Origin of the sequence: Sphingomonas sp. PP-F2F-A104-K0414, assembly GCF_004340945.1 — a bacterium.
Taxonomy (GTDB): Bacteria; Pseudomonadota; Alphaproteobacteria; order Sphingomonadales; family Sphingomonadaceae; genus Sphingomonas.
On the sequence record NZ_SLYD01000003.1, the window covers coordinates 1 to 56512 of the forward strand.

Here is a 56512-nt window from a genome sequence, read left to right on the forward strand (position 1 = left end):
GTGTCGCCGACGCCATTCAGTTCGCTGATCTTGGTCGTGTAGGCGTCAAACTTGAGACGGGTTTCGTTGCGCATGGGGGCGGCTCCTGGGCGAATTTCGGTCGGGTCGAAGGGGGTGGCTGCTTGTCAGCAGTCCGTGGTGGGCTCGCCGGTGCCGCCATTGGCGGCCGTGCGGCTGAAGTCCTTTTCGGGCGTGGCTTCGAGCTTGGCCTGCAGCGTCGCGAACTGGCCCTGCAGCTCGGCATGGGCGTCGGTGATCGGCTTGATTGCAGCGGCGAGCGTGGTTGCCATTGTGTCACCCATGGCGACCGCAAAGGCGGCGAGATCATTGTCGTTCGCCGGCTTCTGCTTCGGCTCGGTCTTTGGCTTCTCGGGCTCGCCGGCCTTGAACATGCCCCCGAGGTTGGCGAATCCTGCCTTGATCGCGTCTGCGATACTGGTCGGCTCAACCTCAAATTCGAACGTGACGGCATCTGCCGAGGCGGCGAACACGGTGCCCGGCGCGGAGCGCGAGAATTGCAAACGCTGCGTGCCGATTGACGCTGGCTTGTCGGTGAAGGCGAGACCGATCAGGCCGACCTTGTCGGTGCCCGCATAGCTCGGCGTCAGCTCAACCGAGGGGTATGGCTTCTGATCGGCCTTCACGAGCGCGACGAGCTGGTCGTTGCCCTCGACCTGGCAGTAGAGCGCCTTACGCTTCTCGACCTTGCCGTTGATCGTGAAATCGTCGTCCTGCACCTTCACCGCGACGACATCGCCGTAACCGTTGAACGGGGGCTCGGGGCTGTAGCCGGCAAGATGCTCGACATTGATGCGCGGGCTGTAGGTGTCAGCGTTGAACGTCGAGACGACCTGATCGATCATCTCGTCGGTGATGACGCGACCGTCGCTGATCGTCGCGCCGGATACGAATGCGCGGAAGAACTTGCTCTTGGCCATGGCGGTCGGTCCCTCGGGGTTCGGTTCGGTCGGTGGGCCGCATCAGGCGGCGTCTGGAAGCCGCAAAGGGACCGAATGGGGGCATCATCTCAAGCGTGCGCAGGTGTGGGATCGCATTCCACACCCTAGACACGGTGCGGACGCCCCCGATCGCGCGGCAAGGTCCGCCGCGACATGGACAAGCTCCCCGCAGATACCGGCATGCCGTTGCCATCCTCGACGTTCCCGATTCCCGTGGACGTGCGTCGACAAGCGCGCAGTCTGTATTGGCAGCGCTGGGGCATCCCGCAGATCGCCGAGGAATTGCACCTCAACCCGAAGACGGTTCAAAGCTGGAAAGATCGGGACAAATGGGACGATGCGCCCTGCATCGCTAAAATCGAGGACCACCTCGAGGCGCGTCTGTGCGGCCTGATCGCGAAGGACAAGAAGACCGGCGGGGATCTGAAAGAGATCGACCTGCTCATGCGCGGCGTCGTCAGTGCCGCGCGCGTCCGCCGGTTCGAAGCGCCCGGCGGGCACGAGGGCGATCTCAACGAGAAGGTCGCCAACCGCAACGCCGGTGACCGCAAGGCGGGCAAGCCGAAAAACCACTTTACGACCGAACAGGTTGAGCAGCTCGAACAGATCTTCCATGACGAGCTGTTCGGCTATCAGGAGGATTGGTGGGGCGCGAAGGATCAGCGCACCCGCATGATCCTCAAATCGCGTCAGATCGGCGCGACGTGGTATTTTGCCCGCGAAGCGCTGCTCGACGCGCTACGCGGAGGCGGTAACCAGATCTTCCTGTCGGCGTCGAAGAACCAGGCGCACATCTTCCGCAACTACATCGTCCAGTTTGCCGCCCGCGTCGGCGTGAAGCTGCAGGGCGATCCGATCGTGCTGACGTCCGACACGATCCCCGAGGGCGAGCCCGCAGCCGAGCTGATCTTCCTCGGCACGAATGCGCGCACCGCGCAGGGCTATCACGGCAATTTCTACTTCGACGAGTTCTTCTGGACCTACGGGTTCGAGGAACTCAACAAGGTCGCCAGCGCGATGGCGATGCATAAGCGCTGGCGCCGCACGTATTTCTCGACGCCGTCGACGATCGCGCATCAGGCGCATCCGTACTGGACAGGCGAGCGGCGCAACCGGCGCGTCAAGAAAGAGGACCGGATCAAGATCGATGTCGAGCACGCGCGCCTTCAGGCGGGCGTGTTGTGCGAGGATCAGATCTGGCGGCAAATCGTCACGATCGAGGACGCCGCGGCGCGGGGCTGCGACCTGTTCAATATCGACGAGCTGCGCATCGAATATGCGCCCGACGAATTCGCCAACCTGCTCATGTGCGGCTTCGTCGACGACAGCCTGTCGGCGTTCAAATTCAACGAGCTCCAGCGCTGTGGTGTCGACGCCATGGTCGACTGGCCCGACGTCGACATGCTGGCGAAACGGCCGGTCGGCAACCGCGAGGTATGGGCGGGCTATGATCCGCAGGAAAGCGTCGACGGCGACAATGCGGCGCTAGTCATCGCGCTGCCGCCTGATGGCCCGACCGGCAAGTTCCGGCTGCTCGAGCGCCATCAGTTCAAGGGCGATTTTCAGGCGCAAGCCGAATTCGTGAAGGCCCGACTGGCGCGGTATAATTGCACGTATCTCGGCGTCGACAAGAAGGGCGTCGGCGCGGCGGTCTACCAGCTGCTGCGCGATGCCAAGGTGCGCGGCGTCGTCGCGATCGAATATTCGCTCGAGGTGAAGACCGGTCTGGTCATGAAGGCGCAGCACAGCTTCGCGCGCCAGCGCATCGAATACGACCGTGGGTGGATCGACCTCCAGTCGGCGTTCCTGTCGATCAAGAAGGCGCTGACCCAGAGCGGCAAGGCGGTGACGTTCAAGGCGAGCCGCAGCGAGTCCGTAGGGCACGCCGATCTCGCCTGGGCGGCGATGCACATTTTTATCAACGAACCCCTCGACGGTCAGGCGCGACCGAAGACCCGTATGGAGCTATTTTGATGAACCAGCTGCCCGCCTTCGGCGCGAACACGCCCGCGCAAACGAGCCGGGCGACCGCGTTTTCGTTCGGCGATCCCGAGCCGGTGCTGAACCGCCGCGAGATCATGGACATGGTCGAGTGCTACAAGACCGACCGTTGGTACGAGCCGCCCCTGTCGCTGGACGGCCTCGCGCGGGCGTTCCGCGTATCGCCACATCATAGCTCGGCGATCATGCTGAAGCGCAACCTGCTGGTCGCGTCGTTCGATCCAGTCACGCGCGGGGCGTCGACGGTGCCGGTGCTGTCGCGCTCGGCGTTCGGTCGCGCGGTGCAGGACTATCTGGTCTTCGGCAACGCCTATGTCGAGCGGCGCGACAACGTGATTGGCGGGGTGCTTCGGCTCGACCACTGTCTCGCCAAATACACGCGCCGCGGGATCGTAGCCGGCGAGTTTTTCTGGTCGCCGGGGCTCGCGGCGGCGACCGCATTCAAGCCGGGCAGCGTTATCCAGATCATGCAGCCGGACATCAATCAGGAGATCTACGGCGTGCCCGAATATCTCAGCGCCCTGCAGTCGGCGCTGCTGAATGAGGCGGCGACGCTGTTCCGGCGTCGCTATTATCTGAACGGCAGTCACGCCGGGTATATCCTCTACGCCACCGGCGACATCGACGAGAACGACACCGACGAGCTGCGCGATGCGCTGAAGAATTCGAAGGGGCCGGGCAATTTCAAAAACCTGTTCGTCCACGCGCCGGGTGGCAAGGAGGGCAGCATCAAGATCCTGCCGATCGCCGAGGTGGGCGCGAAGGACGAGTTCCTCGGGATCAAGAACGCGACCCGCGACGACGTGCTGGCGGCGCACCGTACCCCGCCGTCCGTGTTGGGTATCGTGCCGGCGCAAGGCTCGCAGCTCGGCAAGATCAGCGAGGCGGTCGACATGTTCTTCGAGCTGGAGATCCTGCCGCTGCAGATGGCGTTCCTCGAGATCAATGACCGCGTGGGCTTCGAAGCCGTCCGGTTCAATCCGCGGGCCCTCGCGCCCGCTAAATAGCTTTCGCGTCCGGCATAGCCGGGCGGGGGATGTCGGGGGCCAGCCCGGCAAACCAACGAGGTTCACTCTCGCCATGACTAACGGCCATCGGCCATCCCGCACCCTGCCGATTCGCAGGGTACGGGTCTTATGCAGCGAGAACGAAAAGTGAACACCCTGAATCTTGTTCAGCCCGTCGCACCCGCGGCGGGCTATATTGGCGGCAAGCGTAATCTGGCCTCGCGGCTGGTAACGATGATCGAGCGCGTCGATCACGACGGCTATGCCGAGCCCTTTGTCGGCATGGGCGGAATTTTCCTGCGACGCCGATCGCGACCCAAGGTCGAAGTGATCAACGACGTGTCGGGCGATGTCGTCACGTTCTTCCGGGTCCTCCAGCGGCACTATCCGTACATGATCGACATGCTGCGGTTCCGCGTCGCGGCCCGCGCCGAGTTCGAACGGTTGAAGGCGACGCCGCCCGAGACGTTGACCGACCTCGAGCGTGCATGCCGTTTCCTTTATCTGCAGCGCCTGGCATTCGGCGGACGGGTCAGCGGTCGGACATTCGGCGTTAGCACCACGACCGGCGCTCGCTTCAACGTCGCCAAGCTGGAGCCGATGCTCGCGGACATTCACGAGCGTCTGGCTGGCGTGATGATCGAGCAGCTCAGTTATGCCGACTTCATCCGGCGCTACGATCGCGCCGGTATGCTGTTCTATCTCGATCCTCCCTACTGGGGTTGCGAGAAGGACTATGGTCAGGACGTATTCGGCCGGGCCGACTTCGACCAGCTCGCCGCGCAGCTCGCCGGCATCAAGGGCAAGTTTCTGTTGTCGATCAACGATACGCCCGGTGTCCGCGAGACATTCGCCGGCTTTCACACGATTGAGGCCGATACCACGTACACCGTTGGCGCAGGGCCGGCTATGAAAGTCGGCGAGTTGATCGTCTCCAATTTCGAAATAAAATAATTATCGCCCGGTGCCGAGATTTCGTCCCGTAGTACTGACGAAATCTGGTGAGGAATGGGCCTCGATCAACTGTATGCACAGCTAGGCTATGCCGGCAAAAAAACGACCGTCGTAAATTAAAACAGAAAGGCGAGTATCTGTATGGAGGATGGTATTCATGTGGTGCGTCAATCTGACATGCCCCCGCAGATCCAAAGTTATAAAGAATTTACAAGTTTAAGCGGAGGTATATTTGCAAAGGACGACCTAGATCAACGTATAAAGCTGTACGCCACGTTTTTTGCGGAAGACGGGTCAATTGCGGGACTAAAATTTGATATTGCCCATGTGCAATCCATATTTATGAATATGTCGCTATTGGCTGAAAAATCCATGGTTTTGACGGAAAAAATTCCATCTGCCAGTCAAATATTGTTCACCTTCGATACTGCGGGATTTTTAGCCACAAATACCGGATTGGGCGGCGGTGGTGCTTGTATGCTCCAATTTTTTTCCCCCTTTGGTATGATAGCACAAACCGTACTGGGTCCCGGCGCTGTGGCTAATCTGACCGGCACTCTTCAATCGTTTCTCGCGACGCTCCCAAACCCCCCACAGGTTAATCGATTTGAGAAAAACATTGAAGGTCTAACGACGCCCGGTAGCGGCAGTGCCGGATCTAGCAGTGTCGAGTATTTTGGCGAACATTACCCTCGAAATGTAGTTGAAGCATTAGGTATCCTGACGATCCGATCCAACCTGCTAGATCGTAGTCTCTTTGAATTGTTCAAAACCCTCTGCACCGATAATTTTGATTATGAGCAAGAGTTCTATTCGATAATCAATATCGACCGACGATTTATCAATGTTTTAGCGTTAGCCCAAAAAAGTGAATTACCGGAAGATGTGTTGGCTTCAGTCAAGAAGGCGATCAAAAAGGGGCGGCGTGTTTGCAGTAGGAGGAACGCAATAGTTCATGCCGACTGGGAGTTTCACGAGGGTGTTTTGAAAGCTGAACGGAGAATGCCAGATGCCGTAACTAAGTCGGCAGTTGGCGTAACGGCGAGTGATATAAATTCCCTATCTGCCGAATACATGTTGGCATCAACGGCATTGCTGGGAGCTGCGGGAGCTATTAAGCCGGCCGATGGTGCCGGCTATTCTCTCAGAACGGTGGTTCCTTCGAACATGGAGGATGCTCTGAAAGCGGTTTTCGATCCGCTCCAATCCGAGGCTGACCGCCGGAAACGCGAATTCGGTTGGACAATAGCCGCAGATGACGATGCCGAACAACCGAGCTAGACAGCAGTGGTCCGATTTGTTCTGCCCAGATGCACGATTGCGAGATCTAACGGGCAGGTCAGCATGGCGGCGGGGTGGGGAAGGGGGGGGGTGCCGTGCGCGCCTCCGTGGCCGACAACGCCTTCTCAAGTTACTCACCCAAATACCGCGCAAGAACCCCCGCCTCGCCCGCGAGCTTTTTAGGTGGCTTTGGATGCAGTTCACTGCTCTGCTGCGGCCCGGCGAAAACCTAGCCTTTGTGGCCGCTTTCGAGCGCACCGGATGGATGCAGATTGCTGCACCTAGATGCAGATATTCGACATTGCGTGGTGACGTCCGCGCTGCCGCCTTTCAGGGCATAAAATCGCGTCGGAATTGACCGAAGCTGTCGCGTTTTCTGACGACGCTCTCCCGTCAGGCCAGCTTACCACGCGGGAAAACCCTAATCTCTCTAACCTCGGCGGTATCTGTTGCCTAAGCGCCTGCGATTGCGCGAGTTTTCAATTAGCGTCCGACCCTAACCAAGCCTAACCTTTTCTCGCGAAAAACCTAATCCCATTGAAAACAAACGGCTTTTCTAACCGGGATAATCAGGGTCATTGGTTATGATCTGATTATAGTAATATTAGGGAAAAGATTAGGTCAAAAACCGCAGGAATCCGCCGATGTTAGGATGGTTAGGGTTTTCCCGCCCCCTACTTTATATTATGCAAGCGGCTCCCCTGTTCGTGCTTTCGGGTATGGAATGCCACTAGATCCCCGAGAAAGAATGCTCGTGAAGCTCGCCGTCGACGTCGCTCGTGAAGCGGCTGGCAGCGCGCGGCGATACCTCAACCGTTAGGTTGGCCTTGCGTCCTGACCCCGCACCGCCTGCGTGCTTTCTGGACACCTGGTTGCCTATGCCCTTGCGTTCGTTCAGTTCCAGGAAAAATACAGAACGCTGCCCTAAGTCAGGACATACTCAATGACGCCGTTCGCTATCAAACAGATAACGTTGAAAGACATCGGGCCATTTGATGAGCTTGAGCTTGATTTGCCCGTGGAACCAGGAATCACCCTGATTTGTGGAGATAACGGTATTGGAAAATCCACAATCCTTGAAACGCTAGCTTTCTCCTTCTCGCCCTCGGGAAATCAGCGACTAAAGAAAAAAGCAGGATCAGATACGGGGAGCCTAGGCATAGTAGTGTCCAATGGCGGCAACATCCTCCAGCAGGTTGCGACTATTAATTCGTTCGGACCAGACGAAACTACCTACAGCCATGTGTTTCCGAGCTTCTCAAAGTTCGTCATTAATGTGAGAACTGCGCGTGATTTTTCCTACATCAGAAGAGATGCTTTAACGCGAGATCCAAGCGCTGACGACTATACTGCATCGGTCAGGGTGGCATCAGGAATCGACGGACACGAAATTAAAGCTTGGTATTCAAATCGGTTCCTTTTAGCCCCTCATTCAGTTCAGGGAGGTTGGACAGATGCAATGAAAGAAAATCTGCAGGCGGCAACCTCATACTTTGCGATACTTGACCCATCCGTGAGTTTATCTTCAGTTGACGTGGCTACGTTCGACATAATGGTAAAAACACCCTCCGGTATAATCCCGTTTGAGTATTTGTCCTCCGGCTTTAGATCTGCTTATATATTGTTGTTGGGAATTCTGAAAGAGATTGAATTCCGCGGCATCGGAGTTTCAGCTTCCGAATTTGCTGGTATAATTCTAATAGATGAGATTGATCTTCATCTTCATCCTACGTGGCAGCGTAAGATTGCGAAGGTGTTGCGAGCGGCTTTTCCATTAGCGCAAATAATAGCCACAACTCACAGTCCTCACGTGATACAAACAGCGATGGCGTCAGAAGTCTGTGCGCTAGTTCGAGGTGAAGATGGTGTGGTGAGCAAGCGGCACTTACCATCTGCGAAATACGGGTTTATGGGATGGACATTAGACGAGGTGCTGGAAGATGTCATGGGCGTACCTGACACGAAAAGTAGCGCATACCGTTTAGCAGTTGAAGACTTTGACAGAGCAATTTCATCGGATGATCCGAACGCTGCCATACTCGCTTTGGAGGTTCTGCGGGAGATGTTGCACCCCGGTAATCCGTACCGTAAACTGATTGAAATTGAAGCTTCCACGATCATCGGTAACGTCGGATGATCCAGTTAAGTCGACCAGCCTCACCTCCTGAATTAGACGAGCCTACTGTGACCGCTCTCACTACGGAGTTCGTTAATACCGGCACGAGTGTTTGGAACACTCCTAGTATTAGAAGTGGCTTATTGAACAGTTCTAATTCTAAATGTGCTTTCTGCGAAACGAAGCTTGATGAGGAATCGAAATATATGGAAGTTGAACACTTCCGATGTAAGCGCGACTTTCCTGATATGGTTGTTGACTGGGATAATTTACTGCCAGCTTGCAAGCGCTGTAACGTACGAAAAGGCGGGTATAATGTTGATATGGAGGGAATGATTGTGAACCCGTTTGACGTTGATCCCCGCAACCACATGTTTTTGTATAATTTCAGATTAAGAAGCCGAGACGTAGTTGGGCGCTCGACGATCGATACTCTCTATCTGAACCAATCGGATCGCTTAGTTGCAGTGAGATCGAGCATTGGGGAGGCAGTCGCTTCGGCTCTTGAACGCATACGGGAATATCTCGAAGATTATATTGCCGGTCAAAAGACGGTTCGGCAACAAAACCGAATTATTCGCGGAATAGAAAAGTTGCTTGTGGAGTCGAGCCCTCAGGCGGAGTACAGCGCCACAACCTCAACGGTTTTGTTCGGCGATCCAGACTTCAGTTGGATCCGTGAGAGACTGCAAGAGCGAGGTCTTTGGGATTCGCTAGTCTTACAAGAGGGTATTGCACGAGCTTGCGCGATGCTCCCGTAAGATCCGCCGAAAAACCCCTTCACTGCATCAATATAGTCGGGCGCGCCCGCGCGTCCGAAAATATCGGCTCAGAACCTAACAGCCCGAGAAACAGCACCGCCTCCGGCTATTCCGCTCCTGTCGCCTTTTGCCAATTTGGTCTCTCGGGTACTTGGCCGGAAGCGACATAAATCCAAGTCGGGAATAGGTCGGGACTCTCGGTTCCCTTTGTGTCCCTTCTGTTCCGCTCAAGTCCGCGAAACGGTCGCTTGCGCTCGCCAGAAACGGCGGTATTACGCGGTTATCCCGAGAGGGGGCGATTAGCTCAGTTGGTAGAGCGTCTCGTTTACACCGAGAATGTCGGCGGTTCGAGCCCGTCATCGCCCACCACCTTCCTACAGCTCGCGGACCAGCCGCATAGCGACCGCGATCCAGGCCGGGTCCGCGATGGCCAGCGGGTGCGTGCCGGTGCCCGGCGGCAACAGCGTCACGCTGCCTTCGCACCCTGTGAGGCGCCCGAACGCGAACCGCCCAGCCGGTTGCGGGACGAGCACGTCGCGGTTGATCGCGGTGGCGAAGTTTTCCGGCGCCAGCATCGCGCACCAGATCACGTCGCCCGCGCGGTAGTCGCCGATCCCGCTCGCCACCGTCACCGCGATCTGGCCCGGCGCGACCTGCGGTGGAGGCACGGTCGTGGTCCGGCGCGGCGCATGGACGCCGCGGCCGTCGAGGATCGCGGTGACAGGCAGGTCGGCGCGGTCCGGCAACGTCACCAGATCGCTCGCCTCGACGCCCAGCGCCGTGGCGATCCGATTGAGCCAGCCGACCGACACGGTGCGCGTGCCCGTTTCCAGCCGGCCGATCGTCTGCGCGGTTGTCGGCGGAACACAGCGCCGTGCGACATCCTCCAATGTCAGGCCCCTGGCGCGGCGGACTTCGCGAATGGCAGTGATCATTGCACGGTGATCATCGGAAGGCTCCAAACCAGATGGGTTATTCCTCTGTCCTACAACCATGTCGATATGGCAACCGGCGCAAGTGACGTGGAGCGACAACGGGAGACGGCGGATGCGCGAATTGGTGGAACGATCGATCGATTCGGAGGGCGTTCCGCAGCCATCGGGCGCGCGGCGTGGGCGGATGGTCACTGTCAATCTGGCCGAATCGCCGCTCGGGTGGCTGCGGTCGCGCGGACTCGTCGATGCACGGCAGTTCGCAGCGGGGGAGCAGTTGCGCGCGGATTACGAACGCGCGTCGATCGCGCCGAGCGTAACGATGCGCTGGGTCGAGCGAGTCGATGGAGGCGGGCATGATGGGCTAGATCCAACGTCCGCGCAGATCGCGGCGAAACGCCGGTTCGACACCGCGATCGCGGCGGCGGGGCCGGGGCTCGCGGATATCCTGTGGCGCGTGGTCTGCGCGGGGGAGGGGCTGCCCGCGGCGGAGAAGGCGCTGCACTGGCCGGCGCGGGCAGGGCGGCTGGTGTTAACGCTCGCACTCGACCGCCTGGCCGCGCATTACGGGATTGGGTAGTAGGCGGCGAACTATTCGATCCCCCCGCAAGGGGGAGGTGGCGCCGAAGGTGACGGAGGGGGAGGACGCGCAACGGACGTGCTCCCTTTCCTCCCCTCCGTCTGGCAAGGGCCAGCCACCTCCCCCCTTGCGGGGGAGGATCGTGAGGTCGACGATCCGGGCCGCGGGTTTCTTGTGGCCGATATTAAGGGCCGGCAGCGAAGTCCTTCGCCTAGTCTCCCCACGAACAGGACTACACTCGCGCTCCGATCCGCCCGCTCGCTTTGCCGGCCACCCGGCACTAAGTGGCAGGCATGCGCTTCGACCTCATCAAATGCCACGGCTCTGGCAACGACTTCCCCCTGATCGACGCGCGGGCGTCGACGCTGAATGACGCAGCCTGGGCAGTCGTCGCGCGCGCCCTCGCGGATCGCGACGGGCCGGTCGGTGGCGACGGGCTGCTTCTGCTCACCGGCGGGGACGAGACACGCGCATTCGGCATGCGGATGTTCAACTCCGACGGCAGCGAATCCGAAACGTGCCTCAACGGCCTGCGGTGCGTCGCGCGCGCCGGGTTCGCGGCGACCGGCGCGGAAACCGCAACGGCTTTGCTCAAGACCAGCGATGCAATCGTCGTGCACGACGCCGACATCGCGCCGGGCGTGTTCACCGTGCGCGAGATTGCGGGGCCGGCGTCGCTCGACGTCACCGCGTGGCCGATGGAGGTCGGCGCGGATTGCATCGTCGACACGCCGATCGCGGGCCTGCCGACCGCCCGCGCCTTCACCGCCGTCGCCATGCCGAACCCCCATCTCGTGACCTTCGTTGATGCGATCGACGAAGACGAACTCGTTCGCGTCGGCGAAGCATGCGAGGCGGCCCCCGACTGGCTTCCCAACCGCGCGAACGTCAGCTTCGTCGAGGTCCGTGGCGCGGATCTGTTCGTCCGCACCTTCGAACGCGGGGTCGGTCTCACCGACAGCTGCGGCAGCGCGATGGCGGCGTCGACCTATGCCGCGTGCCTGACCGGGCGGATCGCCTACGACACGCCGACCACCGTCTTCAACAAGGGCGGGCTCGTCCGCGCCGAGGCGAGCGAGGCGGCGATGGTCACGCTGTCGGGCAATGCGACGTTCGAATGGCGCGGGTCGATCAACGTTGATCTCGCGACGGCGACGGCAAGCGACCTGACGATCGCGGAGCATCACGATGACGAGATCGCGGCGTGGAACAGGCTGATCGCAACGATGTGAAACGCGGCTGCATCATTCTTCCGATCCGGCCGTATCTTTCCACGAAAGCGTCGGACGACCGGCGCCGTGCAGGAGAGAGAAAGCCATGAATCACGTGTTTCGTACCGCGATCGTCGCCGCCGCCATCGCCGTCAGCGGTAGCGCGATCGTCGCCGCCCCGACCAACCCGAAGGTCGGCGGCGCCGCGATGTACCCGACCAAGACGATCGTCGAGAACGCCGTCAATTCGAAGGATCACACGACGCTGGTCGCCGCGGTCAAGGCCGCCGGCCTGGTCGAGACGCTGTCGGGCCCGGGGCCGTTCACCGTGTTCGCGCCGACCAACGCCGCGTTCAAGAAGCTGCCGGCCGGCACCGTCGACACGCTGCTCAAGCCCGAGAACAAGGCGCAGCTCGCCAGCGTCCTGACCTATCACGTCGTCCCCGGCACGATCACCGCCGCCGATATCGCCGCCAAGGCGAAGGCGAACGGCGGCACCGCGACCTACACCACCGTGCAGGGCGAGCCGCTGATGTTCAAGAAGTTCGGCACCGGCTGGGGCATCATGGACGGCAAGGGCCACAAGGGCCGCATCACGATCGCCAACGTCATGCAGTCGAACGGCGTGATCCACGTCATCGACACGGTGATGCTGCCGTAATCGGCGATTTCGAGAGATAGCTGCCGCGTTCCATAACGCGGCAGTGGCGTCGGGCCCGTTGCCGAGAGGTGACGGGCCCGATTGCGTTTAGGGGCCGCGTAATCCCAGTCCCGTCGTCTCAACCCACGTCATCCTGACGAAAGTCAGGATCCAGAGCCGTGAAGGCCGACGCTCGTTACCCTGGATCCTGACTTTCGTCAGGATGACGGACGGTTCAGCTGATCAGCAAACCCGCAAGCGCAGCCGACATCAGGTTCGCGAGGCTCCCCGCCGCCAGCGCCCGCAGCCCAAGCTTGGCGATCATCGGACGCTGGTTCGGCGCGAGGCTGCCCGTCACCGCCATCTGGATCGCGATCGACGAAAAGTTGGCGAACCCGCACAGCGAGAAGGTAATGACCGCGATCGTCCGCGCGCTCAGCCCCTGCTGCGTCCCGAGCGAGATATACGCGACGAACTCGTTCAGCACGATCTTCTGCCCGAACAGCCCGCCGGCGATCCCCGCCTCGCTCCACGGCACGTTGAGCAGGAACATGATCGGCGCGAAGACATAGCCGAGCAGCCCCTGGAAGCTGAGCCCCGGCAGCCCGATCATGTTGCCAAGCCCGCCAAGCAGCCCGTTCGCGAGCGCCACCAGCGCAACGAACGCCAGCACCATCGCACCGACCGCAACGGCCAGGCGCACGCCGGTCTGTGCACCCTGGGCTGCGGCCATGATCAGATTGGCAGGCTTTTCCTCGTCGTGCGTCGCCTGCGGCATCGGTTCGCCCGCCGACGACTCACCGGGCAGATCGCCGAGCGCGAGTTCGCCCTCGGGTGGCATCACGCGGTCGGGCATGATGATCTTCGCCATCAGGATTCCGCCCGGCGCCGCCATGAAGCTCGCCGCCAGCAGATAATCGATCCGGATTCCCATCGACGCATACGCCGCGAGGATCGTCCCCGCGACGCCGGCCATGCCGCTGGTCATCACCGTGAACAGCTGCGCCGGGGTGAGGCCCGCGAGATAGGGCCGGATGACGAGCGGCGATTCGCTCTGGCCGACGAAGATGTTCGCCGCCGCGCACAGCGATTCGACCTTCGAGACGCCGATGACCTTCTCGATCCCGCCGCCGACCCAGCGCACCACCAGCTGCATGATGCCGAGATAATAGAGGATCGAGACGAGGCTGGCGAAGAAGATGATCACCGGCAGCGCGGCGATCGCGAAGCTCTGGCCGCCGATCTCGGGCGTCGCCATCTTGCCGAACAGGAATTCGGTGCCCTTCTGCGAATAGCCGAGCAAATTGGCGACCCCGCCCGACATGCTGCCCAGCACGACCTTGCCGATGCTGGAATACAGCACGAGCACCGCGATCCCGACCTGCAGCGCGAACGCGGCGCCGACGATGCGCAGGCGGATCGCGCGGCGATCGCTCGACAACAGCACCGCGATGCCGAGGATGACGGCGATGCCTGCAAGGCCGATGACTAGTCTTTCCATGGACGCCCTGCATTTTTTTGACTGACACGCGCGGCCCCCCGGCTGCGCAAGGGCGGGACATGACACGGGCAGGCCGCGCTCGCCAGTTATTTGAGGAGCGCTAGTCATTTGACGGGGCGGCGGTTTTCGCTAGCGTCCCGCGCGATGGACAAACCACTTCCCGCGTTCCCGCGTTCGCTCTTCGTTTTCTCGGTGTTGTACGGCGGCATGGTGTGCATCGCCGGCGTGTTGGGGGTGAAACAGGTCGCGCTCGGCCCGCTCGCGGTCGAGGCGGGGATCTTCGGGTTCCTGCTGCTGGTGGTATTGAGCAGCGCGATCGCCGAACTGCACGGCCAGAAGACCGCGACGTTCCTCGTACGCCTCGGGTTCATCCCGCTGCTGGTGTCGGCGGCGCTGATCCACCTGGTGCTGGCGCTGCCGCACGATCCGGGGATGTACCCGCCCGCGGTCGACGCGTTTCCGGTCGTGGTCGGGCAAAGCTCGCGGATGATGATCGCCGGGCTGATCTCCTACGGGATCTCGCAGACGCTCAACGTGCTGATTTTCTCGAAGCTGTCGGGCCAGGTCGGCAGCGGCGACGGCAAGCTGGTGTGGCTTCGGGGCATGATCGCGAGCATCATCTCGCAGATCATCGACACGATCTTGTTCATCACCATCTCTTTCCTGGGGGAGCGGCCGATTCTCGGGCTGATGGAGGGGCAGATGCTCACCAAGGTCGTGCTGTCGATCGTGCTGGTGCCGTTCATGATCACGTTTTTCGTGCGGCTGGGGCGGCGGCTGGACCGGGTTTGATTTGAAGGCTGCATCCTAGGCCTGTCATCCTTTACGCCGTCCCCCCCAAAGCCCATCCCCCCAAGCCTGTCACTCCCCAAGCCCGTCACCCCCCCACGCCCGTCACCCCAGCGAAAGCTGGGGTCTCCCCCTGGGCGGATGCAGCGGCTCGAACCGGGAGATCCCAGCTTTCGCTGGGATGACGGATGGGGCCGACGTGGGATGTGTCACGCTACGCTACGCCACGCCACGCCACGCCACGCACGTTCCTCGGATGACGAACCGCCTGCGACTGGCTAAAGCGCGGGCATGACCGATCACACGCCCGATCCCGCCCTGCTCGCCAAGGCGGAAACGCTCACCGAGGCGCTGCCGTATCTGCAGCGCTACGCCGGCAAGACGTTCGTCGTGAAATACGGCGGCCACGCAATGGGCGACCCCGAGCTCCAGCGCGATTTCGCCGAGGACATGGTCCTGCTCAAAGCGGTTGGCATCAACCCGGTCGTCGTCCACGGCGGCGGGCCTCAGATCGGCGCGATGCTCAAGCGCTTGGGCGTCGAATCGCGCTTCGTCGATGGCCTCCGCGTGACGGATGCGGAGACCGCGCAGATCGCCGAAATGGTCCTCGCAGGCTCGATCAACAAGGAAATCGTCGGCTGGATCGGCCAGGCCGGCGGTCGCGCAGTCGGTATCTCGGGCAAGGACGCAGGCCTCGTCCTCGCGCAGAAAGTCGGCCACGGCCGCGAACCCGACAAGCTCCAGGGAATCGAGCGTCACGTTGACCTCGGTTTCGTGGGAGAGCCGATCGCGGTAGACCGGACGATTCTCGACACGCTGATCGCCGCCGACATCATCCCGGTGATCGCCCCGATCGGCATCGGCGCGGATGGCCACACCTACAACATCAACGCCGATACGATGGCCGGCGCGATCGCCGCGGCGATGGGGGCGGCGCGGTTCTTCCTGCTGACCGATATCGTCGGCGTGCTCGACAAGCAGGGTGAACTGCTCACCGATCTCGACCCCGCGCGGATCGCCGAACTGCGCGCCGACGGCACCGTGACCGGCGGCATGATCCCCAAGCTCGACACTTGCGTCGCGGCGGTCGAATCGGGCGTAGATGCCGCAGTGATCATCGACGGCCGCGTGCCCCACGCGATGCTGCTGGAGATCTTCACCAAGCAAGGGGCAGGCACGCTGGTCAGCGCCAACGGGCGCTCGCGGTAACGCGCGACGGGTATCACCCTCACTACCGCCACGCCGTCATCCCAGCGAAAGCTGGAATCTCCCGGTTCGAGCCGCCCGCCCGCCAACGGGGATACCCCAGCTTCCGCTGGGGTGACGATAGGTGGGGAACGATAATCGGTCGGGCGGGCGCGAGCGGCGGCGAACCACAGGCCTTCTCGTTCTTCCCGCCCCCCAAACCCGTCATCCCAGCGGAAGCTGGGATCTCCCGGTTCGAGCCGCGCACTCGCCAACCGGGATACCCCAGCGTTCGCTGGGGTGACGGGCTGGGGCTAAGGGGACTATCGCCTAAGCAGGGCTTCTCGTTCTCCCCCCGCCACCTTATATCGGCAACACACCAGCGGAGACCCTTGCCTTGATCGCCCTTCTTCAGATCGTCCAGTTGCTGCTCAACCTCGTCTGGTGGGTCATCGTCATCCAGGCGGTGCTGTCGTGGCTGATCGCGTTCAATGTCATCAACACGCACAGCGATTTCGTCCGCACGGTGTGGAACGCGCTGCAGAAGATCACCGAGCCGCTGTACCGCCCGATCCGCCGCGTCCTGCCCGATTTCGGCGCGCTCGACCTGTCGCCGCTGGTCGTGCTGCTGATCCTCTACATCCTGACCAACATCGTCATCCCGAACATCGCGCAGAACTACCTCGTCGCAGCCTATTGATCGGGCCGGCCGCCTGGCGCGCGGTCGATGACGGCCTCGCGATCGCCGTCCGGGTAACCCCGCGCGGCGGTCGCGACGCACTCGCCGCCGGAACGCCCGAGCATTTCGCCGCGCGACTGGCAGCCGCCCCCGTCGATGGCGCCGCAAACGCCGGGCTGGTCGCCCTCGTCGCCAAGACCTTCGGTGTACCCAAGCGCAGCGTCACGATACTCTCCGGCGACACCGCCCGCCTGAAGCGCCTGCACATCGCCGGCGACTCCACTGTGCTGGCGGAAATCGCGTCCGCGCTCTATGGGCCGCGGGCATGAGCGCGACCATCATCGACGGCAAGGCCTTCGCCGCCGGCCTCCGGGCCCGTATCGCAGACGGCGTCACCGCCTTCAGGGCGCAGGCGGGCCGCGCGCCCGGCCTCGCCGTGGTGCTGGTCGGCGAGGACCCCGCCTCCAACGTCTATGTCCGCTCGAAGGGCAAGGCGACGCGCGAGGCCGGGATGGAAAGCATCGAGCACCGGCTCCCCGCCGACGTCCCCGCCGAAGACTTGCTTGCGCTGGTCGCGACGCTCAACGCAGACCCGACGATCGACGGCATCCTCGTCCAGTTGCCCCTGCCCAAGCATATCGACGAGCAGACGGTCATCGCCGCGATCGATCCCGACAAGGACGTCGACGGCTTCCACCCGATCAACGCTGGCCGCCTCGCAACCGGCCTGCCGGGTTTCGTTCCCTGCACGCCGTATGGCTGCGTCATGCTGCTGAAGAGCGTGCTGCCGAGCTTGAGCGGGATGGAAGCGGTCGTCGTCGGTCGCTCGAACATCGTCGGCAAGCCGATGGCGCAATTGCTGCTCCGCGAAAGCTGCACCGTCACCGTCGTGCATAGCCGCACGCAGGACGTGCCCGCGCACATCCGCCGCGCCGACATCGTCGTGGCCGCGGTCGGCATCCCGCAGATGATCAAGGGCGACTGGCTCAAGCCCGGCGCGACCGTCATCGACGTCGGCATCAACCGCACCGATGCCGGCCTCGTCGGCGACGTCGATTTCGCCAGCGCGGTCGAGGTCGCGGGCGCGATCACGCCGGTGCCGGGCGGCGTCGGGCCGATGACGATCGCGTGCCTGCTGCGCAACACATTGGTTTCGGCAGGACGTCGCGAAGGCGTCGCGATCGAGGAGTCGAGCCTGTGATCGAACTCTACATCTCCTCGCTGATCACGTTCTTCGTGGTCATCGATCCGCCCGGCTGCGCGCCGATCTATGCCGGGCTGTCGGCGAGCGCTTCGGCCCTGCAGAAGCGGGCGATGGCGATCCGCGCGGTCGGCGTGTCCGCGCTGATCCTGTTCGTGTTCGCACTGTTCGGCGAGGCGTTGCTCAAGGGCCTCGGCATCAGCCTCGCCAGCTTCCGCATCGCCGGCGGCATCATGCTGTTCCTGATCGCGCTCGAAATGGTATTCGAAAAGCGCACCGAACGCCGTGAGGACCGCGCCGCCAAGGTCGCGAGCGATCCTGAGGTCGAAGACGTCTCGATCTTCCCGATGGCGATGCCGATGATCGCCGGGCCGGGCTCGATCGCGTCGGTGATGCTGTTGATGAGCCGCAACAGCGGCATCGAGCGCTCGCTGGTCGTGCTCGGCGCGATGGTGACGATCCTGCTGCTGACTTTGGTCGCACTGCTCGCGGCAGGACCGATCATGCGGATCCTCGGCGCAAAGATCGAGGCGGTGATTACCCGCTTGCTCGGCGTGCTGCTGGCGGCGCTGGCGGTGCAGTTCGTGCTCGACGGCCTGTCGGTGGTGTTGCGCTAGTCTGTTCTCCTGCGAACGCAGGAGTCCAGGATTACAGAAGCCGTCTTTCGTTACCCTGGGCTCCTGCGTTCGCAGGAGAACCGGAGGATGGTGATCAATCCACCTTGAACAACCGCAAAGGCGACTTCGCCGGCAGCGGCAACGGCGTCAGCCACGCCGGAACCTCGTTCTTCGCCATCTGCGCATAGAATCCCTTCGGACTGCGCGCCTTGTAGTTGGTCGATTCCGCCGCGTTCGGGCACAGCAGCAGCATCGTCGCGCCGTGCCGCTTGATGATCGCATGCGCCTGGTCCGGCGTTCCCCCGAACGCATGCTGGACGTCGAGGATCGCGTCGCCATTACGGTGATACGGCCCCGCGATCGCATCGTGATGCGTGATCGTGATCAGCCGTGGCCCCATGTCGACGAAAGTGAACACGGTCTGCGCCGGATACTTGTTCAGCGATAGCAGCACGGTCGTCCGCAGGCAGTTGCCCGTCGCCATGTTGACGCGCTTCTCATACGGCTTCGGCCGATCGATCGGAAAATACTGGATCACCATCCCGGCAAACAGCCCCGACACGATCAGGAACGCACCGACCGTCCCCAGCACGCGCACTGCCACCGACCGGTTGCCGAGCAGCCGCGGCAGGATCAGCCACCCGAGCGCGGTCGCCCCCGGAATCGCCAGCAACTGCGCCGCCGGTCCGGCACGGACCTGCCACAACAGCATCGCGCACGCGAACGCCGTGAACAGCGCCACCGCCGCCCAGCCCACGGCTCGGTCGTCGCGACGCGAACGCCAAGCCGCAAGGATCGCCCCGATCAGGCCGATGATCGGCAGCGTCGCCAGCGCGAACCCGACGCGAAAGCTGTGCTTGTAGATCGGCTTGGCCTCGCGGACATTGTCCAGCCAGTTGCGTTGCAGCTCGGGCGAGATCCCCTCGGGCCGCCCCAGGCACTGCGGGAACACCAGCGCAAAGCCCACCACGATCGCCGCACCCGCTACCACCGCCAGAGCCAGCCGAGCGCCCCGCGACGCCGGCCCGAACCGCGCGAGCAGGAACAGCAGCATCCCCGCCGCGATCATCACGCTCAGCCACACCGGCGTCAGCGCATCGCAACGCATCGCCTGGTTGGCGTTCGACGCGAACAGCGCGAACCCGAGCGTGCTGCCCCCGCCCAAAGTCAAAGCATAGATCGACAGCCGCTCGGCCTCCGACCGGTCCCACACCCAGCGCAAGGCGATGATCGCCCCCGCCATTGCGGCATACGGCAACAGCTCGAGCCCGATCGACAGCGACACCGCGCTCGCGAGCCCGACCATCGCGCCACCACGCCGCCCGTTCGTATCGCAGAGCCCCGCCACCGTCAGGCTCAGCATGGCCAGCTGCCAGCCGTGGTGATCGATCCGCTCGGGCATGAACATCAGCATCGTGCCGGTCGCGCCGACCATGATCACGACGGCAAGCGGCCAAGCGTAAGGGCTGATCAGCCGCCGCACGGTCGCGCCGATGCCGAGCATCGCGATCGACAGCGGCAACAGCGGCGCGATCCCGCACGCGAGCCGCTCGGCCCAGCTGTTGGTGGTGAAGAGGCGGAAGAATAGGATCAGCCCCGCGATCGGGAGGTCGACGATGCGACTCCAGTGGATGTCGAACCCGACCGGCGGGTTCAGCCGGTAGTTGCGCAGATCGTACCAGCCCTGGCCGTCCAGCAGCGCACGGACCTGCATCAGCCGCATGTTGTCGTCGGTATCGCCGAGCGACAGCCAGCGGATCTGGCCCCAGCGATCGAACATCGACCACGCCGCCACCGCCACCCAGGCGAGCAACGTCAACGCGATCCAATGCCGATCGAGTTCGTCCAGCAACGTCCGCCGCTGAAGTGGTGCCTGATCCAAAACGCTTTCCTCCAGCCCGCACGCACTCTAGATGCGCGGGCGTATCTCAAGCGTCGCTCTATCGCGGTGTCCGTAAAGAACAAGGCACCGGCGCGATCGCCGGAGGGTAAAGAACAAGGCGGGCATGCAGGCGATTTGGCGACAGGTTGAGCAGATGCGGGCGAGCGGCGTGCTCGGCCAGCTCGTGCGCTTCGGAATCGCCGGCGGTATTTCGAGCGTCGTCTATTCGCTCGTTTACCTGCCGCTGACCGCTTATGTCTTCCCGCCGCGCCAGGCGGTCGCCGCGGTGCCGTTCGCATTTGCCGTCGCGGTGACAGTCGGGTTCTTTCTGCACAGCCGGTGGAGCTTCAAGGGCCACGCGAAGGAGCCGGGCGCGGGCCGGCACGTCAAGTTCGTGATCGTCCAGGGCTCGGGCCTCGCGCTCAACGCGGTAATCACGTGGATCGGGACCGCGTTGCTCCACCTGCACCCGTGGATCCCTCTGATCCCCGCCGTCTTCCTTGCCGCGATCGTGACGTTCGTGCTCAACCGTCTCTGGGTTTTCAACTGAAATGGCCGACAAGTAATGGACCGCATCGTCTACGACCGGATGGCCGCCCACGATTCCACCCACTGGTGGTACCGCGCCCGCCGCGACATTCTCGCCGATTACCTGACCCGCTACGGCGCATTGCCGAAGAATGCGAAGATCCTCGAGATCGGCTGCGGCACCGGCCACAACCTGCCGATGCTGGCCGAGTTCGGCGAGATCGATGCAATCGAGATCGACCCCGCCGCACGCGAGATCGCCAGCGAGCGGCTCGGCAAGCCGGTCGGCGCGGCGCCCTTGCCCGAACTCCCCGGCGTGCCCCGCAAGCATTACGACCTGATCGCGGTGCTCGATGTGGTCGAGCATATCGAGGACGACGTCGCCGCGTTGAAGGCGATGGCGGATTGCCTCGCGCCCGGCGGCAAGATCCTGATCGCCGTGCCGGCGCATGCGTGGCTGTGGAGCGCGCATGACGTGGTGAACCACCATCACCGGCGCTACTCGAAGGCGACGTTGAAGTCGGCGATCGAGACTGCGGGTTTGAAGCCGGAGAAGCTCGGCTATTTCAACTCGCTGCTGTTCCCGCTGGCGGCGGCGGCGCGGATCGCCGGGCGAATGACCGGTCGTGACGACAGCGACGATTCGCCGCCGCCGAAGTTGGTGAATGCGCTGTTCGAGAAGATCTTCCGGCTTGAGCGGCATTTGGTCGGCCGCATGCCGATGACGCCGGGGGTTTCGATCGTAACGTTGGCGGTGCCGCGGTAAACCTGCTCGATCCTCCCCTTGCAGGGGAGGTGTCGCGTAGCGACGGAGGGGTAGCGCCCTATCGAGAGCAGGTCACCCCTCCGTCAGCGCTGCGCGCTGCCACCTCCCCTGCGAGGGGAGGATGGGCGGCAAATTCGGTGCGGGCGGCACAGTGACGAGCGTCTTGGATTTACGAGTAGAAAGCACCACCCCGGCGAAGGCCGGGCCCCAATTGGGGGACGTGGCCAACTGAGGTCCGCGCTCCGTTACTGCGACCTTTCCAATTGGGCCCCGGCCTTCGCCGGGGTGGTGTGAGGATCGGGGTAGGCGGTGTTCGTCAGTCTACGCGGATTGGTGGGGACGCGTCAGGCAACCGCACCACGTCGACCGGCTCCGCACGAAACCCGAGCGTCGCCTTCCCCTGAATCGGGCCGGCGACATCGGCGACGATATACAGCGGCCGACGCTTCGACTCGACGTACAGCCTTCCGAGATACTCGCCGATCATCCCCAACACGAACATCTGCACCGCGCCGAGGAACACCGTGACCAGCATCGTCGAGGTCCAGCCCTGCACCGCGCTCCCCGATAGCCAACCAATCGCGATATAGACGAACAGCAGCAGCGATACGCCGGTCAGCGCGAGCCCGGCATGGCTGGCGAAACGCAGCGGCGCGGTCGAGAAGCCGGTGACGGCGTCGAACGCGAGGCGGATCATCTTCGCCAGCGGGTAGTTCGTCTCGCCCGCGAGCCGCTCGGCGCGATCGTAGGGGAAGGGCACCTGCTTGAAGCCGATCCAGGCGACCATGCCGCGGATGAAGCGGGCCTGCTCGGGGAGCGACAGGAACGCATCCAGCGCCCGCCGGCTCATCAGGCGGAAATCGCCGGTGTCGAGCGGGATCGGCGTCTCGGTCATCCGTGTCAGCAGGCGGTAGAACGCGGCGGCGGTGGCTTTCTTGAAGACCGTTTCGCCCGCGCGCTGGCGGCGCACTGCGTAGACCACGTCGGCCTGACTCGCCGCCATTGCCGCGCGCATGTCGGACAGGAGTTCGGGCGGGTCCTGGAGATCGGCGTCGATGATCAGGATCTGCTCACCTGCGCACAGGTCCAGGCCGGCGGTCAGCGCCAACTGGTGGCCGTGGTTGCGCGAGAGGTTAATCGCGACCAGCCGCGGATCAGCGGCGGCGAGGCGCTGCATTACCGGCCAGCTGTCGTCGCGCGAGCCGTCGTTGATCAGGACGATCTCGTAATCGTCGCCAACCGCGACCTTCGCCGCACCGGAAATACGCGCGTGCAGGATGTCGAGGCACGCAGCCTCGTTATAGCAGGGGACGACAATCGAAAGGGACGGACGGTTCATCGCCCCCGTCTAGCGCCCGTCGCGCCCGCCGTCATCGTCGGATGTTTCTACACCCGCTCCACGGTATGCACCGCATCCGCCGCGCGGAGGCCCGCCATCAGCCGCATCAACTGCTGCACGTCGTGCACCTCGACGTCGATCTCGTTGGTGTGGAAGCTCTTGTCGCGCGTATCGAGCCGCAGGTTGATGATGTTCGCCTTGTGCCCGCCGATGATCGTCGACACGATGCCGAGCGAGCCCGGCTCGTTCTTCACCATCACCGAGATGCGTGCGACCGCGCCCTCGGTCTCGTTGCCCCAGGCCACGTCGACCCAATCGGTCTCGTTCTCCGACCGCTCGGCGAGTTCGCCCAGCACGCGGCAGTCGATCGCATGGACCTCGATCCCCGCGTCGGGCCGGCGCAACCCGACGATCCGGTCGCCCGGCACCGGATGGCAGCACGTCGCGAGGTCGTAGGCGACGCCCGGCGTGAGCCCCTTGATCGAGATGGCGCTCGATTGCGGCGCCAGCGCATGCGTCACGTCGGCGCCCGCCGAACCGGGCATCAGCGCCTCCATCACCGCCGCATCGGACAGCGTTCGCCGCGCGATCGCGACCATCAGCGACGATTCGTCGGGCAGCTTCAGCCGCTTCAGCGCGTGGCTCAGCGCATCGGTGCCGATCTGCGCGGGCAGGCGTGTAACGATGTCCTCGTACAAGGTCTGACCAAGCGCGGTCTGTTCGACGCGTTCCTTCTGGCGGAGATGCCGGCGGATCGCGGCGAGCGCCTTGCCGGTGGTTGCGACGTTGAGCCATTGCGGTTGCGGCGACTGCCCCTTCGAGCGCAGGATCTGCACCTGATCGCCGTTCTCGATCACCGTCGACAGCGGCACGACGCGGCCGTTGACCTTCGCGCCGACCGCCTGGTCGCCGAGATCGGTGTGCACCGCGTACGCAAAGTCGATCGAGGTCGCGCCCTTGGGCAGCTGGATCAGCTCGCCCTTCGGCGTGAACGCGAAGATGCGATCGGTGTACATCGCCATCCGCGTGTGTTCGAGCAACTCTTCCGGGCTCTCGGCGGTATCGAGGATTTCGACAAGGTCGCGGATCCAGCTCACCTGCCGATCGCTGCCGTTGATCTGCTGTTTGTACGCCCAGTGCGCGGCGAGGCCGAACTCGGCCTGCGCGTGCATGTCGGCGGTACGGATCTGGATCTCGATCCGCGCGCTGTCGGCGTGGATCACCGACGTGTGCAGCGAGCGATAGCCGTTGCGCTTGGGCGTCGAGATGTAATCCTTGAACCGGCCCGGCACCATCGGCCAGCGCTGGTGGATGATCCCGAGCACGCGGTAGCAATCCTCCTCGGTCGGCACGATCGCGCGGAACGCCATCACGTCGGACAGCTGCTCGAAGCTGATGTGGCGTTCGGACATCTTGCGGAAAATCGAATAGGGGTGTTTTTCGCGCCCCGAGATCTCCGCCTCGACCCCGGCGCGCGACAGCACCAGCTTCAGACCAGACGCGATCTTGGCGATGCGGTCGCCGTCGCCTTTCTTCAGCTGTTCGAGGCGGCGATTGATCGATTCGGAGGCTTCGGGCTCGAGCTGTTCGAACGCCAGCGACTGCATCTCGCGCATGAACTCGTACATGCCGATCCGCTCGGCGAGCGGCGCGTAGATGTCCATCGTCTCCTTGGCGATGCGACGGCGCTTCTCGGGCTTCGATATGTGATGCAGCGTCCGCATGTTGTGGAGGCGGTCGGCGAGCTTGACCAGCAGCACGCGGATGTCGTCTGACATCGCGAGCAGGAATTTGCGCAGGTTTTCGGCGGCGCGTTCGTTTTCGGTCTGCGCCTCGATCTTCGACAGCTTCGTCACGCCGTCGACGAGGCGCGCGACCGAGGCGCCGAACAGCCGCTCGATTTCCTCGGGGGTCGCGACCGTATCCTCGATCGTGTCGTGGAGGATTGCGGTGGCGATCGTCTCGGCATCGAGGTGCAGGTCGGTGAGGATGCCCGCCACCTCGATCGGATGGCTGAAATACGGATCGCCGCTCGCGCGCTTCTGGCTCCCGTGCGCCTGCATCGAGAAGACATAGGCGCGGTTCAGCAGTGCCTCGTCGGCGTCGGGATCGTAGTCGAGGACGCGATCGACCAGTTCATATTGGCGCAACACCCACCATAGATGGGGCCGGGCAGGGACTTTTGGCAACAAAAAGCGTCGCATCACTGTGATCTAGTGGTTGGGTCAGCCATTCGTGGGCGGCGCATAACGTAGGATAAGCGGGGCGTTTCGCTTCTGCGGCTTATGCGGTACGTTCGCGGCGGATGAGGATGACGTGATGGGCAAATTGCGCGAACCATTGCTGGAATGCAGCCTGCCCGCCGCGCTGGAGGCGATGGGCGAGCGCTGGTCGTTCCTGATCTTGCGCGCCTCATTCAACGGCCTGCATCATTTCGAGGAGTTCCAGTCGGAACTGGGGATTGCGCGCAATATCCTGGCGAACCGGCTGGCGCGGTTGGTCGAGCACGGGATTTTGGAGCGGCAGCCTATCCCGGAGGATCGGCGCAAGATCGCTTATGGATTGACCGACAAGGGGTTTGCGTTGCTCCCGACGATGATCGCGCTCCGGCAATGGGGCGAGCGGTGGGAGACGTGCGTGCCGGCGTTTCCGATCCTGGTCGACGCGCGCGATCGGCGGCCGTTGCAGCCGGTGTCGGTGCGGTCGCATGATGGGCGCGTGCTGGGGAAGGGGGATCTGATCTGGGCGCTTCCTGGGGAAGTTGTGGGCGTCGAGGCGGAGGCGGCGGAGTAGCTCTCCACTCCGTCATCCTGACGAAAGTCAGGACCCAGAGTAACGAGCGCTGCCCTTCCTCGCTCTGGGTCCTGACTTTCGTCAGGATGACGAGGGTAGTTTCAGGGTGACGGCGGTGGGTCAGGTTAGGACGGCAGCGTTTCCAGCACCGTGCGGATCGCATCTGGGAGTGCCACCGGGCGGCCGGTCTCCAGGTCGACTTGCACGCTGACCATATTGATGACCGTGTGCAACTCCCCCGTCTCCGCATGCGCCAGCTCGAAGCGTTTCGTCAGGCTCGTCGTCCCAAGCTTCTCGATCCGCACGAACGCCTCGATCGTGTCACCGAGGCGGAACGGCTTCAGGTAATCGATCTCGGTCCGGCGCACGTTAAACTCGGTGGTCGGCCAGACATCCGGCAGCGTTTCGGCGATCCCGGTCCACTCCCAGAACTCGGTGACCGCGACGTCGGCATATTCGAGATAGCGCGAGTTGAAGACGATGCGCTGGCCGTCGATCTCGGCGTAGCGCACGCGGAAACGCGTCGAGAAGGCGAACCCCGGCCGCATCTCAGAAGATCAGCTTTACGCCGACCAGCGCCAGCACCGTCGCCAGGACCGGCACCAGCACGCGGTCGGAGACGCGCGTGGCGATCAGGCTCCCGACGATGATGCCGGGGATCGACCCGATCAGCAGCGACACGAGCAGGTCGACGTCGACCGAACCGAGGATCCAGTGGCCGATCCCGCCGAGCAACGTCAGCGGCACGGCGTGGGCGATGTCGGAGCCAACCAACCGGTTGATCGGCAGCGTCGGGTACAGGATCAGCAGTGCGGTCATGCCCAATGCGCCAGCGCCGACCGAGGTCAGCGAGACGAGCACGCCGAGAACTGCGCCGAGCAGGATCGTCAGCATCGCCTGACGCTCGCCGCCGACGGTGCCCACGCGAGGCGTCAGCCACGCGACGATCTTGCCGCGGAAGAACGTCGCGACCGCCGACAGGATCAGCGTCACGCCGAGCACGACGGTGATCGCATGGCCGGTATTGGACGATTTCTCGCCGAGGTGGTTGAGCACCAGCAACGTCGCGATCGCCGCGGGGACGCTGCCGGTCGCGAGCCTGCGCACGACGCGCCAGTCGACCGTGCCGCGCCAGCCGTGCACCGTCGTGCCGACCGTCTTGGTCGCCGACGCATAGAGCAGGTCGGTGCCGACCGCGGTGGCGGGGTGGAAGCCGAAGACGAGCACCAGCAGCGGCGTCATCAACGACCCGCCACCGACGCCGGTCAGCCCTACGAGAAGGCCGACGAGCACGCCGGCCACCGAATATAACGGATTGATATCCACTAAGCGGTCAGCCGGCGCCGCGCGCAGGCGTGTTGACGCCCATCGACTGGAGATATTTCTTGACGTTGCGGGCCGCCTGGCGGAGCCGCTGTTCGTTCTCGACCATCGCGATCCTCACATAGCCCTCGCCGTTTTCGCCGTAGCCCACCCCTGGGGCCACCGCGACGTGCGCGTGAGTCAGCAATTGTTTGGTGAACTCAAGGCTACCTAAATGCGCGAGGGCGGGCGGCAAAGGCGCCCAGGCGAACATGCTCGCGCGGGGGGACGGGATATCCCAGCCGGCGCGACCGAAGCTCTCGACCAGCACGTCGCGGCGCTTGTGGTACAGCTGGCGGTTGCGCTCGACGATGTCCTGCGGGCCGTTGAGCGCGGCACACGCGGCGGCCTGGATCGGCGTGAACGCACCGTAGTCGAGATACGACTTCACGCGCGTCATCGCCGCGATCAGCGTCTTGTTGCCGACCCCGAACCCCATCCGCCAGCCGGCCATCGAATAGGTCTTGCTGAGCGAGGTGAACTCGATCGCGACGTCCTTCGCGCCCGGCACCTGGAGGATCGAGGGGGTGGGCTTGCCGTCGAAATACAGCTCCGAGTAAGCGAGGTCGGAGATGACCCAGAGCTTGTGCTTCTTCGCGAACGCGACGACGCGCTCGTAGAAGGCGAGATCGACGACTTCGGCGGTCGGGTTCGAGGGATAGCCCATCACCAGCACCGATGGCGCGGGGACGGTGAACGCCATCGCGCGTTCGAGGCTCTCGAAATAGGCCTCGTCGGGCGTGGTCGGCACCGCACGGATCGTCGCGCCGGCGATGATGAAGCCGAAGGTGTGGATCGGATAGGACGGGTTGGGCGCGAGCACGACGTCGCCGGGCGCGGTGATCGCGGTGGCCAGACTCGCGAGGCCCTCCTTCGAGCCCATCGTGACGACGACCTCGGTCTCGGGATCGACGTCGACGCCGAACCGGCGGCCGTAATAGTTCGCCTGGGCTTTCCGCAGGCCGGGGATGCCCTTCGACTGCGAATAGCCGTGTGCGCTGGGCTTGCGCGCGACTTCGACGAGCTTCTCGATGACGTGCTCGGGGGGCGGCAGGTCGGGATTGCCCATGCCGAGATCGATGATGTCCTCCCCGCCCGCGCGCGCCGCCGCCCGCATCGCGTTCACTTCGGCGATGACGTAGGGGGGCAGGCGTTTGATGCGGTAGAAGTCTTCGGACATGATCAGCCTCAAGCTGGAGGAGCGGGTGCTGTACCGCAGGTGAGCGGGGGCGTCACCCAACGAAAGCTTGCGTGTTGTGAGCAGGCGGGCCGAGGCAGCCCGCCGTTTCTCCAAATCCCACCTCTCCCGTCACCCCAGCGAAAGCTGGGGTATCCCTGTTGTTGAAGGGTGTGGCCCGAACCGGGATACCCCAGCTTTCGCTGGGGTGACGGGTTTTGTTGCGAGTGACGCGCTTTTCTCGGGCGACGGGCTTTTCTCGGGTGGCGGGCTTTGTTGCGAGTGACGCCGGAGACGAGTGACGGAAGGGGCGGGTGACAGTCGTCCTTCCGCTCGACCCACACCTGCGGTAAGCTCCAGAAAAAGCAGAGGACGTCATGGCCGAAACTCCTCCTACCCCGAGCTTGCCCGATCTCCAGCACTGGACCTGGGTGATGGGACGTGCGCAGCAGATGATGCTGGAGCAGGGCTTGGCGGCGATGCAGGCCAAGCCCGAGGCGATTCCTGCCATTCCCGGCTTTACCGATCCCGCCACACTGGAACGCGCACGCGATTTCTGGACCGAGAGCCTGACGTTGTGGCAGCGCTTCCTCGATCCCGCCAAGGCGCCCGATCCCGCGCCCGTCACCGACAAGCGCTTCAAGGCGCCGCAGTGGCGCGAACCCGTGTTCGACCTCATCCGGCAAAGTTACGAGCTGATCGGCGACCACATGCTGCGCGGGGTTGAGGCGGTGGACGGGCTCGACCCCAAGCAGAAGGAGCAGTTGCGGTTCGCGACCAAGGGGTTCGTCGACGCGATGAGCCCGACCAATTTCGCGCTGACCAACCCGCAGGTGATCGAGAAGACGATCGAGACACGCGGCGAGAATCTGCTGAAAGGCCTGCAGAACATGATGGCGGATCTTGCCCGCGGGCAGGTGACGCATACGCCGGACGGCGCGTTCGAGCTCGGCCGCAATCTGGCTATGACGCCGGGCAAGGTGGTGAAACGCACGCCGCTCTACGAACTGATCCAGTACACACCGACCACCGACAAGGTGCTGGCGACTCCGCTCGTGATCTTCCCGCCGTGGATCAACCGGTTCTACATCCTCGACCTGACGCCCGAGAAGAGCTTCATCCGCTGGGCGGTGGAGCAGGGCATCACCGTGTTCATGGTCTCGTGGAAATCCGCTGACGCGAGCATGAAGGACGTCGTCTGGGACGATTACATCGCCGCGCAGGTCGATGCGATCGATACAGTGCGGACTGCGCTGAAGGTGCCGGCGGTGCACACGATCGGCTATTGCGTGGCGGGGACGACGCTGGCCGCGACGCTCGCGTTGCTGGCGGCGCGCGGCGAGGCAGCCAAGGTCGCAAGCGCGACGTTCTTCACGGCCCAGGTCGATTTCGCGCAGGCGGGGGAACTGCAGCATTTCATCGATGACGAGCAGTTGAAGATGGTCGCGTCGCTGTCGCCGGAGGGGTTCCTCGACGGGCGCTATATGGCGACGACGTTCAACCTGCTGCGCGGGCGCGACCTGATCTGGAACTACGTCACGCAGAATTACCTGCTAGGGCAGGATTACGTGCCGTTCGACCTGCTCCACTGGAACGGCGACACCACCAACCTGCCTGCGAAATGGCACCTGAGCTATCTGACCGACCTGTACCGCGACAATCTGCTGGTCACGGGCACGATGACGGTGGACGGGACGCCGATCGACCTCACCAAGGTGACGACACCCGCTTACGTCCAGGCGGGGCGCGAAGATCATATCGCGCCCGCCGAAAGCGTCTGGAAGCTGACGCAGCTGTTCGCGGGGCCGCTGAAGTTCGTGCTGGCGGGGTCGGGCCACATCGCCGGAGTCGTGAACCCGCCGGCTGCGGGCAAGTATCAGTTCTGGACCAATCCCTCGGCGCATACGACGCTCGAGGACTTCGTTGCGGGGGCAACCGAGACCAAGGGAAGCTGGTGGCCCGACTGGGTCGAATGGGTCCGCGCGATCGATCCGAAAACCGTGGCAGCCAAAGGGGTTAGGCATCCCGGCAGGGGGCCCCTCGCGGCGCTCGGCGATGCGCCTGGCGAGTATGTCAAAACCCGGTAGCGCTACCTTCCGTTAACGTCATGGTGCAGTGCACAATTTCATTGTGCGGCGCCGCGAATCGTGTATCAAGGAGCACGACATAACTCCGAAGAGAGGTGCGTGGATGGTGGATATCGTGAAACGGACGGCCAAGGCCGGTTCGAAGCCTGTCGCCACCGCGAAGGCTCCTCGGACCGTCGCCAAGCCGGCTCAACCGGCACCCAGGCCGGACGCCAAGACGCCGGCGATCGACACACCTCCCGCGGCTGCTTTTGTATCGCCGCAACCGGACACTCCCGCCCCGATTCCGGCCGTCGCGCCGTCGGGGATCCCAGCTAGTGAAACCCTAGCCAGCGAACCAAAGGACGCCACGATGGACACGATCCAGAGCATCACCGAGAAGACCAAGGCCCTGTTCACCAACGGGTTCAGCGGCACCACCACCAGCGAGTTCAGCGAGCAGGCCAAGGGCGCGATGGAGAAGTCGGCGAAGATGGTCGAAGACATGACCGCATTCGGCAAGGGCAACATCGAGGCGCTGGTCGAATCGTCGAAGATCGCCGCAAAGAACGTCGAAGCGCTCGGCCACGAAGCCGCCGAATACGCCAAGACCTCGTTCGAGAGCGCGACCGAAGCCGCCAAGACGCTCGCCGCCGCCAAGTCGCCGACCGAGTTCATGAAGCTCCAGAGCGATTATGCGCGCACCGCGTTCGACACGATGATCGCCGAGGGCTCGCGCTCGACCGAGCGGATGCTCAAGATGTTCGGCGAGTTCGCACAGCCGATCTCGAACCGCGTTGCGGTCGCGACCGACAAGCTGAAGATCTCGGCCTAAGTTACGCGATGCCGTCTTCGGGCGGCAGGTGACGAGAAAGGGGCGGCCGTCGTGCGACGGTCGCCCCTTTTGCGTTTGCGGTTTTCGCGCGAGGTTTGCGGGCGCCCCCTTGCTCTTGCCCCCCGGCATGCCATATTTTGGCAGCATGCTTTTGACCCCTGAAATGACGACTCCCCAGCGGACGGGCGAGCAGATGGCCGAGCGCCGCGACGATGGTGGCGAGGATGGTACCGGGGGCACCGGCGCCGGCATCGCGACAAAGACGCGCGCGAAGACCAAACAGCCGACGCCGTACCGCGTGCTGATGCTCAACGACGATTATACGCCGATGGAGTTCGTCGTGCTGTGCCTACAGCGCTTCTTCCGCATGGACATGGAGGCCGCGACTCGCGTGATGCTGCACGTCCACCAGAAGGGCGTCGGGGTGTGTGGCACGTTCAGCTACGAGGTGGCGGAGACCAAGGTGAGCCAGGTGATGGACTTCGCCAAGCAGAACCAGCATCCGCTACAGTGCACGCTCGAGAAGGCTTGAACGTCCCGCTCTAAGCTGATCCTCCCCCGCAAGGGGGAGGTGGCACCGAAGGTGATGGAGGGGGCGGCACGCGCCACACCCCTGTTCCGTATCCTCCCCCTCCGTCTGGCAAGAGCCAGCCACCTCCCCCTTTGCGGGGGAGGATTGAGAGTTACCGCGCCGGTGGCAGCCAGCGCAGGTCGAGCCCTTCGAAGCGGTCGATGTAGTTCGCGGCCTGCGCGAGCTGCACTTCGTTGAGCAGCGTAACCCGGCCCGTCTCGCGGCGGATCAGGCCGTCCTCTTCCAACTGTCGCAGCATCCGGTTGACGTGCACCGCGGTGAGGCCGGTGGCGTCGCCGATCTCCTCCTGCGTCAGGCCGAGCGTGAAGCTGTTGCCCATCGCGCGGTCGCGCATCCGCATCCGGTTGCGCATCTCGAGCAGCAGCGCCGCGATCCGCGCCTTCGCCGAGGTGCGGCCGAGTGCGGCGAGCCGGTCGGTCAGCGCGACCTTCTCCATCTGGTTCATTACCATGATCAGCGCAGACAGCCGCGGATGATCGGTGACGAGCCCGGTCATCGCCGAGCGATCGAACGAACACACCGTGCAGTCGGTCAGCGCGACCACCGTCTCGGGCGAATCGCGATAGACCAGCGCCGAGACTGCCAGCATGTCGCCGGCATAGAGAAAGCGCAAAATCTGGCGGCTGCCGTCGTCGAGCAGCACATAGCTCATCGCCATGCCACGTTGCAGGATGAAGAGTTCGGCCTGCGGATCATTTTCGCGCACGAGGACGGCACCGCGACGCAAGTCCCGCGGGCGCTCCTCCAACCGCGCTAACGCAGCCTTTTCGTTCATCGACAGGTCGATGAGATCGCCGACGCGGTCGGCGAAGCAGCTGTCCGGCACTCTGTAATGGTCCCCAATGTTCAAGAACCACAGAGCAAAGCTAGGATTTCCGCGCATTAAAGTCGATCAAGCGGGGGGTGTTAGCGCTAGTAAGGGCACAAGGCGGGTCCCAGCGCGGGACTTGTCCCCGGGCAACGTCCGCCTGTCGCCCGATCGATGCGCGGCCCTTGCGCAGAACGCCAGCCGCGATAGACACCCGGGATGGACCGTATTCTCATTCGCGGCGGCAATCGCCTGTCCGGGCGCTTGCCCATCTCCGGCGCGAAGAACGCCGCGCTCACGCTGATGCCGTGTGCGTTGCTGACCGAAGAGCCGCTGACGCTGCGCAATCTGCCGCGGCTGGCGGATGTCGACGGCTTCGGCCACCTGCTCAACCAGCTTGGCGCGTCGACCGCGATCCAGGGTACGCGGCCCGAGGATTTCGGCCGGGTGATGACGATCCGTGCGGGTAACCTCACCTCGACCGAGGCGCCCTACGACATCGTCCGGAAGATGCGCGCGTCGATCCTGGTGCTCGGGCCACTGCTCGGGCGTGGCGGCGAGGCGACGGTGTCGCTGCCGGGCGGCTGCGCGATCGGCAATCGCCCGATCGATCTCCACCTGCGCGCTTTGGAAGCGATCGGTGCCGAGCTGGAGATGGCGGCGGGCTATGTGAAGGCGATCGCGCCCGGTGGACGCCTGCCGGGCGGCCGCTTCCGCTTCCCGATCGTCTCGGTCGGCGCCACCGAGAACGTCGTAATGGCGGCGGTGCTCGCCAAGGGTACGAGCGTGATCGAGAACGCCGCGCGCGAGCCGGAGATCGTCGACCTCTGCAATTGCCTCGTCGCGATGGGCGCGTCGATCGACGGGATCGGCACCGAGACGCTGACGATCGAAGGCCGCGACCGTCTCCACGGCGCGACTTACGCCGTGATGCCCGACCGCATCGAGGCGGGCAGCTACGCGTGTGCGGCGGCGATCACCGGCGGCGACCTGGAACTGGTCGGCGTGGATGTCGCCGACATGGGCGCGACGTTCGATGCGCTGGTCGAGGCGGGCGTGTCGGTGACGCCGACCAAGGACGGCGTCCGCGTTGCGTCCGACGGTTCGTTGAAGCCGCTGACGCTGTCGACCGCGCCGTACCCTGGCTTCGCAACGGATATGCAGGCGCAGTTCATGGCGATGCTGTGCAAAGCTGACGGTGCGAGCGTGCTGACCGAGACGATCTTCGAGAACCGCTACATGCATGTGCCGGAACTGGCGCGGATGGGGGCGGATATCCAGGTTCGGGGGCGAACTGCGGTGGTCCGTGGCGTCGACAAGCTGGTCGGGGCGCCGGTGATGGCGACCGATCTGCGGGCTTCGATGAGCTTGATCCTAGCCGGCTTGGCGGCGGATGGAGAGACGTCTGTGGGCCGGGTGTATCACCTTGACCGCGGATATGAGCGGTTGGAGGAAAAGCTGAGCGCGGTCGGTGCGGATATCGAGCGTGCCAGCGACGGGTGAGGACCACCCCGGCGAAGGCCGGGGCCCAGTTGGAAAGGTCGCTCTAATACGCGTTGAGTTTCGTTACTCGGCTGTTCCCTCGCGAAGGCGGGGGCCCAGGATCGAGCAAGACCGTCCTTCGTAATCCGGTAGACATCTACTCAACGCCGTCGGCAAAGCCGCCGTCGGACGGGTTCGGTGAACCGACCCGCCGGCCGTGCCGGGCGCTGCCCACTTCGCTTTGCTCGCGGCCAACGGCGCGGACGTTGCCGCGCCTGCGCCCGTCAGTACATGTGCTGACCGCCATTGATGCTCAACGTAGACCCGGTAACGAACCCGCCCTCCTCGGAGCACAGGAACGCCACCCCGCGCGCGATTTCGGTAGCCTGACCCAGTCGCCCGACCGGAATCTTCGCCACGATCTTTTCCAGCACGTCGGCCGGCACCGCCGCCACCATGTCCGTATCGATATACCCCGGCGCGATCGCGTTGACGGTCACGCCCGCGCGCGCGCCCTCTTGCGCCAAAGCCTTCGTGAATCCGTGAATGCCCGACTTTGCCGCAGCATAGTTCACCTGGCCGTATTGCCCGGCTTGCCCGTTGATCGAGCCGATGTTGACGATCCGCCCCCATTTGCGCGTGCGCATGCCGGGGAAGACGGCCTTGGCCATGTTGAAACAACCGCCAAGATTGGTGTCCATCACCTCTTTCCAATCCTGGTAGGTCATCTTCAGGATGGTCCCGTCGCGGGTGATACCGGCGTTGTTCACGACGATGTCGACGTCGCCCAGATCGGCGGCGACCTGCGCGCAGCCGGCCTGGCACGCATCATAGTCGGCGACGTCCCACTTGTAAGCCTTGATCCCGGTGCGCTCGGTGAACTCGCGGGCGCGGTCGTCGTTGCCGGCATAGGTTGCCGCCACGGTTAGGCCCATGTCCTGCAATGCGAGACTGATCGCTTCGCCGATTCCGCGCGTACCACCGGTTACAATTGCCACGCGTGCCATCAGTCTCTCCTCGGTTCAGCCTTTTGCCGGAGGCTAGACAGCCCGCACCCATCCTTCAAGCTCGCGCGCCAAAATGCTGCGCAACATTTCCACGCCGACGGGGCTATCGTTGAGGCAGGGAAGGTAGGCGAAGTGTGTGCCGCCAGCCTCTTCGAAGCTCTCGCGTCCGCGGATCGACAGTTCCTCCAGCGTCTCCAGGCAATCGGCGGAGAAGCCCGGCGCGAAGATCGCGACCTTGGTCTTGCCTGCCTTGGCGAGCGCGACGAGCGTCTCGTCGGTCGCCGGACCCAGCCACTTCTGCGGCCCGAACCGTGACTGGAACGCGATCGTCAACTCGCGCCCTATCCGCTCGCCGAGCAGTCGCGCGGTCTTCTGGCAGTGGCAGTGATACGGATCGCCCTGCTGCAACGTCCGCTTCGGCATCCCGTGGAAGCTGGCGACGATCGCATCGGGCGTGAAATCAAGCGCGGAGAGCCCCTCTTCGAGCGAGTCCTTCAGCGCGTCGATATAGAGCGTGTCGTCGTAATAAGGCGGCAACGTGCGGATCGCCGGCTGCCAGCGTAGCCCAGCGAGATGCTTGAACGCCTTGTCGTTAGCGGTCGCGGTCGTTGCTGCGCAATATTGCGGGTAAAGCGGCGCGAGCAGGATGCGCTCGCAGCCCGCCGCCTTCATCGCCGTCAACCGGTCCGAAATCGATGGATTGCCGTAGCGCATGGCCCAGTCGACCAGCACTTCCGGTCCGAACGAATCCTTCAGCGCCGCCGCCTGCAACCGCGTGATCGCGGCGAGCGGCGAGCCGTCATCGCGCCAGACCTGCGAATAGGCGTGCGCGGATTTTTTCGGGCGGGTGTTGAGGATGATGCCGCGCAATATCGGCTGCCACGCGATCTGCGGGATCTCGACGACGCGCGAATCGGATAGGAACTCGCCGAGATAGCGCTTCACCGATTTCGCGTCGGGGCCATCGGGCGTGCCGAGGTTCATCAGTAGGACGCCGATCTTCGGCTTGGGAATCGGGGGGTGATCGGGGGGCAGGGTCATGGCGCTGGTCTTAAAGGCAAATTGCGGATGCGGAAGCCCGTTGAGGCATAGAGCGCGTTGGCGATCGCGGGCGCGACCGCGGGGACGCCGAGTTCGCCAACGCCGCCGGGGGCTTCGTCGCTGCGGATGACCTCGACGGTGATGTCGGGCGTGTCGGCGAGGCGGGGCAGGGCGATGGCGTCGAACCCGCGCGCGTCGGCGAGGCCGCGGGTGAAACCTGTCGACGCGCCGAGCGCGGCGGCCATGCCGAAGATCAGCCCGCCCTCGATCTGCTGGCGGACGATGTCGGGGTTGATCTGCGCGCCGCAGTCGACCGCGGCGACGAGGCGGTCGACGACCGGGCGCTGGTCCGCACCCATGTGCGCCTCGGCCATCACGGCGATGTAGCTGCCTCGGAACGCGTGGGCTGCGATCCCCTGGCCGCTGCCTGCGACGCCGCCGTTCCAGCCGCCGAGTGCCGCCGCGGTTGAGAGACAGCGGGCGAGTCGCGGTTCGCCGCCGAGCATGGCGATGCGGAATGACATCGGTTCGGATTGGGCGGCGTGCGCGAGTTCGTCGAGGAAGCATTCGGTGAAGAACGCGGTGTAGCCGTGCGCGCCGCCGCGCAGGTGGCCGGTGGGTATGCCGATCTCGGCGGGGTGGTGCTCGATCGCATAGGCGGGGATGCGATAGGCGGGCGTGGCGCCTGCCACGGCGTAGCGATCGCCCTTCACGCCGATCAGCGCAGCTTCGGTTACGAGCCCCGGCATCATCCGGCGTGCCATCTCGGCGCCGGTGGAGGGGGCGGCGATGTTTCCCGACCAGCCCATGATCGCGCCGTTGGGGGCGAGCCGTGCGGCCATCTTCGCGACGGCGGGCGGGCGGTAGTGATCGTGAAGCGAGTCTTCGCCGCGCGACCAGACGAGGCTGACCGGGCGTCTGAGCTTGAGTGCGAGGACGGCGGCCTGTTCGGCGACGTCGTGCTGTAGCGCGGCGCCGAACGATCCGCCGATCAGCATCGGGTGGACGACGACGGCATCCTCGCTGAGACCCGCCGCGCGCGCCGCAGCCGATCGCGCGAGCCCCGGTGCTTGCGTCGCCAGCCAGAGTTCGAGCCGGCCGTTAGAGAAGGACGCAGTCGCGCTGCGCGTCTCGATCGCCGCGTGCAGGCCAAGGCCGGCGCGGTAGGTCGCCGTGACGAGGTTGGCGCCTTGGAAGGTTGCGGCGACGTCGCCCGTCTCGGCCATTCGCGTGCCCGGTCGCGTAAGCGCCGCATCCAGTGCAGCGTCGATCGACTTGGTATCGGGCAGGGGGGCGTCGTTCTCGAACCGCGGCGCGAGCGCGTCGAGCGCCTTCTGCGCCGCCCACCACGTCGTCGCCACCGCGGCCACCCAACGCGGGTTCTCGACGATCGAGAGCACGCCGCGGATGCGGTCGGCGGCGGCACGGTCGACCTTTGTTAGGCGACCGCCGACCGGGCCCTGGCGGATCGCGGCGTGGACCATGTCGGCGAGGCGGACGTCGCCAGCGAAATTAGCCGAGCCGTCGACTTTCGACGGGGTGTCGAGGCGGGGGACCGATTTGCCGACCAGCTTGCCTGCGCCCTGGATGCCGAGGGGGAGGGGATCGGGGAGAGTGAACTTCGCGGCTTCCTCGGCCAGTTCGGCGAAGCGGATGCGCTTGGCGCCGTTGGTGCAGAAGCCCGCGTCGACGTTGACCTGGGTGCAGTCGGTGTCCCAGCGCTTCGCTGCCGCCATGCACAGCAGCGCGCGGGCGCCCGCGCCGGCTTCGCGGCAGGCTTGCTCGAACATCCGGATCGAACTCGATCCGCCGGTGAGCATCGGTGGTTGCGGGGTGCCGTCCGGGAGGCGGTCGAACAGGCCTTCGAACAGGTCGTGCATGCCGATTCCGTTGGCATAGAGCGGGTTGAGCGGGGCGGGCTCGACGCCGATCGTGCGCCAGTCCGCGCCGAGCTCGTCCGCGACGACCTGGGGGAGGGTGGTGTAGACGCCCTGGCCGTGCTCGACCTGCGGGACAGCGACGGTGACGTGGCCGTCGGTGCCGATCTTGAGCCAGGCGCCGAACGGGGTTTCGCCGGGGTTGGCGACGAGGTTGGGGGCGTAGGTTCGCGGCCACAGACCCCAGGCGACGACGAGCCCGATCCCTGCGCCGCCGCCGACTAAAATCTCACGCCTGCTAATCATGGGGTGGCTCTAATCCTTCTCCCCCACGGGGAGAAGGTGGCGCGGAGGCACGTCTATCTTCCCTCGTCATCCTGACGAAAGTCAGGACCCAGAGCCAAGCAGCTGTGCCTCCCGTTATCCTGGCTCCTGACTTTCGTCAGGATGACAGAAATGGGAGACCGCTTATCCCATAAATTCAGGCCATCGCTCGGTACGTTGCCTTGAGCGAGACCTTGTCGATCTTCTCAGTCCCCAGTCTTGGCAGCGGCTCTTCCGAAATCCAGATCCGCTGCGGTATCTTGAACGCGGCGATGTGCTGGTGGAGGAACGCGGTCAGGTCGTCCGGGGTCAGCGTCTCGCCATCCTGCGGCACTACCACTGCGCCGGGGACCTCGCCGAAGCGGTCGTCAGCCAACCCGAAGACCGCCGCCTCCGCGACGGCTGGGTGTTCGTACAGCGCCGCCTCGACCTCCTGGCACGAGATGTTCTCACCGCCGCGGATGATGATGTCCTTCTTGCGGTCGACGATGAACAGATAGCCGTCCTCGTCGAGATAGCCGATGTCGCCGGTGCGGAAATAGCCGTCCGACGTGAACGCTGCGGCAGTCGCGTCGGGGCGGTTCCAATATTCCTTGAAGTTGCAGATGGTGCGGATGCAGACCTCGCCGCGCTGGCCCTGGTCGACCGGGTGGCCGGCATCGTCGAGGATGGCGAGATCGACCAAAGGTGCGCCGGGCCGGCCGGCGGAGTTGGGCTTGGCGAGATAATTGCCGCGCCAGTTGCCGGTGCCGACCGCGTTGGTCTCGGTGAGGCCATAACCGATCAGCGGCGCGCTTCCCCCCATTTCCGCGTCGATCCGGCGGACGTGATCGACCGGGCGCGGCGCACCGCCCGCGGCGAAGTCGGTGACGGTCGAGAGGTCGTACTTCGCGCGGTCCGGGTGGTTGAGGATCTCGAAGCTCATCAAGGGCACGCCGACGAAATAGGTGACGTCCTCCGCCTCGATCAGCCGCATCGCCTCGCCCGCGTCCCATTTCGGCATCAGCACGAGCTTGCGGCCCATCGCGAAGCTCTGGAGGAAGACCGGCACTTCGCCGGTGATATGGAACAGCGGGATCGTCAGCAGCGTGACCGGCTGGCCGACCGGCGGATTGCCTTGCGCGGTGGCGATCCCGACCATCATCATCGCCTGGCCGAGATAATTGAAGATCCCCTGCACGACCGCGCGGTGTTCGGACAGCGCGCCCTTCGACTGGCCGGTCGAGCCGCTGGTGAACAGGATCGTCGCATGATCCTCGGGCCCGAGCAGCGGCAGGTCGGCGATATGATCGTCCTTCGCGAACACCGCCGCGAGGGCGGTGTCGAGCGCCCGCGAATCGTCGATCTCGACGACCGGCGCGGCAAGGCCGGCGATCTGCGCCAGTCGCTTCACGCGGGGCGGATCGGCGAAGACGAGCGCGCAATCGACCTCGCCGATCGCCGTCTCCAGCTCCTCCGCCTGCCACCAGCCGTTGAGCAGCGTCGCGACGCCGCCGGCCATGACGATGCCCATGTAGAGCACGATCCACGACGGCGAATTGCGCATCGCGATGCCGACTCGGTCGCCTTTCGCGATGCCGTACCCGCCGACCAGGGCGCGCGCGGTGCGTTCGGCGGCGGCGTAGACCTCGCCGAACGTCAAGCGTTCGTCGCCGGAGACGATGAAGACGGCGTCGCGGTGCTCGTTGGCGTAGTGCGCGAAATAATAGCTGAGCGCGGGCGGCGCGGCGGCGATCGTCGGCAGCGTGACGCCGAATCGCTCGACCGAGCCAAGCGCCAGCATGCCGTCGGGCGCGGTCAGCGCGGCCATCGTCGAATCCATAGCCAGGTCCAGCTCGGTCCGCATATCGCTCTCCTACTTGGTCTTATCGTTATCGGTCTTTATGCAGGGGCGAACGCGTGGGGAAAAGCCTTTGATCCTGTCGACCATCACCGCCGCTGCGGGCGTAGCGCCTGCCGTCGGCAGTCACATCCGTTTCGAGGATTTGGGGCTCCACCCCGACGTCTTCTCGATCGGCTTCTTCACGCTGCGCTGGTACAGCCTCGCCTATATTGGCGGGATCCTGCTCGGCTGGTGGTATCTGCTCAAGCTCCTCGCGCAGCCCGGCGCACCGATGGCGCGGCGGCATGCCGACGACCTCGTGTTCTACGCGACGCTCGGCATCATCCTCGGCGGCCGGCTCGGTTATGTGATCTTCTATGCGCCCGAGATGTTCCTGCATCCGCTGCGGATCTTCCGGCTGTGGGACGGCGGGATGTCGTTCCACGGCGGGGTGATCGGCACGTCAATCGGGCTGATCCTGTTTGCACGGAAGCACCAGCTCAACTGGTTGCGCGTGCACGATTATATCGCGTGCTGCGTACCGTTCGGGCTGTTCTTCGGACGGCTGGCGAACTTCGTGAATGGCGAGCTGTGGGGCAAGCCGACCGACGTCGCATGGGGGATCATCTTCGAGCGCACCGTGCCGTTCGGGATGGTCGAGCCGGCGCGGCACCCGAGCCAGCTGTACGAGGCGGGGCTGGAGGGCATCCTCCTGTTCGCGCTGCTGTGGTTCGCGTTCTGGAAGACCAAGGCGCGGTATGACCCGGGCAAGCTCGTCGGGTTGTTCGTGCTGGGCTATGGCCTCGCGCGGTTCACCGTCGAGTTCTTCCGCGAGCCGGATTCGCAGCTGCGCGCGTTTGCCGAGCATACCGGGCTGCACATGGGGCAGTGGCTGTGCGTGCCGATGATCATTGGCGGCGGATATCTGGTGGCGACGTCGGCCAAACGGCGCGTGCGGGTCGAGTCGATCGCGGGGACGCAGAGCGTCGCTTAGCTCCCCTCCCGCTTGCGGGAGCGGTTGGGGGAGGGCATGGCCGCAAATGTCATGGCCAAAGATAATCCAGCCCCTCCCCTAACACCTCCCGCAAGCGGAAGGGGAATCGAAGCAGCCCTTCCGGAACGCCTCGCGCGTGCGATCGCGCTCGCAGGTCCGATTCCCGTTGCGCAGTATATGGCGGCGGCCAACGCCCAGTATTATGCGACGCGTGATCCGCTGGGGGCTGCGGGGGACTTCACTACTGCGCCTGAGATTAGCCAGATGTTCGGCGAGCTGATCGGTCTTTGGTGCGCCGATCTGTGGGACCGGGCTGGGCGGCCGGACGTGGCGTGGGTCGAGCTCGGGCCGGGCCGCGGTACGCTCGCTGCCGACGCCGGGCGAGCGATGGCGAAGGCTGGCTTCAACCCCGAGATCCATTTCGTCGAGACCAGCCCGGCGCTGCGGAAGGCGCAGGCCGAGCGCGTGCCGACAGCGACCTGGCACGATACGATCGATACGCTGCCGACCGATCGCCCGCTGATCGTCGCCGCCAACGAGTTCTTCGATGCGCTGCCGATCCGGCAATTGGTGAAGCGCGCGCAGTGGCACGAACGCCTGGTCGCGGCGCAGGACCTGCTGTTCCTGCCGATCGCCGGCAAGCCGCTGCCCGACGCAGTCATTCCCGAGCCGTTCCGCGATGCCCCCGCGGGCTCGATTCTCGAGACGTCACCCGCTGCCGTTACCATCGTCCGCGGCCTCGCCAAGCGGATCGCCGCGCAGGGCGGTGCGCTGATCGCGATCGACTATGGGTATGAGGGGCCGGCACTCGGCGACACCTTGCAGGCGGTCCGCAGCCACGCGTTCGCCAACCCGTTCGAGGCGCCAGGCGAGCACGACCTGACCGCGCATGTCGATTTTACGACGCTTGCCGCCGCGGCGCAGACCGAGGGTGCGGTGGCGTGGGGGCCGGTGAGCCAGCGCGACCTGCTCGGCGGGCTCGGGATCGATTCGCGGACATCCGCGCTCGCCAAGGCGTCGCCTGCGCGGGCGGAAGCATTGGCAGCGGATCGAAGGAGGTTGATGGACGATATGGGTACGCTTTTCAAAGCGCTGGCGATCACCGCGCCAACTTGGCCGACCCCGGCGGCGTTTGCATGATCGCCTATCGCGATGCGGTGCCCGCCGACGGTGCAGAACTTGCCGCGATGGCGAAGCGGTCGTTCACCGACACGTTCGGCACGCTGTATCGGCCCGAAGATCTTGCTGCGTTTCTCGAGCAAGCGTTCGGAGAAAAGGGTTTGCCGGCGCAGCTGTCCGACCCTGCCTTCACCGTGCGCGTCGCCATGGACGAGGCGGGTAAGATCGTCGGGTTTGCGAAGATCGGCCCTGTTGCCTTTCCCGGCGACTGGCCTGCGTCCGCGATCGAACTTTATCAGCTTTATGTGCGCAGCGACCAGCACGGCGCGGGTGTCGGCCCGGCGTTGATGGATTGGGCGATCGATGTCGCACGCGCCGAGGGGCGGACGGAGATGATCCTGAGCGTGTATGTGGATAACCACCGGGCGCACCGGTTCTATCAGCGGTACGGCTTCGTCGAGATTGGGCGGTATGTGTTCATGGTCGGCGAGCAGCCTGATGATGATCGCATTATGCGGCTTGTGCTGTGATCGGCGGCGCTACCAGAGATATCGTAGCGAAAGGCCACCACCCCGGCGGAGGCCGGGGCCCAGTTGGAAAGGTCTTGGTAACGGCGCGATGCCTGCTGTTAGGAACGTCACCCAACTGGGCCCCGGCCTCCGCCGGGGTGGGGATGTGCTTGATGTTGGGTGACCTAAAATGACCATCGACCTCCTCCGCGCGAAGGCGCTTGGCGAAATCCCGCATGGCTTTTTCGGCCGACGCGGCGGCGTCTCGACCGGTGCGTATGCGAGCCTCAATGTCGGTATCGGGTCTGACGACGACCCCGCCGCCATAGCTGAGAACCGTCGCCGCGCCATCGAAGCCGTTCTTCCCGGCGCGAAACTCGTTGGTATGTACCAAGTCCATTCCGCCGACGCAGTTACCGTGATCCATCCGTTCGACGACGCGATTCGCCCGCATGCCGATGCGCTGGTCACCAACCGTCCCGGCCTCGCGCTCGGCATCCTCACCGCAGACTGTGCACCCGTCCTGTTCGCCGACCGCGAGGCCGGCGTCGTCGCCGCCGCGCACGCCGGCTGGAAGGGCGCGCTCGGCGGCGTTACCGACTCCACGATCCTCGCGATGGAGGCGATCGGTGCGCACCGCGATCGGATCGTCGCCGCGGTCGGGCCGTGCATCGCGCGCGCCAGCTACGAGGTCGACGACGGCTTCATCCGGCGGTTCTGCGAGGCGGATCCGGAGAACGAACGTTTCTTTGCGGATGGCCGTGCGGATCATTACCAGTTCGATCTCGAGGCCTATGTCGTCAGCCGGCTCGCGGTCGCCGGGATCGGGCGGATCGAGGCGCTCGGGCTCGACACCTATGCCGCCAAAGACGGGGGCGAGACGCGCTTCTTCAGTTATCGGCGCGCGACCCATCGCGGCGAACCCTCTTATGGGCGCCAGATCAGCATCATCGGGCTGTAACGCCTCCCAAAGCCTGCGCTGGTCGTTTAGGCTCCGCACATCGGCTCGCATAAGACGGGCCACGCAGGAGTTTATTGATGTCCGATACCCCGAATAACGCCGGTGCCGTTCCCGCGGAAACCGAAGCCGATCTGACCGGAGTCGCGGCACGCGTCGCGCCTAAGCCCGAGGTCGAGAAGATCGGCGGTCGCAAGCTGAAGCCGTCGACCTTGATGATGGGTCATGGTTACGACCCGTCGCTGTCGGAAGGCTCGCTGAAGCCGCCGATCTTCCTCACCTCGACCTTCGTGTTTCCCAACGCGGCGGCGGGCAAGCGTCACTTCGAAGGCGTCACCGGCAAGCGTCCGGGCGGTGCCGAGGGGCTCGTCTATTCGCGCTTCAACGGCCCGAACCAGGAGATCCTCGAGGATCGCCTCGGCGTCTGGGAAGAGGCGGAGGACGCGCTCGCCTTCTCGTCGGGCATGTCGGCGATCGCGACGCTGTTCCTCGCGATGGTCAAGCCGGGTGACACGATCGTCCATTCGGGGCCGTTGTACGCGGCGACCGAGACGCTGATCGGCCGCGTGCTCGGCAAGTTCGGGGTCAAGTGGCTCGACTTCCCGGCGGGTGCGACGCGCGAGGAGATCGATGCGGTGATGACCGAGGCGGCGACCGGCAACGTCGCGTTGATCTATCTGGAAAGCCCGGCGAACCCGACCAATGCACTGGTCGACGTCGAGGCGGTCCAGGCCAGCCGGGACGCAATCTTCAAGGGCGAGAAGCCACCGATTGCGATCGACAACACCTTCCTCGGGCCGCTGTGGTTCCAGCCGCTCAAGCATGGTGCGGATATCGTCGTGTACTCGCTGACCAAGTATGTCGGCGGGCATTCGGATCTGGTCGCGGGCGGCGTGCTGGGGTCGAAGGAGCACATCAACACGATCCGGACGATGCGGAACACGATCGGGACGATCACCGATCCGAATACCGCGTGGATGCTGCTGCGATCGCTGGAGACGCTGGAACTGCGGATGAGCCGTGCGGGCGAGAATGCGGCGAAGGTGTGTGGCTTCCTGCGCCATCATCCGAAGGTGGAGCGGGTCGCGTATCTCGGTTTCCTCGAGGACGAGCCGGGCATGGAGCGGCAGGCGGATATCTATCGCCGCCATTGCACCGGCGGCGGCTCGACCTTCTCGCTGTATCTGAAGGGCGGCGAGCGCGAGAGCTTCGCGTTCCTCGATGCGTTGAAGATCGCCAAGCTCGCGGTGTCGCTGGGCGGGACCGAAACGCTGGCGAGCCATCCGGCGGGGATGACGCATCTTTCGGTGCCCGATGCGCGGAAGCAGGCGCTGGGGATTACGGACAACCTCGTGCGGATCTCGATCGGGGTGGAGGATCCGGACGATCTGATCGCCGATTTCGAGCAGGCGCTGGAGACGATCTGAGCTGCTCAGGCAACTCCCACTTCTTGTTCTCCCGCGAAGGGTCTCCCTTCAAAGTAATACTTTGAAGGGGCCCTGACGGCGGGAGCCCAGTCTGGGTCCCCGCCTTCGCGGGGAAACAAGGAGTGGGCGTTACACCTGTGGCGCAAGGTGGGTGGGTTTTGAGTGAACTCTTCGCCACGACCCGCTAGCATCCGATCGATGCCGATCTTTACCCCTATCCCGCAGCACGAGTTCGTCGCCGCGATCCACATCCTCGCCGCCAAGCTGGTCGAGGATATCGCGTGGAAACCCGATTACATCATCGGCATCGGCCGCGGTGGGCTCGTGCCGGCGGTGTTCCTCAGCCACGCGATCGGGCTGCCGACCCTGTCGGTCGATTATTCGAGCCAGGTGAAGGACTTTGCCGACGAGCCGCTGGTCAAGCTGGCCAAGCGGACGCGGGATGGCGAGCGGCTGCTGTTTCTCGACGACATCAACGATTCAGGGCGGACGATCACGCATCTGCGCGGGGCGCTGGCGGCGGCGGGTGCTGTCGAGGGTGCGGTGCGGTTTGCGATGTTGATCGATAACGTCAGCTCGGCGGAGCGGATCGACTATAGTGCGCGGGTTATCGACCGGGCAGTGACGAAGGACTGGTTCGTGTTTCCTTGGGAGGCGGTGGCACCGGCCGCGGCGATCGCGGAGGATGCGGCCGAGGTGCCCGAGCGGATCGCGTAACCACCCGACGACCCTCCGCCATCTTTACGATCTACCGTCATCCTGACGAAAGTCAGGACCCAGAGGCAAGATCGACGATGGTCAGTTACCCTGGGTCCTGACTTTCGTCAGGATGACAGAATAGGGCGCTCCGGCACTATCGGTGCGGGGAATGTGCAACTGCAGACAAACAAAGGGCCGGCTTCCGAACGGGAAACCGGCCCTCGCCCTCGATACGCTACGCGAGGGAACTGGGAAACTGGTTGGGCTCAAGCGGGCGGGACGTCGGCAAAGCCGTCGCCCACTCGACCTGGGGTCGGGTCAGGCTGGGCCTGCCCGCCGTCCGTGCCGGCGATTGCTCGCTTTCGCTTGCATCAGCCCGGGCGTTGCCGGGCCTATCGGCGGCAGTACCCCGGATTATCCGACTTATCGATCGCGTTACCGGCGAGCGCGCCACCGGCTGCGCCGAGGACTGCGCCGAGCGTCCGATTACCACGGCCCGCGACGGTGTTGCCGAGCAATCCGCCGGCGAGCGCGCCGACGATCGTGCCGCCCGAATTGTCGCAACCGCGACGGCTGCGCGCGTTGTAATTGTAGCGGCGATCGTTGCCGCGATACTCGCGATAGCCACGGTCGTAGCCACCATCGCGGTAGCCGCCACCCTGATAGCCATCGTAGCCACGCTCGTAGCGCGAGCCCCAGCGCTGCGCATCGGCGGCAGCGGGAACGAGGGCGGTCGCACCCAATGCGAGGGCACTGGCGGCGAGTGTAAAAGTCTTGAACATCGTGCGTCTCCCGTTGGGGATTTCGGCGGCGGCGGGGGCCGTGCTTCCATCCTCGATGAGACGCGTATGGGTGATTCGCATTGAGCTAAGCCTGAATGCCTCCGTTATCCGCTGTTCATGCTTCCGCGGATCGCCGGACACCCTATGAGGGATGCGATGCGGCGCTTGATCACTGTCCTGTTCGTCGCGGTGAGCGTCTGTGCGATCGTGCCGACTTGGTCGGGCGAAGCGCGGCTCGACCTGCTCGGCACGCATGCGCAGCTGACCGCGACGCGCGTGATGCTCGATCGCACCAACCCGCGGCACGTGCGGGTCGGGGGGCTGACGTATCTGGGCGGTGTGGCGCTTGCCAGCCGCGATCGGGCGTTTGGCGGCTTCTCGTCGATGGACGTCACGCCGACGGCAAGCGGCAATCGCTTCACGCTGCTCAGCGACGGCGGCAACATCGTCCAGTTCGACATGGGCGCCGACTGGCTGCCACACCGGGTCGCGTTCAAGAACCTGCCCGCGGGGCCCGGCATCGGCTGGGAGAAGCGCGACCGCGACAGCGAATCGATGGCGGTCGATCCGGTCACGGGAAAGATCTGGGTCGGGTTCGAGGACCGCAATTCGATCTGGCGCTATGCGCCGGGCTTCGCGCGGTACGAGGCGCGCGTGAACCCTGAGGCGATGCGGCGATGGCCAGCGAACGGCGGGCCCGAATCGATGGCGCGGCTGCCCGATGGTCGATTCGTCGTCATCAGCGAAGAGGCGCATGTCCGGCGGCCGGACTGGTCCGGCTCGGACGAGGAGCGGTTGCATACGCGGCAGGCGCTGATCTTTGCAGGCGATCCGACAGGGGCGGGGGCGCCGAAGCGATTCGCGTACGAGCCCTATGGTCGGTATGATCCATCGGACGTCACCGCGCTGCCGAATGGCGACCTGCTGGTGCTCGATCGCGGTTTTCGGCTGCCGTTTATCTTCTCGGCGCGGATATCGCGGGTGGCGGCGCGCGATGTGGCGGCGGGGCGAATCGCACGTGGCCGGCTGATCGCGACGATCGACGCGCCGCTGATCCACGATAATTTCGAGGGGATCGACACGACGGTCGAGAACGGCGCGACGATCGTGTGGATCGTGTCCGACGACAACCAGATGGTTCTCCAGCGGACGCTGTTGCTGAAGTTTCGGCTGGAGCGGTAGCGGCGTGGGGGGGGGGGGCAGCCGCCCGCCCGTTGCCCGTCATTCCAACACCGCAACCGTCATCCCAGCGGAAGCTGGGATCTTGCCGTGAGGCGGGCGCCGCCTGCCACGTGAGATATCCCAGCTTTCGCTGGGATGACGGGCAAGGTGGATGAGGGACCCGGGAGGCGTCTGTGGAAGTACGGGCGCATGCAGACCTCGTGCACCCACGAACGCCAACGGCCCGCCCTGCGAGGTGCAGGGCGGGCCGCGGTGATCGCATCGCCCGCCGCTGCTAAGCGGCAAGCTTCGATCGTCGCTGTTAGGCGGCGACGGCCGAAGCGGCGATCTTCTTGACGACTTCGCGCTTCAGGCGACGAACGCGGAGCGACAGCTTGTCGTCCGAGACCTTCACCAGCCAGTTGTCGAGGCCGCCATTGTGCTCGACGGTGCGCAGGCCGTGCGTTGAGACGCGCAGCTTGACGCCCTTCTCGAGCGAATCGGACAGCAGCGTGACGTTCTGCAGGTTCGGCAGGAACGTGCGCTTGGTCTTGTTGTTGGCGTGGGAGACGTTGTTCCCGACCATCCGGCCCTTGCCGGTCAGTTCGCAGATGCGCGACATGTGATTACCTATTCAAGTGTCGGGAGGAACCCCGGAAAGGCGCGCGGATAGCTGGCACGCCGGCTTTCGTCAACCGATTCACGTAAAACGTGTTGTGCAACCGGCAGCGCTCGGCGACGTTGTTACGCTATCGAACTGTTCAAGAAAAGGGGATGTCCTATGCGTACGCTCTTGTCACTGGTCGCGATCGTCGTGCTGGTCGTGGTCGGCCTGATGTATTTCGGGATCATCAACATCGACCAGACCCGCCAGGGCGTCGTCCAGGCGCCGAAGTTCCAGGCGGACGTCGCCAAGGTCACGCTCGGCACCGAGAACAAGACCGTGGCGGTGCCGACGATCAACGTCGAGAAGCCGGCCAACAGCCAGGCACCGAACTGAGCTTTACGGGCGGGCACGCGCGGGGCAGGGCCTGAGGCCATGTTCCCCGTTCCCGAACTCATGCGCCGCGCGCTCGACGCGGCACGCGATGCGGCGCTGGCTGGGGAAGTCCCGGTCGGCGCCGTTGTCGTTAAGGACGGCATTATTATCGCTACGGCGGCCAATGCGCCGCGCGCGCTGTGCGATCCGACTGCGCATGCGGAGATCCAGGCGATTCGCGCTGCGGCTTCGGTGTTGGGGAGCGACCGCCTCGAGGGATGCGATCTTTGGGTGACGCTTGAGCCTTGCGCGATGTGTGCCGGGGCGATCGCGCATGCCCGGATTGCTCGGCTATATTATGGGGCGCCCGATGCCAAGGGGGGCGCGGTCGAGCATGGGCCGCGGTTTTTTAGCCAGCCGACGTGTCATCACCGGCCTGAGATTTATGCGGGGATTGCCGAGACCGAGGCGGCGGGGATCTTGCGGGCGTTCTTTGCGAATCGACGGTAGGGGGCGGTGCCGATGTTCCTCCCCTGCAAGGGGAGGTGGCAGCGCATGGCGCTGACGGAGGGGTGACCCACTGTCGACAGGGTGACACCCCTCCGTCGCTTCGCGCCACCTCCCCTTGCAGGGGAGGATCGGTTCAGTTCAGCCTTCCAGGCTCTTCGAAGCCTGCTCGAACAAATCCTTCGACAGCCCCGGCGTCCGCACGATCCGCTCCAGTTCCGCGCGCACCAGCCCAGCCCGACCCGCATCGAACCGGCGCCAGCGGCCCAGCGGCGGCAGGAGTTTGGCCGCGGTCTGCGGGTTGAGGCGGTCGAGCGCGATCAACTGGTCCGCGAGGAATCGATAGCCACTACCGTCGGCGTTGTTGAACGCACGCTGGTTCGCGCCGAACGCGCCGATTAGCGATCGCGCGCGGTTGGGGTTGGTCAGCGTGAAGTCGGCATGCTCGGCAAGCCCCGCGACGATCGCGCGGGTATCGTCGCGCGACGACTGTGCCTGCGCCTGGAACCACTTGTCGAGCACCAGAGGGTTGTCGCAATATTGGCTGTAGAAGATGTCGAGCGCGGTGGTCCGGATGTCGGATGTGCTGCTGACCAACGTCGTCAGTGCACCCATCCGATCGGTCATGTTGTCCGCCGAATCGAACTGCGCGAAGGCGAGATCTGCCGCATCCGCCGCGCCGCTCGCCGCGATATAGCCGAGCGCGACCGACCGCAGGCGACGCAGGCCCTTGCCCTCGGGGGTGTAGGCATAGGGCTGGCCCTCACCCTGCGCGTAAGCCTGCCGCCACTCCGCTTCCAGACGCGCGCCGAGATCGCGGCGCAGCGCCTCGCGCGCGCGGAAGATCGCGTCGGGATCGACGACGGCCATCTGGTCGCCGATGAAGCTCTCCGACGGCAGCAACACCGCCTCTGCGACGAACGCCAGATCGAGCGCGGCGTCGGCGAGCGTGTTCGCCACCGCAGCGATCACACCTTCGTGATCCGTGCGCCCCTCCACCGAGGCGACCAGCGTATCGAGCATCAACTGCTGCATCGCCTCGTAGCGCGCGAACGGATCGTCGTCGTGTGCGCTGAGGAAGGCGAGATCGGCGGCGGTACGGTCGCTCTCGACCACCACGGGAGCTGAGAAGCCGCGGTTTATCGACAGCACCGGGCGCTCCGCCAGGCCTTCGAATTCGATCGTGTCGAGCGTGTCGTCGAACAGGACGAGGCGTTCGTCGGTCAGCGCTGCACCGGACTCCGCGCCGAACAACTTCACCCGCAACGGTAGCACCATCGGCGACTTCACCGGCTGGCCGGGCGTTGCGGGCACCTGCTGCGCGAGCCGCAGCGTCGCGCGGTCTCCGTCATGTGAGAGGCTCGCCGAGACGCGCGGCGTGCCCGCCTGCGAATACCAGAGACGGAACTGGGTGAGGTCGACGTTGCCGCCTTCCTCCATCGAGGTGACGAAATCCTCGCAGGTGGCGGCGGTGCCGTCGTAGCGGTCGAAATACAGGTCGGTGCCCGCGCGGAAGCCCTTCGGTCCGAGGATCGCGGCCATCATCCGGATCAGTTCGGCGCCCTTGTTGTAGATCGTCGCGGTGTAGAAGTTGGAGATCTCCTGGTAGGATTCTGGGCGTACCGGATGCGCGAGCGGGCCCGAATCCTCGGGGAATTGCGACGCACGCAGGCCGCGTACGTCCTCGATGCGTTTGACCGCGCGCGAGCCCTGGTCGGCGGAGAAGCCCTGGTCGCGATAGACCGTGAAGCCTTCCTTCAACGACAGCTGGAACCAGTCGCGGCAGGTGATCCGGTTACCCGACCAGTTGTGGAAATATTCGTGCGCGACGACCGCGGCGATCGCGTCATAGTCGTAGTCGGTCGCGGTATCCGGGTCGGCGAGGATGTAGCGCGAGTTGAAAATGTTGAGGCCCTTGTTCTCCATCGCGCCGAAGTTGAAATCGTCGACCGCGACGATGTTGAACATTTCGAGGTCGTATTCGCGGCCATAGGTCGTCTCGTCCCACGCCATCGCCAGTTCGAGTGCCTTCAACGCGTGGTCGGTCTTGGGCAGGTCGGCTTCGCGCACCCAGATGCCGAGCGATACCTCGCGCCCCGACATCGTCGTGAAGCTGCTGCGGTTCACCGCGAGATCGCCGGCGACCAGCGCGAACAGGTACGACGGCTTGGGGAACGGATCGTGCCAGGTCGCCCAGTGGCGGCCGTCTTCGAGATCGCCCTGCGCGACCGGGTCGCCGTTCGCGAGCAGCACGGGGAAGTGCTTCTTGTCGGCAGTCATCCGGACCGAATAGATGCTGAGCACGTCGGGGCGGTCGGGAAAATAGGTGATGCGGCGGAAGCCTTCGGCCTCGCACTGTGTGCAGAGATTGCCGCCCGATGCGTACAGCCCCATCAACTGCGTGTTGCGATCTGGCGCGATCTCGACCTGCGTCTCGACGACATGCGCGGCGCCCGTAAGCGGGATGACGAGTTGCTCGCCGTCGATCCGCCAGTCGTTGATCGCGACGCCGTCGACCGTGACCGACAGCGGCTTCTGGCCCGCGCCGTCGAGCCGCAGCGGTGCGGCGTGATCGCCGTTGCGCGTCACCGACAATGTTGCCGTTACGCGGGTGGTGGAGGGATCGAGGTCGAAATCCAATTTCGTCTCGGGGACCAGCCACTCGGGCGGGGTATAGTCCTCGCGGCGAATGACGAGTGGGTGGGCGAGACTGTTCTGAATATCGAGCATATGCTTGCGAATATAGGGCCGTGCCGTCCTACCGCCAGCCAAAGCTTGGGCGGTACTCCATCCCAACATGCACCTCCCCGGCGAAGGCCGGGGTCCAGTTGGAAAGGTTGCAGTAACGGCACGCAGCCTGCGTCAGCACCGTTTCCCAACTGGGCCCCGGCCTCCGCCGGGGTGGTACTTCTTCGCCGGGCAGGGTCCTTCTTTCCGGGGTCTGGAACCCCAAAGCTTGCGCGGGTGACGGTGGATGCTACGCCGCTACAACACGTTCCCTTTGCAAGGATTTCCGGATGTATCGTCCTCTCGGCGCGCTCGCGGTGCTCGCGCTTTCTACGTCTGCGCTCGCACAGACTGCGCCCGTTGCGGCTCCGAACAATGCCGAGTTGAACGCCAAGCTTGCCGCACCGCTGCCGGCCGATCAGGCGGCGATGAAGGCGCACGTGCTGTTCCTCGCGTCGGATGCGATGAAGGGGCGTGAGGCTGGCAGCCCCGAGTTCGACATCGCCGCGCAATATGTCGCTGCGCAGTTTTATGCGGCAGGCCTTCGTCCCGGTGGCGATCAGGGCGGGTATCTCCAGACCGTGCCGCTCGTGTCGTACAAGGCGGCGAGCAAGGGCGATTTCGTCTGGACCGGTCGCGGGCCTGCGCAGCCGCTCGTGTTCGGTGAGGACTACGTGCCTGCTGCGAACGGCGCGAAGGGGGAGACCAGCGTTTCAGCACCGGTGGTGTTCGTCGGCTACGGCATCGACGCGCCGCAATATGGTCAGGACGATTACAAGGGCGTCGACGTGCGCGGCAAGATCGTCGCGTATTTCGGCGGCTCGCCCGCGCGGTTCGGTGGCGAGGAGCGTGCGTTCTTCGGCTCGGGCGGGACAAAGGCTGCGATCGCGCAGGCCAAGGGCGCGGTCGGCGTGATCACGCTGGAGAGCCCGCGCTCGGCCAAGGTGCGGACGTTCGCCAAGCTGGCGGATTCCTATGCGACGCCGCGGATGACGTGGGCGAACTCCGACGGCACCGGCAAGGTAGATGCGCCTGGCGCGCCATCGCTCGGCACGGTCAGCATGGTCGGCGCGGCCAAGCTGTTCGCCGGTGCGAAGACGCCGTGGAGCCGGGTCGCCAAGCAGGCGGCAGGCGACAACGCGAAGTTCAAGGCGGTGCCGCTGGTCGGTACGCTGACCGTCGCGACCAAGACGAGCTTCGTGCCTGCCGCGAGCAGCAACGTCGTCGGGATGATCCCCGGCAGCGATCCGGTGGTCGGCAAGGAGGTCGTCGTGCTGTCGGCGCATCTCGATCACATCGGCATCACGAAACCCGTGAAGGGCGACGCGCTGAACAACGGCGCGCTCGACAACGCGATCGGCATCGCCAGCCTGATCGAGGAGGCCAAGCGCTTCACGGCCAGCGGGCAGGGGCCCAAGCGTACGATCATGTTCCTCGCGGTCACAGGCGAGGAGAAGGGACTGGTCGGCAGCGATTACTTCACCAATCACCCGACCGTGCCGCTGACCTCGATCGTCGCGGACGTGAACCTCGACATGCCGATCCTGACCTACAAGTTCGAGGACATGGTGGTGTTCGGTGCCGAGCGCTCGACGATCGGCCCGATCGTGCAGAAGGCGGTCGCGGCGATCGGCGTCGGCCTGTCGCCCGATCCGATGCCGGAGGAGGGCATCTTCGTCCGGTCGGATCACTTCCGCTTCGTTCAGAAGGGGATTCCGTCGGTGTTCCTGTGGCCAGGTCAGAAGGGGCCGGGCAAGGCGGCGGTCGCGTATTTCATGGCGAACAATTACCACAAGCCTTCGGACGACCTGACGCAGCCGATTCTGTGGGATCAGGGCGTGCGGTTCGTCGATGCGAACTATCGGATCGCGCGCGAGATCGCCGATGGCGCACAGCGGCCGGTGTGGAACGCGGGCGATTATTTCGGGACGTTGTATAATGGGCCGATGGCTGGCGCGGCGGTCGCGCCATGAGCCGGCTGCTGGTCTTCGGTCTCGGCTACACCGCATCGCGGCTTGCGGATCGGCTGGCCGCGGATGGCTGGCACGTCGTCGGCACCACGCGCGATGGTCGCGGCGATACGCTCCGATTCGACGACGTTGACGCAGTGACGGCTGAGATCGCGGCGGCGACGCATATCCTGTCGTCGGTGCCTCCCGAGCATGAGGCGGATCCTGTGCTCGGGCGCTATGGTTCGCTGTTGCTGCGGACGCGGGCGTGGATCGGGTATCTGTCTTCGACGGGCGTGTACGGCGATGCGCAGGGCGCGTGGGTGGACGAGACTGCGCCGATTGGTGGTGGTCGTCGGAGCGCGCGGGCGGCGGCGGATGCGGACTGGCTGGCCATTGGTGCGCGGACGTTCCGGTTGCCGGGGATTTATGGCCCCGGCCGCTCGCCGCTCGACCGGGTGCGGCAGGGCAAAGCGCACCGGATCGAGCAACCCGGCCAGGTGTTCAGCCGCGCGCATGTCGACGATATCGTCTCGGGGGTGATCGCCGGGTTCGACGCGCCAGCGGGGGCGTATAATCTCGCGGACGACGTGCCCGCGTCGCAGAACGACGTGGTGGCGTTCGCGGCGATGCTGCTCGGGATGCCCGCGCCGCCGTTCGTGACGCTCGAGGAGCTCTCGGCGATGGGGCGCGGATTTTATAACGAGAACCGACGGGTGGCGAACGGCAAGGCGAAGCGGGTGCTCCGCTGGACGCCCGCGTGGCCCGACTACCGCGCGGGCCTGCGCGCGCTGAGTGCGATGAACAGGCCGATACCGGACAATATCGCGCCGGCGACGGCCAAGGTCGACCAGTGATAGCGCTCGAAGATCGTCGATAGCAGCATCGCGATGACTGGCACGATCACGCCCGAATACGCGGCCTTGGCCGGTCCGATCGCGCGGATGACGTTGAAGTAGAGCGGGAAGGCGAGCGCGGAGGCGAACACGCCGAGATAGAGGATGCCAGCGACATAGCCGAAGCGCGGCTCGAACACCGGCGGCCCGGTGGTGATCCAGGCGAACGCGGCGTCGAGGCACGCGCCGATCAGCATCGCCATCGCCAGCGTCGGCGCCATCGGATAGCGCTTGGCGAACGCGCTGCCCTGGATGACGTTGGCGACCGACGCGGCCATCACGCCGCACAGCGTCAGGACGATGCCGATCGTCGCCGAGCGCGGCCCGTGCGGATCGACCCGCGCTTCGTTGACGAACAGCAGCGCGACCCCCGCCATCGCGACCGCGCACCCGACCATCAGCTGCCGCCCGAGGCGCTGCTTGAGGAAGATGCGGCCGAAGATCGCGTTGGGGACGAGCAGCAAGGCGAACACCACCGCGACGAGGCCGGAGGTGACGTAATGCTCGGCGCGGTAGACGAAGTTGAAGTTGAACGTGAACAGCGCGACGCCGATCACCGCCGCGAATGCGTAGCCGCGGGCGTCGAACTTGAAGCTTTCGCGCTTGATGCTGGCGTAGATCGCCATTGCGATTCCGGCGACAAGGAAGCGGTAGCTGATCGACCAGCTCGGCGGCACCACCGCGATCTGGTCGCGGATCACGAGCCAGGTCGAGCCCCAGATCAGCGTGACGATGCCGAACGGGATCAGTACGGCCGCACGGGTCGACTGTGGTGGGTCGGTGGGGCCGGTCACAGCTCGCGGAGGGCGTCGGCGAGCAGGCCGACCGCGTCTGCCGGGCTGTCCCACGCGGTGACGAGGCGGATCTCGCCGGCGGCCCAGTCGTAGAAGTCGAAGCCTTTCGCGCGAAGGGTTACGGCTTCTTCGGGGGTGGCGCGGAGGAAGACTTCGTTCGCCTCGACCGGGTGGACGAGGCGATCACCGGCGGCGGCGGCGGCGGCGAGCTTCGTCGCGCCGTCGTTGGCGGCCTTGGCATTGGCGAGCCAGAGGTCGTCGTCGAGCATGGCGAGGATCTGCGCGGCGAGATACCGCCCCTTCGACAACAACAGCCCGGCGCGTTTGCGGCGATATTGCGTGACGGCGGCGAGCTCGGGCTTGAAGAAGACCAGCGCCTCCGCGCTCATCGCGCCGTTCTTGACGAAGCCGAAGCTCAGAGCGTCGACGCCCGCGCGCCACGTCATCTCGGCGGGGGAGCAGCCGACGCGTGCCATCGCGTTGGCGAAGCGCGCGCCGTCCATGTGGAAGCCTAGCCCGCACGCCTTCGCCAACGTGCCGATTTCCGAGACTTCGTGCGGCTGGTAGACACGGCCATATTCGGTGGCGTTGGTGATCGAGATCGCGTGTGGCTGGACGCGGTGGACGTCGTCGGCGATCGCGTCGATGACGGTGCGGATGGTGTCCGGCGTCATCTTCGCGCCGTCGCCGTCGGCCAGGAACAGCTTGGCGCCGTGGGTGTAGAATTCGGGCGCGCCGCCCTCGTCGTTATGGATATGCGCGTCGCGGTGGCAGACGATTCCGCCGTGCGGCGGGCAGAGTGCTGCGAGCGCCAGGCAGTTGGCGGCGGTGCCGGTGGGGACCCAGAGGACGGCGACGTCGGTCTCGAACAGCGCGGACAAACGACCGTCGAGCTG

Annotated in this window: 52 protein-coding genes and 1 tRNA gene (1 of these 53 cut by a window edge); 34 read left to right on the forward strand and 19 right to left on the reverse strand. The window is 64.7% G+C overall.

Annotated features, from left to right (window positions below; translation table 11 throughout):
• Positions 1 to 125 precede the first annotated feature (125 nt).
• Positions 126 to 938: a GPO family capsid scaffolding protein gene (locus tag C8J46_RS07215; RefSeq protein WP_132736961.1), complete on the reverse strand. Its 813-nt coding sequence runs from the start codon at positions 936 to 938 to the stop codon at positions 126 to 128.
• Between the two features lie 174 nt (positions 939 to 1112).
• Here C8J46_RS07215 and C8J46_RS07220 point away from each other — a divergent pair, with 174 nt between their 5' ends.
• The 7 genes from C8J46_RS07220 (at position 1113) to C8J46_RS07250 (ending at position 9448) form a co-directional block, all read left to right on the forward strand.
• Positions 1113 to 2933: a terminase family protein gene (locus C8J46_RS07220; RefSeq protein ID WP_132736964.1), complete on the forward strand. Its 1821-nt coding sequence runs from the start codon at positions 1113 to 1115 to the stop codon at positions 2931 to 2933.
• Positions 2933 to 3967 (forward strand): phage portal protein, encoded by a 1035-nt coding sequence (locus C8J46_RS07225; protein WP_132736967.1) that lies wholly within the window; start codon positions 2933 to 2935, stop codon positions 3965 to 3967. The genes C8J46_RS07220 and C8J46_RS07225 overlap by 1 nt, the downstream gene beginning before the upstream one ends.
• A 147-nt stretch (positions 3968 to 4114) precedes the next feature.
• Positions 4115 to 4921, forward strand: coding sequence for a DNA adenine methylase (locus C8J46_RS07230; RefSeq protein WP_243643268.1), 807 nt, complete (start codon positions 4115 to 4117; stop codon positions 4919 to 4921).
• Between the two features lie 141 nt (positions 4922 to 5062).
• Positions 5063 to 6202 (forward strand): hypothetical protein, encoded by a 1140-nt coding sequence (locus C8J46_RS07235; protein ID WP_132736972.1) that lies wholly within the window; start codon positions 5063 to 5065, stop codon positions 6200 to 6202.
• Between the two features lie 943 nt (positions 6203 to 7145).
• The gene (locus tag C8J46_RS07240; RefSeq protein WP_132736975.1) at positions 7146 to 8339 is read left to right on the forward strand and encodes an AAA family ATPase; all 1194 of its coding nucleotides are present in this window, start codon (positions 7146 to 7148) and stop codon (positions 8337 to 8339) included.
• 47 nt (positions 8340 to 8386) lie between these two features.
• Positions 8387 to 9079, forward strand: a complete 693-nt coding sequence (locus C8J46_RS07245) for an HNH endonuclease (RefSeq protein ID WP_132736978.1) — start codon at positions 8387 to 8389, stop codon at positions 9077 to 9079.
• 293 nt (positions 9080 to 9372) lie between these two features.
• Positions 9373 to 9448, forward strand: a tRNA-Val gene (locus tag C8J46_RS07250).
• A gap of 5 nt (positions 9449 to 9453) precedes the next feature.
• Here C8J46_RS07250 and C8J46_RS07255 read toward each other — a convergent pair.
• On the reverse strand, positions 9454 to 10014 hold the full coding sequence (locus tag C8J46_RS07255) for a helix-turn-helix transcriptional regulator (protein WP_132736981.1): 561 nt from the start codon (positions 10012 to 10014) through the stop codon (positions 9454 to 9456).
• A gap of 112 nt (positions 10015 to 10126) precedes the next feature.
• Between C8J46_RS07255 and C8J46_RS07260 the strand changes: the two genes are divergently transcribed.
• The 3 genes from C8J46_RS07260 (at position 10127) to C8J46_RS07270 (ending at position 12463) form a co-directional block, all read left to right on the forward strand.
• Positions 10127 to 10591 (forward strand): DUF6456 domain-containing protein, encoded by a 465-nt coding sequence (locus C8J46_RS07260; RefSeq protein ID WP_132736984.1) that lies wholly within the window; start codon positions 10127 to 10129, stop codon positions 10589 to 10591.
• 293 nt (positions 10592 to 10884) lie between these two features.
• Positions 10885 to 11823: a diaminopimelate epimerase gene (dapF, locus tag C8J46_RS07265; protein ID WP_132736987.1), complete on the forward strand. Its 939-nt coding sequence runs from the start codon at positions 10885 to 10887 to the stop codon at positions 11821 to 11823.
• Between the two features lie 85 nt (positions 11824 to 11908).
• Complete coding sequence (locus tag C8J46_RS07270; protein ID WP_132736990.1) at positions 11909 to 12463, forward strand: fasciclin domain-containing protein; 555 nt, start codon at positions 11909 to 11911, stop codon at positions 12461 to 12463.
• A 214-nt stretch (positions 12464 to 12677) separates the two neighbouring features.
• On the opposite strand, the gene C8J46_RS07275 is transcribed toward C8J46_RS07270, so the two are convergent.
• Positions 12678 to 13943, reverse strand: coding sequence for a nucleoside transporter C-terminal domain-containing protein (locus tag C8J46_RS07275; protein WP_132736994.1), 1266 nt, complete (start codon positions 13941 to 13943; stop codon positions 12678 to 12680).
• 144 nt (positions 13944 to 14087) lie between these two features.
• Between C8J46_RS07275 and C8J46_RS07280 the strand changes: the two genes are divergently transcribed.
• From C8J46_RS07280 to C8J46_RS07305, 6 genes are all read left to right on the forward strand, one after another.
• A complete protein-coding gene (locus C8J46_RS07280; protein WP_132736997.1) occupies positions 14088 to 14735 on the forward strand; it encodes a queuosine precursor transporter in 648 nt (215 codons plus the stop codon).
• A gap of 288 nt (positions 14736 to 15023) precedes the next feature.
• Positions 15024 to 15941, forward strand: coding sequence for an acetylglutamate kinase (gene argB / locus C8J46_RS07285; protein WP_060526005.1), 918 nt, complete (start codon positions 15024 to 15026; stop codon positions 15939 to 15941).
• 373 nt (positions 15942 to 16314) lie between these two features.
• Positions 16315 to 16617: a YggT family protein gene (locus C8J46_RS07290; protein WP_060526004.1), complete on the forward strand. Its 303-nt coding sequence runs from the start codon at positions 16315 to 16317 to the stop codon at positions 16615 to 16617.
• A complete protein-coding gene (locus tag C8J46_RS07295; RefSeq protein ID WP_132737000.1) occupies positions 16614 to 16925 on the forward strand; it encodes a DUF167 family protein in 312 nt (103 codons plus the stop codon). Before C8J46_RS07290 ends, C8J46_RS07295 begins: the two co-directional genes overlap by 4 nt.
• Entirely contained in the window at positions 16922 to 17797 is an 876-nt protein-coding gene (gene folD / locus C8J46_RS07300) for a bifunctional methylenetetrahydrofolate dehydrogenase/methenyltetrahydrofolate cyclohydrolase FolD (RefSeq protein ID WP_132737004.1), read from the forward strand. Before C8J46_RS07295 ends, folD begins: the two co-directional genes overlap by 4 nt.
• Positions 17794 to 18414, forward strand: coding sequence for a MarC family protein (locus C8J46_RS07305; RefSeq protein ID WP_132737007.1), 621 nt, complete (start codon positions 17794 to 17796; stop codon positions 18412 to 18414). Before folD ends, C8J46_RS07305 begins: the two co-directional genes overlap by 4 nt.
• Positions 18415 to 18508: 94 nt before the next feature.
• On the opposite strand, the gene C8J46_RS07310 is transcribed toward C8J46_RS07305, so the two are convergent.
• Positions 18509 to 20296 (reverse strand): AcrB/AcrD/AcrF family protein, encoded by a 1788-nt coding sequence (locus C8J46_RS07310; RefSeq protein WP_207894132.1) that lies wholly within the window; start codon positions 20294 to 20296, stop codon positions 18509 to 18511.
• A 124-nt stretch (positions 20297 to 20420) separates the two neighbouring features.
• Here C8J46_RS07310 and C8J46_RS07315 point away from each other — a divergent pair, with 124 nt between their 5' ends.
• Together C8J46_RS07315 and C8J46_RS07320 are read left to right on the forward strand one after the other, a co-directional pair.
• Positions 20421 to 20846 (forward strand): GtrA family protein, encoded by a 426-nt coding sequence (locus C8J46_RS07315; RefSeq protein WP_207894133.1) that lies wholly within the window; start codon positions 20421 to 20423, stop codon positions 20844 to 20846.
• A 15-nt stretch (positions 20847 to 20861) separates the two neighbouring features.
• On the forward strand, positions 20862 to 21590 hold the full coding sequence (locus C8J46_RS07320) for a class I SAM-dependent methyltransferase (protein ID WP_132737010.1): 729 nt from the start codon (positions 20862 to 20864) through the stop codon (positions 21588 to 21590).
• 316 nt (positions 21591 to 21906) lie between these two features.
• Here the strand turns inward: C8J46_RS07320 and C8J46_RS07325 are convergent, their stop codons facing one another.
• Together C8J46_RS07325 and C8J46_RS07330 are read right to left on the reverse strand one after the other, a co-directional pair.
• On the reverse strand, positions 21907 to 22929 hold the full coding sequence (locus C8J46_RS07325) for a glycosyltransferase family 2 protein (RefSeq protein WP_132737014.1): 1023 nt from the start codon (positions 22927 to 22929) through the stop codon (positions 21907 to 21909).
• 47 nt (positions 22930 to 22976) lie between these two features.
• A complete protein-coding gene (locus C8J46_RS07330; RefSeq protein WP_132738166.1) occupies positions 22977 to 25082 on the reverse strand; it encodes a bifunctional (p)ppGpp synthetase/guanosine-3',5'-bis(diphosphate) 3'-pyrophosphohydrolase in 2106 nt (701 codons plus the stop codon).
• A gap of 166 nt (positions 25083 to 25248) precedes the next feature.
• Between C8J46_RS07330 and C8J46_RS07335 the strand changes: the two genes are divergently transcribed.
• A complete protein-coding gene (locus C8J46_RS07335) occupies positions 25249 to 25722 on the forward strand; it encodes a helix-turn-helix domain-containing protein (RefSeq protein WP_132737017.1) in 474 nt (157 codons plus the stop codon).
• A gap of 125 nt (positions 25723 to 25847) precedes the next feature.
• Here C8J46_RS07335 and C8J46_RS07340 read toward each other — a convergent pair whose 3' ends face one another.
• From C8J46_RS07340 to C8J46_RS07350, 3 genes are read right to left on the reverse strand one after another with little or no spacing between them, the layout of a single operon-like run.
• On the reverse strand, positions 25848 to 26270 hold the full coding sequence (locus C8J46_RS07340) for a thioesterase family protein (protein ID WP_132737020.1): 423 nt from the start codon (positions 26268 to 26270) through the stop codon (positions 25848 to 25850).
• 1 nt (position 26271) lies between these two features.
• Positions 26272 to 27048: a sulfite exporter TauE/SafE family protein gene (locus tag C8J46_RS07345; protein ID WP_132737022.1), complete on the reverse strand. Its 777-nt coding sequence runs from the start codon at positions 27046 to 27048 to the stop codon at positions 26272 to 26274.
• A 7-nt stretch (positions 27049 to 27055) separates the two neighbouring features.
• Positions 27056 to 28264, reverse strand: a complete 1209-nt coding sequence (locus C8J46_RS07350) for an LL-diaminopimelate aminotransferase (RefSeq protein ID WP_093398371.1) — start codon at positions 28262 to 28264, stop codon at positions 27056 to 27058.
• A gap of 374 nt (positions 28265 to 28638) precedes the next feature.
• On the opposite strand from C8J46_RS07350, the gene phaC reads away from it, so the two are divergent.
• The 3 genes from phaC (at position 28639) to clpS (ending at position 31694) form a co-directional block, all read left to right on the forward strand.
• Positions 28639 to 30348, forward strand: a complete 1710-nt coding sequence (gene phaC, locus C8J46_RS07355; RefSeq protein ID WP_132737025.1) for a class I poly(R)-hydroxyalkanoic acid synthase — start codon at positions 28639 to 28641, stop codon at positions 30346 to 30348.
• Between the two features lie 352 nt (positions 30349 to 30700).
• Positions 30701 to 31162 (forward strand): phasin family protein, encoded by a 462-nt coding sequence (locus C8J46_RS21190; protein WP_243643269.1) that lies wholly within the window; start codon positions 30701 to 30703, stop codon positions 31160 to 31162.
• A gap of 193 nt (positions 31163 to 31355) precedes the next feature.
• Positions 31356 to 31694: an ATP-dependent Clp protease adapter ClpS gene (clpS, locus tag C8J46_RS07365; protein WP_132738168.1), complete on the forward strand. Its 339-nt coding sequence runs from the start codon at positions 31356 to 31358 to the stop codon at positions 31692 to 31694.
• Between the two features lie 151 nt (positions 31695 to 31845).
• On the opposite strand, the gene C8J46_RS07370 is transcribed toward clpS, so the two are convergent.
• Positions 31846 to 32529 (reverse strand): Crp/Fnr family transcriptional regulator, encoded by a 684-nt coding sequence (locus C8J46_RS07370; protein WP_243643303.1) that lies wholly within the window; start codon positions 32527 to 32529, stop codon positions 31846 to 31848.
• 252 nt (positions 32530 to 32781) lie between these two features.
• Here C8J46_RS07370 and murA point away from each other — a divergent pair, with 252 nt between their 5' ends.
• Positions 32782 to 34065: a UDP-N-acetylglucosamine 1-carboxyvinyltransferase gene (gene murA / locus C8J46_RS07375; RefSeq protein WP_132737031.1), complete on the forward strand. Its 1284-nt coding sequence runs from the start codon at positions 32782 to 32784 to the stop codon at positions 34063 to 34065.
• Between the two features lie 263 nt (positions 34066 to 34328).
• On the opposite strand, the gene phbB is transcribed toward murA, so the two are convergent.
• The 4 genes from phbB to C8J46_RS07395 form a co-directional block, all read right to left on the reverse strand.
• Positions 34329 to 35051, reverse strand: a complete 723-nt coding sequence (gene phbB, locus C8J46_RS07380; RefSeq protein WP_056066403.1) for an acetoacetyl-CoA reductase — start codon at positions 35049 to 35051, stop codon at positions 34329 to 34331.
• 33 nt (positions 35052 to 35084) lie between these two features.
• Positions 35085 to 36092, reverse strand: a complete 1008-nt coding sequence (gene hemH, locus C8J46_RS07385; protein WP_132737034.1) for a ferrochelatase — start codon at positions 36090 to 36092, stop codon at positions 35085 to 35087.
• Positions 36089 to 38275 carry a molybdopterin cofactor-binding domain-containing protein gene (locus tag C8J46_RS07390; protein WP_132737036.1) on the reverse strand — a complete coding sequence of 729 codons (2187 nt, stop codon included), beginning with the start codon at positions 38273 to 38275 and terminating at the stop codon, positions 36089 to 36091. The genes hemH and C8J46_RS07390 overlap by 4 nt, the downstream gene beginning before the upstream one ends.
• A 175-nt stretch (positions 38276 to 38450) precedes the next feature.
• A complete protein-coding gene (locus tag C8J46_RS07395; RefSeq protein ID WP_207894134.1) occupies positions 38451 to 40139 on the reverse strand; it encodes a class I adenylate-forming enzyme family protein in 1689 nt (562 codons plus the stop codon).
• Between the two features lie 67 nt (positions 40140 to 40206).
• On the opposite strand from C8J46_RS07395, the gene lgt reads away from it, so the two are divergent.
• The 6 genes from lgt to C8J46_RS07425 all read left to right on the forward strand — a co-directional run bounded on the left by lgt (position 40207) and on the right by C8J46_RS07425 (position 45839).
• Complete coding sequence (gene lgt / locus C8J46_RS07400) at positions 40207 to 41109, forward strand: prolipoprotein diacylglyceryl transferase (protein WP_132737039.1); 903 nt, start codon at positions 40207 to 40209, stop codon at positions 41107 to 41109.
• Positions 41110 to 41286: 177 nt separating this feature from the next.
• Entirely contained in the window at positions 41287 to 42249 is a 963-nt protein-coding gene (locus tag C8J46_RS07405) for an SAM-dependent methyltransferase (protein WP_243643270.1), read from the forward strand.
• On the forward strand, positions 42246 to 42758 hold the full coding sequence (locus C8J46_RS07410; protein ID WP_132737041.1) for a GNAT family N-acetyltransferase: 513 nt from the start codon (positions 42246 to 42248) through the stop codon (positions 42756 to 42758). Before C8J46_RS07405 ends, C8J46_RS07410 begins: the two co-directional genes overlap by 4 nt.
• A gap of 169 nt (positions 42759 to 42927) precedes the next feature.
• Positions 42928 to 43698: a peptidoglycan editing factor PgeF gene (pgeF, locus tag C8J46_RS07415; RefSeq protein ID WP_132737044.1), complete on the forward strand. Its 771-nt coding sequence runs from the start codon at positions 42928 to 42930 to the stop codon at positions 43696 to 43698.
• A 77-nt stretch (positions 43699 to 43775) separates the two neighbouring features.
• Complete coding sequence (locus C8J46_RS07420; protein WP_132737047.1) at positions 43776 to 45122, forward strand: cystathionine gamma-synthase family protein; 1347 nt, start codon at positions 43776 to 43778, stop codon at positions 45120 to 45122.
• Between the two features lie 198 nt (positions 45123 to 45320).
• Complete coding sequence (locus C8J46_RS07425) at positions 45321 to 45839, forward strand: phosphoribosyltransferase family protein (RefSeq protein WP_132737049.1); 519 nt, start codon at positions 45321 to 45323, stop codon at positions 45837 to 45839.
• A 374-nt stretch (positions 45840 to 46213) separates the two neighbouring features.
• Here the strand turns inward: C8J46_RS07425 and C8J46_RS07430 are convergent, their stop codons facing one another.
• Positions 46214 to 46603 carry a glycine zipper 2TM domain-containing protein gene (locus tag C8J46_RS07430; RefSeq protein ID WP_132737052.1) on the reverse strand — a complete coding sequence of 130 codons (390 nt, stop codon included), beginning with the start codon at positions 46601 to 46603 and terminating at the stop codon, positions 46214 to 46216.
• Positions 46604 to 46759: 156 nt separating this feature from the next.
• Here C8J46_RS07430 and C8J46_RS07435 point away from each other — a divergent pair, with 156 nt between their 5' ends.
• Positions 46760 to 47785, forward strand: coding sequence for an esterase-like activity of phytase family protein (locus C8J46_RS07435; RefSeq protein WP_243643271.1), 1026 nt, complete (start codon positions 46760 to 46762; stop codon positions 47783 to 47785).
• A gap of 301 nt (positions 47786 to 48086) precedes the next feature.
• Here C8J46_RS07435 and rpmB read toward each other — a convergent pair whose 3' ends face one another.
• A complete protein-coding gene (gene rpmB / locus C8J46_RS07440; protein WP_056053386.1) occupies positions 48087 to 48386 on the reverse strand; it encodes a 50S ribosomal protein L28 in 300 nt (99 codons plus the stop codon).
• A 159-nt stretch (positions 48387 to 48545) separates the two neighbouring features.
• Here rpmB and C8J46_RS07445 point away from each other — a divergent pair, with 159 nt between their 5' ends.
• Positions 48546 to 48764 carry a hypothetical protein gene (locus C8J46_RS07445; protein ID WP_055874129.1) on the forward strand — a complete coding sequence of 73 codons (219 nt, stop codon included), beginning with the start codon at positions 48546 to 48548 and terminating at the stop codon, positions 48762 to 48764.
• A gap of 39 nt (positions 48765 to 48803) precedes the next feature.
• Positions 48804 to 49253 (forward strand): nucleoside deaminase, encoded by a 450-nt coding sequence (locus C8J46_RS07450; RefSeq protein ID WP_243643272.1) that lies wholly within the window; start codon positions 48804 to 48806, stop codon positions 49251 to 49253.
• A 138-nt stretch (positions 49254 to 49391) separates the two neighbouring features.
• Here the strand turns inward: C8J46_RS07450 and pepN are convergent, their stop codons facing one another.
• Entirely contained in the window at positions 49392 to 51980 is a 2589-nt protein-coding gene (gene pepN / locus C8J46_RS07455) for an aminopeptidase N (protein WP_132738182.1), read from the reverse strand.
• Between the two features lie 287 nt (positions 51981 to 52267).
• Here pepN and C8J46_RS07460 point away from each other — a divergent pair, with 287 nt between their 5' ends.
• Complete coding sequence (locus C8J46_RS07460; protein WP_132737055.1) at positions 52268 to 53950, forward strand: M28 family metallopeptidase; 1683 nt, start codon at positions 52268 to 52270, stop codon at positions 53948 to 53950.
• Positions 53947 to 54783 (forward strand): NAD(P)-dependent oxidoreductase, encoded by an 837-nt coding sequence (locus C8J46_RS07465; RefSeq protein ID WP_132737057.1) that lies wholly within the window; start codon positions 53947 to 53949, stop codon positions 54781 to 54783. The genes C8J46_RS07460 and C8J46_RS07465 overlap by 4 nt, the downstream gene beginning before the upstream one ends.
• On the opposite strand, the gene C8J46_RS07470 is transcribed toward C8J46_RS07465, so the two are convergent.
• Both C8J46_RS07470 and C8J46_RS07475 read right to left on the reverse strand, forming a co-directional pair.
• Positions 54696 to 55616 (reverse strand): EamA family transporter, encoded by a 921-nt coding sequence (locus C8J46_RS07470; protein WP_132737060.1) that lies wholly within the window; start codon positions 55614 to 55616, stop codon positions 54696 to 54698. The genes C8J46_RS07465 and C8J46_RS07470 overlap by 88 nt on opposite strands.
• Positions 55613 to 56512 carry the 3' portion of a beta-eliminating lyase-related protein gene (locus C8J46_RS07475; protein WP_132738184.1) on the reverse strand. It continues 108 nt past the right edge of the window, so the window shows 900 of its 1008 coding nt (coding positions 109–1008); its start codon lies off the right edge, out of view — the gene reads right to left on this strand; it ends in the stop codon at positions 55613 to 55615. The genes C8J46_RS07470 and C8J46_RS07475 overlap by 4 nt, the downstream gene beginning before the upstream one ends.

What these genes read in the sequence shown, in the direction of transcription:
- C8J46_RS07215 (WP_132736961.1), bottom strand. Translation starts at nt 938, where the DNA reads ATGGCCAAGAGCAAGTTCTTCCGCGCATTCGTATCCGGCGCGACGATC.
- C8J46_RS07220 (WP_132736964.1), top strand. Translation starts at nt 1,113, where the DNA reads ATGGACAAGCTCCCCGCAGATACCGGCATGCCGTTGCCATCCTCGACG.
- C8J46_RS07225 (WP_132736967.1), top strand. Translation starts at nt 2,933, where the DNA reads ATGAACCAGCTGCCCGCCTTCGGCGCGAACACGCCCGCGCAAACGAGC.
- C8J46_RS07235 (WP_132736972.1), top strand. Translation starts at nt 5,063, where the DNA reads ATGGAGGATGGTATTCATGTGGTGCGTCAATCTGACATGCCCCCGCAG.
- C8J46_RS07240 (WP_132736975.1), top strand. Translation starts at nt 7,146, where the DNA reads ATGACGCCGTTCGCTATCAAACAGATAACGTTGAAAGACATCGGGCCA.
- C8J46_RS07255 (WP_132736981.1), bottom strand. Translation starts at nt 10,014, where the DNA reads ATGATCACTGCCATTCGCGAAGTCCGCCGCGCCAGGGGCCTGACATTG.
- C8J46_RS07260 (WP_132736984.1), top strand. Translation starts at nt 10,127, where the DNA reads ATGCGCGAATTGGTGGAACGATCGATCGATTCGGAGGGCGTTCCGCAG.
- dapF (WP_132736987.1), top strand. Translation starts at nt 10,885, where the DNA reads ATGCGCTTCGACCTCATCAAATGCCACGGCTCTGGCAACGACTTCCCC.
- C8J46_RS07270 (WP_132736990.1), top strand. Translation starts at nt 11,909, where the DNA reads ATGAATCACGTGTTTCGTACCGCGATCGTCGCCGCCGCCATCGCCGTC.
- C8J46_RS07275 (WP_132736994.1), bottom strand. Translation starts at nt 13,943, where the DNA reads ATGGAAAGACTAGTCATCGGCCTTGCAGGCATCGCCGTCATCCTCGGC.
- C8J46_RS07280 (WP_132736997.1), top strand. Translation starts at nt 14,088, where the DNA reads ATGGACAAACCACTTCCCGCGTTCCCGCGTTCGCTCTTCGTTTTCTCG.
- argB (WP_060526005.1), top strand. Translation starts at nt 15,024, where the DNA reads ATGACCGATCACACGCCCGATCCCGCCCTGCTCGCCAAGGCGGAAACG.
- folD (WP_132737004.1), top strand. Translation starts at nt 16,922, where the DNA reads ATGAGCGCGACCATCATCGACGGCAAGGCCTTCGCCGCCGGCCTCCGG.
- C8J46_RS07315 (WP_207894133.1), top strand. Translation starts at nt 20,421, where the DNA reads ATGCAGGCGATTTGGCGACAGGTTGAGCAGATGCGGGCGAGCGGCGTG.
- C8J46_RS07320 (WP_132737010.1), top strand. Translation starts at nt 20,862, where the DNA reads ATGGACCGCATCGTCTACGACCGGATGGCCGCCCACGATTCCACCCAC.
- C8J46_RS07325 (WP_132737014.1), bottom strand. Translation starts at nt 22,929, where the DNA reads ATGAACCGTCCGTCCCTTTCGATTGTCGTCCCCTGCTATAACGAGGCT.
- C8J46_RS07335 (WP_132737017.1), top strand. Translation starts at nt 25,249, where the DNA reads ATGGGCAAATTGCGCGAACCATTGCTGGAATGCAGCCTGCCCGCCGCG.
- C8J46_RS07340 (WP_132737020.1), bottom strand. Translation starts at nt 26,270, where the DNA reads ATGCGGCCGGGGTTCGCCTTCTCGACGCGTTTCCGCGTGCGCTACGCC.
- C8J46_RS07350 (WP_093398371.1), bottom strand. Translation starts at nt 28,264, where the DNA reads ATGTCCGAAGACTTCTACCGCATCAAACGCCTGCCCCCCTACGTCATC.
- phaC (WP_132737025.1), top strand. Translation starts at nt 28,639, where the DNA reads ATGGCCGAAACTCCTCCTACCCCGAGCTTGCCCGATCTCCAGCACTGG.
- C8J46_RS21190 (WP_243643269.1), top strand. Translation starts at nt 30,701, where the DNA reads ATGGACACGATCCAGAGCATCACCGAGAAGACCAAGGCCCTGTTCACC.
- clpS (WP_132738168.1), top strand. Translation starts at nt 31,356, where the DNA reads ATGGCCGAGCGCCGCGACGATGGTGGCGAGGATGGTACCGGGGGCACC.
- C8J46_RS07370 (WP_243643303.1), bottom strand. Translation starts at nt 32,529, where the DNA reads ATGAACGAAAAGGCTGCGTTAGCGCGGTTGGAGGAGCGCCCGCGGGAC.
- murA (WP_132737031.1), top strand. Translation starts at nt 32,782, where the DNA reads ATGGACCGTATTCTCATTCGCGGCGGCAATCGCCTGTCCGGGCGCTTG.
- phbB (WP_056066403.1), bottom strand. Translation starts at nt 35,051, where the DNA reads ATGGCACGCGTGGCAATTGTAACCGGTGGTACGCGCGGAATCGGCGAA.
- hemH (WP_132737034.1), bottom strand. Translation starts at nt 36,092, where the DNA reads ATGACCCTGCCCCCCGATCACCCCCCGATTCCCAAGCCGAAGATCGGC.
- C8J46_RS07390 (WP_132737036.1), bottom strand. Translation starts at nt 38,275, where the DNA reads ATGATTAGCAGGCGTGAGATTTTAGTCGGCGGCGGCGCAGGGATCGGG.
- C8J46_RS07395 (WP_207894134.1), bottom strand. Translation starts at nt 40,139, where the DNA reads ATGCGGACCGAGCTGGACCTGGCTATGGATTCGACGATGGCCGCGCTG.
- C8J46_RS07405 (WP_243643270.1), top strand. Translation starts at nt 41,287, where the DNA reads ATGGCGGCGGCCAACGCCCAGTATTATGCGACGCGTGATCCGCTGGGG.
- C8J46_RS07410 (WP_132737041.1), top strand. Translation starts at nt 42,246, where the DNA reads ATGATCGCCTATCGCGATGCGGTGCCCGCCGACGGTGCAGAACTTGCC.
- pgeF (WP_132737044.1), top strand. Translation starts at nt 42,928, where the DNA reads ATGACCATCGACCTCCTCCGCGCGAAGGCGCTTGGCGAAATCCCGCAT.
- C8J46_RS07420 (WP_132737047.1), top strand. Translation starts at nt 43,776, where the DNA reads ATGTCCGATACCCCGAATAACGCCGGTGCCGTTCCCGCGGAAACCGAA.
- C8J46_RS07425 (WP_132737049.1), top strand. Translation starts at nt 45,321, where the DNA reads ATGCCGATCTTTACCCCTATCCCGCAGCACGAGTTCGTCGCCGCGATC.
- C8J46_RS07430 (WP_132737052.1), bottom strand. Translation starts at nt 46,603, where the DNA reads ATGTTCAAGACTTTTACACTCGCCGCCAGTGCCCTCGCATTGGGTGCG.
- C8J46_RS07435 (WP_243643271.1), top strand. Translation starts at nt 46,760, where the DNA reads ATGCGGCGCTTGATCACTGTCCTGTTCGTCGCGGTGAGCGTCTGTGCG.
- rpmB (WP_056053386.1), bottom strand. Translation starts at nt 48,386, where the DNA reads ATGTCGCGCATCTGCGAACTGACCGGCAAGGGCCGGATGGTCGGGAAC.
- C8J46_RS07445 (WP_055874129.1), top strand. Translation starts at nt 48,546, where the DNA reads ATGCGTACGCTCTTGTCACTGGTCGCGATCGTCGTGCTGGTCGTGGTC.
- C8J46_RS07450 (WP_243643272.1), top strand. Translation starts at nt 48,804, where the DNA reads ATGTTCCCCGTTCCCGAACTCATGCGCCGCGCGCTCGACGCGGCACGC.
- pepN (WP_132738182.1), bottom strand. Translation starts at nt 51,980, where the DNA reads ATGCTCGATATTCAGAACAGTCTCGCCCACCCACTCGTCATTCGCCGC.
- C8J46_RS07460 (WP_132737055.1), top strand. Translation starts at nt 52,268, where the DNA reads ATGTATCGTCCTCTCGGCGCGCTCGCGGTGCTCGCGCTTTCTACGTCT.
- C8J46_RS07465 (WP_132737057.1), top strand. Translation starts at nt 53,947, where the DNA reads ATGAGCCGGCTGCTGGTCTTCGGTCTCGGCTACACCGCATCGCGGCTT.